Raw genomic sequence first — 56,794 nt, 5'->3', positions numbered from 1 at the left:
GCTTTGGGAAAGGTAGCGACCAGAAGCGAAAGCGTCGCGGGCATGATGATCGCGGCGCCGACGCCCATGATCATTCGTGCCGCGATGACGGCGTTGGTGGTGTCCGCGATGCTGCCGAAGACGGCGCCGCCGGCGAACACGGCGAGTCCGGCGAGAAGTGCGCCGCGGCGACTGTACTTGTCACCGATCACGCCGAACAGCAGCATCAATGCGGCGTAGGGAACGGTGTAGCCGTCGATGACCCATTGAAGTTGCGTGCTGGTGAGGCCGAGGTCTCTGGTCATGTCCGGCGCCGCGACGATCAGCGCGGTATTCGCCATCACGACGATCAGCAGACTCAGGCACAACACCCCGAGCGCGGCCCACCGCCGTGAGTACGGCTGGTCCATCTCCGAGACAGGTTTGCTCATGAGTGTCGTCATGACGCGACTCCGTTCCTGATGATCGAAGACACTCCTCGATCTATTTGCACACTGATGTGTAAATTAATAACTTGCACACCGATGTGCAACTATGATTGACCTAGATCACAGTTGGGCAGTCGAAAGAGGTGGAACGCGCATTGACGCATTCGGGCACAGTCGTTTCGGGAACTGCCGAATCGGGCGGACGGCAGCGTCGTAGTCAGGCCGCGGCAAATCGCAATCGCATCATCGAGGCGGCGATCACGGCGTTCGCTGCTGATCCGGATGCGAGCATGGACGATGTCGCAAAGGCCGCCGGTGTGGTCAGGCGAACCTTGTACGCGCATTTCGACAGCCGAGAGGCGCTGATCAACGGCATCGTGGACGAGGCGTCGACCGATCTCGTAGCTGCGCTGAGCCAAGCCGGCGAGCCGCCCGAGCGCCCGGATCTGGCGACTGCCGTACTGGCATTGCTGTCATGGCCGGTCGGTGATCGCTTCCGGATGCTGCTCAGCTTTGCTCGCAAAGAGTTGGGGGAGCAGCGGATTCTCGATCTGATGGAGCCCGCGCGTGCCGTGAGTATCAGCGTCGTCGAGCGCGGTCAGCGTGACGGAACCTTCTCGAAATACCTGCCGGCGGAGACTCTGGTAGCGATGACCGAGGCGATCACGATCACTTTGTTCGATCAGGCCAACAGTGGGCTGATCACGGACTCGGGCGAATCCTTTGCCGCCGTGTGCCTGGTCATCGCGGGTATCAGTCCGGACAGAAGCTCCGAGATCGTCGCCGAAGCGTCGGAATGGATCCGCGAATCGCTGCCGTCCGGTCGCCGCGAGGATTAGGCCGGGACGATTAACAAGTGGGCCGTGTCCGACTCTGGCGCTAGACTTCGAAGTATCGAGGCTCACGAGTCGAGTGGGCTGATCGGACCAGAAAGCAGGCCATATTCACCACGTGAGTGAACACAGTGAACTCGACGGGAACCGTGTAACCACCATCACCGAGCGCGCTCTGCCCGCAGAGCGCACCGTCCGTTCGAGTATGGATCTGGCGCCGGAGACCGTGCGTCAAATCCTGGGGGCGACGGACGAGAATCTCACCGCGATCGAACGTGAGCTTCGTGCCGACATTCATGTACGTGGCGGAACCATCTCCTTGTCGGGGACGGCTGCAGACGTGGCGCTGGCAGAACGTGTGTTCAGTGAATTGGCGTCGCTGGCCGGTCGGGGGCAGCCCATTGCCCCGGACGCTGTTCGACGAACCATCGGCATGCTCACCAACGAGGTCGGCGAGTCTCCGGCCGAGGTGCTCTCCCTCGACATTCTTTCGCGTCGGGGCAAGACGATTCGGCCGAAGACCCTCAACCAGAAACGCTACGTCGACGCCATCGACGAGAACACCATCGTGTTCGGAGTCGGCCCGGCCGGTACCGGCAAGACCTACCTCGCCATGGCCAAGGCCGTTCAGGCGTTGCAGGCCAAGCAGGTCTCTCGGATCATCTTGACCAGGCCGGCAGTCGAGGCCGGGGAGCGACTGGGCTTTCTGCCTGGCACGCTGCACGAGAAGATCGATCCGTATCTCCGCCCGCTGCACGACGCATTGCACGACATGATGGATCCCGAGGCGATTCCGAAGTTGATGCAGGCCGGAGTCATCGAGGTCGCTCCGCTCGCCTACATGCGTGGCCGGACGCTCAACGACGCCTTCATCATCTTGGACGAAGCGCAGAACACCACGGCCGAGCAGATGAAGATGTTCCTGACCCGCCTCGGGTTCGGTTCAAAAATCGTGGTCACCGGAGACGTGACCCAGGTCGATCTGCCGGGCGGGGCCCGTTCGGGTCTGCGCGCGGCATCCGAAATCCTCACCGGGATCGACGATATTCATTTCGCCACTCTCGACAGCAGCGACGTCGTACGTCATCGGCTGGTCTCTCACATCGTCGACGCTTACGAGCGTCACGAATCGGATCGGTCCGGCGAGTTGGCGGTCGGAAACCGGGCGCAGCGCCGCGCTGCACATGCTCATTCACCGCGACGGTAGGCTGAGCGACGCATCAACCCCTACTTTTCCCAGGAAAGAGCGTCGCACATGAGCATCGAGGTCTCGAACGAATCGGGCATGGACATCTCCGAACCGGAGTTGATCAGCGTTGCCCGTTTCGTGATCGCTCGGATGGATGTCCATCCGGCGGCCGAGCTGTCGATGGTTCTCGTCGACTCCGCGACGATGGCGGATCTGCACGTTCGCTGGATGGACCTGCCGGGTCCGACCGACGTCATGTCGTTCCCGATGGACGAACTCGAGCCGGGTGGCCGTCCCGATTCCCCCGAGCCGGGGCCGTCGATGCTCGGCGACATCGTGCTGTGTCCGTCTTTTGCCGCGGATCAGGCTGACAAGGCCGGGCATTCACTGGCTCACGAACTTGCCCTCCTGACCGTCCACGGTGTGTTGCACCTTCTCGGCTACGACCATGCGGAGCCGGAAGAGGAGAAGGAGATGTTCGGCTTGCAGAACAGCCTCCTCGAAGAGTGGTACGAAGACCTTCGCCGTATCGACCGCGAAGCAGCACTGGCCGAACGCGACCAGAAGCTGCTCGGTAAGACCGGTTTCGTCGACGGAGTGGACCGATAACAGTTATCCGGGGGTTCTGTAGTGAGTAGCGCCATAGCGCTCTTTGTTCTGGCGATTGCTCTTGTCCCGGTCGGTGGTGTGTTCGCGGCCGTCGACTCGGCGCTCAACACCATTTCGTCGGCGCGGATCGACGAGATGGCAAAGGAAGAGCGAGCCGGCGCCGCGCGAGTGCAACGCATCCTGACCGATCGTCCGCGATACGTGAATCTGATGGTCCTGCTTCGCATTTTGTGCGAGATCACGGCCACCGTCGTACTCGTGGGCGGCCTGATCGACGTCCTCTCGCTGGGCTGGGCACTGACCGTCACCGCGGTGATCATGGTTCTCGTCTCGTACGTGGTCATCGGCGTCGGACCGAGAACGCTTGGGCGCCAACATGCGTACTCCATCGCGATGGCCGCGTCGCTGCCACTGCTGTGGATCGGGGTTCTGCTCGGGCCGATCAGTCGCGTCCTGATCCTCGTGGGTAACGCATTGACCCCGGGTAAGGGCTTCCGCAACGGCCCGTTCGCGTCGGAAATCGAGTTGCGTGAACTCGTGGACATGGCGCAGGAACGTGGCGTCGTGGCCGACGAAGAACGCCGAATGATCCAGTCCGTCTTCGAGCTCGGAGACACGTCGGCACGCGAGGTGATGGTGCCGCGCACCGACATGGTGTGGATCGAGAACGACAAGAATGCCGGGCAGGCAACGTCGTTGGCCGTCCGCAGTGGTCACTCGCGCCTGCCGGTCATCGGGGAGAACGTCGACGACGTGCTCGGTGTCGTCTACCTCAAGGATCTGGTCAAGCAGACCTACCACCTGCCCGACGGCGGCCGGAACGTCAACGTCTGCGACGTCATGCGGCCCGCCGTCTTCGTTCCCGACTCGAAGCCGCTCGACAGCTTGCTGGCCGAGATGCAGCGCGACCGCAACCACATGGCGATACTCGTCGACGAGTACGGCGGAATCGCCGGGCTCGTCACGATCGAGGACGTCATCGAAGAGATCGTCGGTGAGATCGCCGACGAGTACGACGAGGACGAGACGCCGCCCATCGAGGATCTCGGAGACGGAATGTTCCGCGTATCCGCGAGACTTCCCATCGAAGACCTCGGTGAATTGTTCGATCTCGAACTCGAACTCGACGAGGTGGAGACCGTCGGCGGGCTGATCGGATACGTACTCGGCCGAGTGCCACTTCCCGGTTCCGAAGTGGAGTACGACGGTTTGATCCTGCGCGGCGAGGGAACCAATACGGGCCGAGGCCGGGTACGCATCAGCACGGTGTTCGTGCAGCGCATCCCGCCGTCCGAAGACGAAGAGACAGAAGACACCGATGACTGAGCGAGAGTTCAGCGAGGAGCAGTTATGAGCAAGAACGAATTCCGGTCAGGCTTCGTGTGTTTCGTGGGTCGACCCAATACGGGCAAGTCCACGCTGACCAACGCGTTGGTCGGCAGCAAGATCGCGATCACGTCCTCGCGCCCGCAGACGACGCGCCACACGATTCGCGGCATCGTTCACCGCGAGCATGCGCAGCTGATCCTGGTCGACACCCCTGGACTGCACAAGCCCCGCACTTTGCTCGGGCAGCGCCTCAATGACCTGGTTCGCGACACGTACTCCGAGGTCGACGTCATCTGCCTGTGCATCCCGGCCGACGAGGCCATCGGGCCCGGAGACCGCTGGATCGTGCAGCAGGTCCGTCAGATGGCGCCCAAGACCAAGCTTGTCGGCATCGTGACCAAGATCGACAAGGTCAGCCGCGACGCCGTCGGAAAGCAGTTGCTCGCGCTGTCCACCCTGCTCGGCCCCGAATCCGAGGTCGTTCCGGTGTCCGCGAAGTCGGGTGAACAGGTCGAGATCCTGGTCGACGTCCTCGCCGGTCTGATGGACGAGGGCCCGGCCTTCTACCCGGACGGCGAATTGACGGACGAGCCCGAAGAGGTGCTCATGGCCGAACTGATCCGTGAGGCTGCGCTCGAGGGGCTCGGCGAAGAATTGCCGCACTCTCTGGCTGTGGTGATCGAGGAGGTCATCCCGCGTGAGGGTCGCACCGAGAAGCAGGGCGAGATGCTCGACGTGCATGCGTTGCTCTACGTCGAGCGGCCCAGTCAGAAGGGCATCGTCATCGGTAAGGGCGGGGCGCGTCTGCGGGAAGTCGGTACCAGTGCGCGCCTGCAGATCGAGAAGCTGCTCGGTGTGCGGATCTTCCTGGAGCTGCACGTCAAGGTCGCCAAGGACTGGCAGCGCGACCCGAAGCAGCTCGGCCGGCTGGGCTTCTAGGGCCGGAGGACCCTGAGGATCGCCGCGCCGATGTCCTGCTCGTCGACGCCGGTGGCCAGGCGTCGGAGTTGGAGCCCGGTGATGACGGCGACGAGCGTCGATGCAATCGACTCCGGATCAGGTACACCGAGTGCCGTCAGAATCGTGACGGTCAAATCGTCGTAGGCGGCGAAGCATTCGACGGCGACTTCGTGGAGTTCGTGGTCGCGCCCGGCGGCGATGTACATCTCGAACGGCGCGATCCGCTCGGCCGAGAACGAAAGATCTCGCGTCACCTTTTCGGCTATTGCCGCGGCGTCCTCGACGCTCAGACCTTTGTCGCGGTACTCCTCGGCCAAGGCGCGCAGGCGCGTCGTCTCGTCGGTCACGAAACGAGACAGAGCAGCGCGGAGCATGTCCGACTGGCTGGCGAAGTGATACGTGATCGATCCGAGTGAGACGCCGGCCTGCGCGGCGATGCGCCGGTTGCTCACACCCGGGATGCCGTCGGTACCGACGACGTGCAGAACGGCGTCGAGTATTCGCTCGCGGACGTCCCGGTTACTCATCGGGTCACCACCACGGCTCGGGTCGGATCTGATCCCAACGCAGGACCGATTCCAATTGTGAAGCGAGGGAGACCAACAGAGGTTCGGTGTTCTCGTTGCCCATCAACTGCGCACCGATGGGAAGGCCGGTGTTGCTGAATCCGGCCGGCACGTTGACCGAGGGCCAGCCGAGGACGTTCCACGGCCACGCGTAGGGGCAGGCGCCGGTCATGACCTTGTCGGTGTCCCAGCCACCGATGCCGTCGATCGCGGTCGCCATGATCGGTGGAGTTGCCGTCGTGGGTGCCAGGACGACGTCGTAGGTGTCGAAGATCGCTCCGATCCGCTTTCGCATCCGCGGCTCGGCCGCGCGGGCCGCGCGCAGAGGTGCGCCGCGAAGTAGCTTGCCGTTCTGGGCATTTCCGCGTGTTCTGGCATCGACCAGTTTCGGGTCGGGAACGCGTCCGAGCCAGTCGTGGACCCCGACGAGTGAGCGGGGCAGAAAGTTCAGGCCGAAGATCAGGCCGTATGCGGGATCGTCGACGACGACGTGGTGTCCGAGCTCCCGCAGCGTGTCGGCGATCGAATGCACGGCCAGGCGCACTTCCGGGTCCAGCTTCACGGGAGTGGCGGTGAACGGATTGCGAAGGGAAAGCGCGATTTTCAGTTTTCCGGGGTCGCGTCCCACCGCGTCGCTGACGGTGACCGGTGTCGGCTTGTGGAGGTCGCCGTCATGGTTGCCGGCAGCGACGTCGAGCAGCAGTGCCGCGTCGGCGACGGTGCGAGCGAGCGGGCCGTTGACCGTCAGGCCGTAGAACGCCTCGGCGTCGGGCCAGGTGGAGATGCGCCCGCGCTGCGGTTTGATTCCGACGAGGTTGGTCCAGGCCGCAGGGATTCGGATGGAACCGGCACCGTCGGAACCGATTCCGGCGCTGACCAATCCGGCGGCGACGGCCGCGGCGGTGCCGCCCGACGATCCGCCTGGAGTGTGGTGGCGCGACCACGGATTGCGCGTGTAACCGAAGGCTGAACCGCTCGTAAGGGGCCACTGACCCAATTCCGGGCTGTTGGTTTTGCCCACGATCACTGCGCCGGCGTCGCGGAGGCGTCGAACCATCTCCGAGTCCTCGGTCTTGGCCGGGAAATCGCCAGGGCAACCGAAGGCCGTGGGTTCGCCGGTGATGTCGACGTCGTCCTTCACTGCGATCGGCACACCGAGCAGCGGCAGACGCTCGCCGCGTGCGAGACGTCTGTCGGCCTCGGCAGCTTCCTCGAGTGCCTTCTCTCGCCGCACGATCTTGAACGCATTGAGGTGAGGCTGAGTGGCCTCGATCCGGCTCAGCGTTGCCTCCGTGGCCGCGACGGACGAGGTGGCGCCCGAGGCCAGACTCGCAACCTGGTCGACAAGACCGGGGGCGAGATCGTGGTCGGTTCGAGAAGTCATCAGGTTCCCTTCGCAAAACTGTTCGTTCGAACGAACAGTAACTTGTTTCAGTATTAGTGAACTTCGGTTTCGCGTCAAGATCGCGTCAAGACGCCAGGTCAGTGCGTAAGCGGATCGTCAGAGACGCGGAATCGGCCTTTCCGGAGGTCGAAGCTGAGAGAGCGCATCCGGTCGAGGGCGACCGCGCGTCATGGCTGCGATGCACAGCAGCACGGCAAAAGATTTCGAAGAGGGAAGCTCATGGCCGATCTGGCCTACGTTGCTCTGATTCTCGGCGGTTTTCTCGTGTGCGCGCTGGTACTGCGCGCCCTACAGGCGAGCGCTCCCAAATGACGGTTGCCGGTGTGGTCAGCGTGGTTCTGATCGCCGTCGCCGCGGCATTGGTCATTTACCTGCTCGTTGCACTCGTAGATCCTGAGAGGTTCTGATGTCGCCCGCTCTTGCAGCCGGCCTGCAGATCGCTTTTGTCCTCGTCGTTCTGGCAATCGCCTACGTCCCGGTGGGCGACTACATGGCGCGTGTTTACTCGTCGACGCGAGATCTTCGGGTCGAGAGTGTGATCTACCGCGTCGGTCGGATCGACTCCAGGGCCGAGCAGACGTGGTACGGCTACGCCGCAAGCGTTCTCGGATTCTCGCTGGCCAGCGCATTGTTCCTGTACTTCCTGCAACGGATTCAGGGAGTACTGCCGCTCAGTGACGGTCTGTCCGGGGTCAGTCCCGCCGTAGCGTTCAACACCGCGATTTCGTTTGTGGCGAACACCAACTGGCAGTCGTACACGCCGGAAACGACGATGAGCAACTTCGTTCAGCCCGTCGGTCTGGCGGTGCAGAACTTCGTCTCGGCAGCGGTCGGCATGGCGGTGGCCATCGCATTGGTTCGCGGCTTCATTCGGGTGGCCAGGGGCGGCGAGATCGGCAACTTCTGGGTCGATCTGACGCGTGGTTCTCTGCGCATCCTCCTCCCGTTCTCCTTCGTGATCGCCCTGATCCTGTTGAGCCAGGGTGTGATCCAGTCGTTCCACAGCGGTTTCGCCTCCACCGGCCTCGACGGCAATGCGGTGACCAATGCACTGGCCCCCGTCGCGTCCCAGGAAGCGATCAAGGAACTCGGCACCAACGGTGGCGGGATCTTGGCTGCCAACTCGGCGCACCCGTTCGAGAACCCCACCCCGTTGAGCAATGTCGTCGAGATCCTGGCGATCCTGTTGATTCCGGTCTGCCTCACCCGAACGTTCGGAACTCTCGTCGGGGATCGTAGGCAAGGCCTCACCTTGCTGGCAGTGATGGGAATCCTGTGGAGCGGGCTGCTCGCAGTCACGCTCGCTGCCGAATCCGGCGCACGCGGTGTTGCCGCCACAGCAGCTGGTTCGATGATGGAGGGCAAGGAAGTTCGCTTCGGAATCCCCGGATCGGCGTTGTTCGCGGTGGCGACCACGGGAACGTCGACGGGCGCGGTGAACTCGGCCCACGACAGCATGTCACCCCTCGGCGGCGGCGCGGTCCTGCTCAACATGTTGCTCGGCGAAATTGCGCCAGGTGGAGTCGGAACCGGCCTCTACGGGATTCTTGTGCTGGCATTGATCGCAGTGTTCGTCGGCGGACTGCTGGTCGGTCGCACGCCCGAATATCTCGGCAAGAAGTTGGGTCGACGCGAGATCACCCTTGCGGCGCTGTCGATTCTGGTCATGCCCGCGCTGGTCTTGATCGGTACCGCCATCACCGTCATCCTCGGTTCGACCACCGGTTATCAAGGCAATGGGGGAGATCCGGGCACGCCGGGATCGATCCACGGGTTCAGTGAGGTGCTTTACGCCTTCGCCTCCGCCTCCAACAACAACGGCAGCGCCTTCGGCGGTCTGACGGTCACCAGCGACTGGTTCCAGTCGTCTCTCGGAATCTGCATGCTTCTCGGCCGATTCCTGCCGATCATCTTCGTTCTCGCTTTGGCCGGTGCTCTTGCCTCGCAGAAGAAGGTGGCGCCGACGGCCGGCACCCTCCCGACGTCCGGACCGATGTTCACCGGTTTGTTGACCGGCACCGTCGTTCTTGTTGCTGCACTTACATTCTTCCCGGCCCTCGCGCTGGGCCCGCTAGCGGAGGCTCTTCAATGACCGTGCGTATCAGTGAGAAACCCGTGGTAGCGCAAGACGCCGCCGACAAGGCTGATCCAGGGCAGTCCCGTCAAGTACACGCAGGCGTTTTCAACCCGCGGCAGATGATCACCGCGTTGCCGGGGGCCGTGCGCAAACTCGACCCACGCCACCTCGCCCGCAACCCGGTCATGTTCGTGGTGTTGGTCGGTTCCGTCATCACCACTGTCATGGCGATCGCCGATCCCTCGGTGTTCTCCTGGGTGATCACCCTGTGGCTCTGGTTCACGGTGATCTTCGCGAACCTCGCCGAATCCGTGGCCGAAGGGCGCGGCAAGGCGCAGGCGGCGAGCCTGCGAAAGGTGAAGCAGGACACCACAGCACATCGGATCACGATGAGCGGTGCGATCGAATCGGTTTCCGGCACCGAACTGGTGGTCGGCGATCGGGTGATAGTGGTTGCCGGCGAGGTCATCCCCGGCGACGGCGACGTGGTCGAAGGTATTGCCTCCGTAGACGAATCGGCGATCACCGGTGAATCCGCGCCGGTGGTCCGTGAATCCGGTGGTGACCGGTGCGCCGTCACCGGTGGTACGACGGTTCTCTCGGACCGCATCGTCGTGGAAATCACCGCAGCACCGGGCAGTTCGTTCGTGGACCGGATGATCGCGCTCGTCGAGGGTGCTTCACGTCAGAAGACACCCAACGAGATTGCGCTCAACATCCTGCTCGCGTCGTTGACCGTCATCTTCCTCCTCGCCGTCGTAGCCATCGGCCCGATGGGCTTGTACGCGGGGCACGAGCAGGATCCGATCAAGCTGATCGCACTTCTCGTCTGCCTGATCCCGACGACCATCGGAGCGCTGCTCTCGGCGATCGGTATCGCGGGCATGGACCGCCTCGTCCAGCGCAACGTTCTCGCGATGTCGGGACGCGCGGTGGAAGCTGCGGGCGACATCGACACCCTGTTGATGGACAAGACCGGAACCATCACTTTCGGTAACCGCCGGGCCACCGCACTCCATCCGGCGCCCGGTGTATCCGCCGACGATCTTGCTGCGGCAGCTCGCTTGTCGAGCCTTGCCGACGGAACTCCCGAGGGACGGAGCATCGTCGAGCTGTGCGCAGCGGATTTCGGTCTCGCTGCCGAGCCGACGTTGGACGAAGAACGCGCCGAGTTCGTTCCGTTCACGGCACAAACCCGGATGAGCGGACTCGACCACTCCGGACGCCAAATCCGAAAGGGTGCAGCGGATGCGGTGATGAACTGGGTCGTCAGTGGTGGTGGACACGCGGAGACCGCGGTGACCGACACCGTGGGCGACATCGCCCAAGCCGGCGGAACGCCGCTGGTAGTTGCCGTCAAGCAAGGTGAGAGTACCTCGATCCTCGGCGTGATCGCGTTGTCCGACGTCGTCAAGCCGGGAATGGCTGACAGGTTCGCCGAACTCCGGGCGATGGGTATTCGCACGATCATGATCACCGGCGACAATCCGTTGACCGCGAAGGCGATTGCCGACGAGGCGGGCGTCGACGACTTCATGGCGGAGGCCACCCCGGAAGACAAACTGGCCCTGATCCGGAAGGAACAGGAAGGCGGACGTCTCGTCGCGATGACAGGTGACGGGACCAATGATGCTCCCGCCCTTGCCCAGGCGGATGTCGGGGTCGCGATGAACACGGGAACCTCGGCAGCCAAAGAGGCCGGGAACATGGTCGATCTCGATTCCGATCCCACCAAGCTGATCGAGGTGGTGGAAATCGGCAAGCAATTGCTGATCACCCGCGGCGCGTTGACCACATTCTCGTTGGCGAACGACCTGGCGAAGTATTTCGCAATCCTGCCGGCCTTGTTCAGCGGCATCTACCCGCAGCTGGACGCGTTGAACATCATGCGTCTCGCCACCCCCGAATCGGCGATCGTCTCGGCCGTGATCTTCAACGCCTTGGTGATCATCGGTTTGATTCCGTTGGCACTCAAGGGTGTTCGATACCGACCGTCGACGGCATCGCAGTTGCTCGGACGTAACCTGCTCGTCTACGGTCTCGGCGGTGTGATCACACCGTTCGTCGGTATCTGGTTGATCGATCTCGTCGTACGTTTGATTCCTGGAATTGGGTGACCTGACATGCGTTTCACTATCGGTTTTGCCAAACAGGTGTGGGCGGGTTTGCTCGTATTGCTCGCGCTCACCGTCGTTCTCGGTGTGGTCTATCCCGCCGCGGTGTGGGGTGTCAGCCGGATCAGCTCCGGATCTGCCGAAGGCTCACCGGTCACCGATGCCGCCGGTTGCGTGGTCGGCAGTGCCTGGGTGGGTGTCGATCCGCAGGTCGCCGAAGGGCAGCAGGACCCGTTCTTCCACAATCGTGTTGTCGGATCCGTTTCGGACGAGGATCCGTTTGCCACCGGTGATCCCGCTGCGGCACTGCCGTCCAACCAGGGGCCGAGCAGCGAGATTCTGGCCGGATTCGTCATCGAGCGCCGGGCAGCCATCGCGGCACGTGAAGGTGTCGACCCTGCATCGGTTCCCGTCGACGCAGTCACCGGTTCGGGCTCGGGTATCGATCCCCACATCAGTCCGGCGTACGCCGAACTGCAGGTCGCGAGGGTGGCGGCGAACAACGGCATCTCGGAAGACCAGGTGCGGGACTTGGTGGCCGAGCACACCGACGGTCGGCAACTCGGATTTCTCGGAGCCGAGCGAGTCAACGTACTGGAATTGAACCTGGCACTCGGATTGACGGCACCTACGTGTGCTGCACCGACGACTGGTGGATGATTGTCACGTGAGTTCTTCGGAGAAGGTCGGTCAAACTTTCGGTAGGGCACGCAAACGTGGTGAATTGCGTATCTACCTCGGCGCTGCGCCTGGCGTCGGAAAGACCTTCGCGATGCTCGGTGAGGCTCATCGGCGTCGAGATCGTGGCTGTGACGTGGTCGCGGCCGTCGTGGAGACACACGGCCGCGCCCGCACCGCGGCGCAGATCGGAGACCTCGAAACAGTGCCGCCCAAGCTGGTGGATTATCGCGGAACACGGATGCCGGAACTGGACGTCGAGGCCGTGTTGGCTCGGCGTCCGGCCCTTGTCCTGGTGGACGAGTTGGCACATACCAACACGCCAGGGAGCAAGAATCACAAGCGCTGGCAGGACGTACAGGAACTGCTCGAAGCCGGGATCGACGTTCTGTCCACGGTCAACGTGCAACACCTCGAAAGCCTCAACGACGTTGTCGCGCACATCACCGGCGTGGTTCAGCAGGAGACGGTTCCGGACGCGGTAGTGCGTAGTGCGGCGCAGGTCGAGCTGGTCGACATCACCCCGGAGGCGCTGCGCCGCAGACTTTCTCACGGAAACGTGTATTCACCGGAACGGGTCGATGCGGCCTTGGGCAATTACTTCAGACGCGGAAACCTCACGGCGCTACGCGAACTGGCACTGCTGTGGGTGGCCGATCAGGTGGACGCCGCACTGGCGAAATACCGGGCCGAGAACAAGATTACCGATACCTGGGAGGCGCGCGAGCGTGTCGTCGTTGCCGTGACCGGGGGACCGGAGTCGGAAACCCTGGTACGACGCGCATCTCGAATCGCGTCGAAGTCGAGCGCCGAGCTGATGGTGGTCCACGTCGTACGCGGTGACGGACTCACCGGTGTCTCGGCCCCCGAGATGGGCAAGGTGCGCGCGTTGGCTGTCGGAGTCGGCGCCACGCTTCACACTGTTGTCGGTGACGACGTACCGTCGACGCTCCTCGAGTTCGCGCGTGAGGAGAACGCCACACAGTTGGTGCTGGGAACGTCGCGGCGTTCCCGCCTGGCTCGCATCCTCGACGAGGGGATCGGCGCTGCGGTGGTTCAGCAGTCCGGTGGTATCGACGTTCACATGGTCACGCACGAGGAAGCGACGGCGCGACGACGCATTTCGGTGCTGGGGCGCTCGGAGCGCCGGGTCCTGTCGTGGATTGCGGCGATCGTCGTGCCTTCGCTCGCGGCCGCGATCATGGGTCTCGTCGACCGAATCTCCGGGGTCAACGGCGAGAACGCGCTGTTCTTCGTCGTGGTCGTTCTGGTCGCCCTCCTCGGCGGCGTCGGCCCGGCGATATTGTCGGCCCTGATCTCGGGACTGCTGCTCAATTACTTCTTCACCGATCCGCGGTACAGCTTCACCATCGCCGAACCTGACAACTTCATCACCACTGTCGTGCTGTTGATCGTGGCTGTGGCAGTTGCCGTTCTGGTCGACGCCGCAGCAAAGCGCGCCCGCGAGGCGAAGCGCGCATCCGAGGAAGCCGAACTGCTCACACTGTTCGCGGGATCAGTTCTCCGCGGAGCGGATCTGTCGACACTTCTGGCGAAGGCACTCGAAATCTATCGCCAGCGAGGGGTTTCCGTCATTCATCACGACGACGGAGTCATCGCCGCCGTGGGTACGCAGCCGCCGACCACGGACGACGAAGCGGATACGGTCTGTGAGGTCAACGACGGGGAATACGCGCTGTTGTTGGCTGGGCCCGACCTGAGTGCGCGGGATCGACGAGTGCTGACGGTGGTGGCTCACCAAGCAGTTGGGATGATCCGCCAGGAGAAACTGACAGTCGAGGCGAGCAAGGCTGCCGCGCTCACCGAGGCTGATCAACTGCGTCGAGCCCTGCTGTCAGCGGTAAGCCATGACCTGCGAACGCCTCTCGCCGGAGTGAAGGCGGCGGTGTCGAGTCTGCGCAGCGACGACATCGAGTTCTCGCCCGAAGACACCGCTGAATTGTTGGCAACCATCGAGGAGTCGGCGGATCAGTTGACGGCGCTGGTCGGGAACTTGCTCGACTCGTCCCGACTTGCCGCCGGGGTGGTGAAACCCACGCTGCGGCCGGTGTATCTGGACGAGGTGGTTCACCGCGCGTTGCTGGGCCTCGGCATCGGTGGACGCTCGGATTCGCGGGCTCGAAGTGTAGTCGTCGACGTGGGTACCGTTGCAGTGCAAGCAGATCAAGGTCTGCTCGAGCGGGTGATTGCGAACATCGTCGACAACGCTCTGCGCTACGGGGGAGAAACCCCGGTGCGCGTCGGGGCGGCGCAACTCGGTGATCGTGTGGTGATCAGTGTTGCCGATACGGGCCCAGGTGTTCCGCGAGGTGAGGCCGAAACGATGTTCCAGCCGTTCCAACGGATGGGAGATCGCGACAACACCGGCGGAGTGGGCCTCGGACTTTCCGTGGTGCGCGGATTTGTCGATGCGATGGGCGGAACGGTCAGCGCCACAGACACACCTGGTGGGGGATTGACGATGATCGTGGAGTTGGCTGCGGCCGGTACGAATGGGAATGGATCATGAGTCGAATCCTGGTAGTGGACGACGAACCGCAGATTCTGCGAGCTCTGCGTATCAATCTTTCGGTGCGCGGGTACGAGGTGGTGACCGCGTCGACGGGCGCCGGTGCCTTGCGGGCTGCTGCCGAGCGTCCACCGGACGTCGTGGTACTCGATCTCGGACTGCCCGACATGGACGGCACCGAAGTGCTTGCCGGCCTGCGTGGCTGGTGCACGGCGCCGGTCATCGTGCTGTCGGCGCGCACGGATTCCGCGGACAAGGTCGAGGCTCTCGACGCCGGTGCGGACGACTACGTCACCAAGCCCTTCGGGATGGACGAGTTTCTGGCCCGCGTGCGCGCTGCGGCGAGGCGGGGAACCTCCGCGGCGGACACTTCGGAACCGTCGGTCGAGACCGCGTCCTTCACGGTGGACTTGGCTGCGAAAACAGTGAGTCGGCGCGGTGAACAGGTGCACCTGACTCCGACCGAGTGGGGCATGCTCGAGATGCTTGTGCGCAACCGCGGAAAGCTGGTCGGGCAGAAGGAGTTGCTTCGGGAAGTGTGGGGACCGGCGTACGACACCGAGACCCACTATCTACGTGTCTACCTGGCTCAACTTCGTCGGAAGCTCGAGGATGACCCGGCGAACCCCAAGCATCTGATCACCGAGGCAGGAATGGGTTATCGATTCGTGGTGTGAGAAGCCAGGTCAGAGCACAACTACCAATTTGCCACGTGCCGTACCGGCTTCCATCTTGGCATGTGCTCGCGCGATGTCCTCGAACGCGAACACCTCGTCGATCGGTACCACCGCCTCGCCTGACGCCACAGCGGAGAGGAAGTCTTGCAGTACGTCGGCAGGCAGGTCGGACGCGTCCCCACCGTACGAGGTCAATCGCACTCCGCGTGGAATGTAGTCGATCGGATAAAAGTCTTTGACTGTCCACTCGTTGGACAGCATTCCCGTGAAACACACGGTGCCGTGAACGCGGGTCGCGCGCAACGTGTCGGGAAGTGTTGGTGTTCCGACCAATTCGAGGGCCAGATCAACACCGCCCGGGAGGATGTCTCGAACCTGGCCGGCCACAGCACCGTCGTCGACGATAACGTGGTCAACCCCGATCGCGGTCAACGACGACGCTTTGTTCGCATCTCGGGTGGTCGCAAGGACAGTGAGTCCCCACTGCTTCGCCAGGACTGCGGTTGCCATGCCGACCGAGGAGGTTCCTCCCCGGATCAACAGGGATTGACCGGATTTCGCGTCCAGTCCTACCGTCAGCGAGCCGTAGGACGTTTGCAGCATCTCGGGAACAGCTCCCACTGTCGACCAGTCCAGTTCGCTCGAGAAGGGAACGACCTGACTGACGGGAACGCACGTGTACTCGGCATAACCGCCGTCGAACGTCCTCCCCATCCCACCCATCATGGCGGCGACTTGCCGGCCTTCGGTGAGCTCCCCGCCGGGGCAGTTCACCACTTCGCCGACGGCCTCGATGCCCAGCACCCTCGGGAATGTCACGCCTTCGGCGAGGCCGAGGCGGGTGTGAAGTTCGGATCGATTGAGGCCGAATGCCTTCACCCGGACCAGTACCCAGCCCGCAATCGGCACCGGTATCGGAATCACTTTGATAGTCAATGCTTCTGGCGGGCCGGGGGCGTCGAGCACGATTGCGCGCATTGTGTCGGTCATGCTTTTTCCTTCGTGGTCGGTGTCAGGTTTCGATTGGCTTCACGCAGCGTGGCCAGTGTGGCGCCGAATCGATCGAGAGCGTCGGGCGTCAGCACGGAACCGAGACGGCGCTCCAATTCGCCGTCGAACGTTGCCTTCGCCCGCCGCAACAGCTCATTGCCCTCGGGAGTCAACTCGATGAGTGAGGATCGTTTGTCGGTGGGATTGGATTTTCGACGGCAGTGTCCAGCCGCTTCGATTCGATCCACCAGCTTGCTCGTGCCACCGACGGTGATCGCGAGGGCCTCGGCGATGTCGAAGACCCGACAGGAGCCGAGCCTGTCGATGATCTGCATCGGCTCGAATCGACTCAGTGGCAGGTCGTGCTCGATTCGGAGTCGCTGGTCGACGGCCGTCCACAGTTCGGTTTCGAAGCGGACGAGGTTGTCGAAGTGCCTGCTCAGTGCTGATCTGGTCAAGAGCAGACTCCGAACCGATATGCATTCCGTGGAATCATTTTCTCACCGTACGCCCGATTCGTGATTAATTCCATGGAATCTATTTGCGGCCTTTCATTGTGTCGGTGGCGCATGGGAACATATGTTCGTGTCGCATGAACCGCTGGATCAAGAAACGCCAGGTAATCACCCTGGCGGTGCTCGTTCCGGCGGTAATCATTCTGGCGGTAGTCGGTCCACAGGTGACGCAACAATCCTGCATGCGGACCTCGATTCGTTCTACGCATCAGTCGAGCAACGCGTCGACCCGACTCTGGCCGGCAGGCCGGTCATCGTCGGTGGTGGGGTGGTCTTGGCGGCAAGCTACGAGGCCAAGGCGTTCGGGGTTCGCACAGCCATGAGCGGTGGTCAGGCCCGATCACTGTGTCCTCAGGCGATAGTCGTCCCTCCGCGAATGTCGGCGTACTCGCAGGCGAGCAAAGACGTGTTCGACGTCTTTCACGACACGTCGCCGCTGGTCGAAGGAATCTCCATAGACGAGGCCTTTCTCGAGGTCGGCGGGCTCGCCAAGATCGTGGGAAACCCGCTGCAGATCGGAGCCAACCTCAGACGCGATGTGGCCGAGCAGGTCGGACTACCGATCACGGTCGGAATCGCACGCACCAAGTTCCTGGCCAAGGTCGCCAGTGCATTCGCGAAACCCGACGGATTGCTGCGAGTGCCGCCGGAGGGCGAGACCGAGTTCCTGCATCCCTTGCCGGTCGAGAAGCTGTGGGGCGTCGGCAAGATCACGGCCCAGAAGCTGCGAAACTTCGACATCGTGACGGTGGGTGACATCGCTCGGCACGACGAATCCTCGATCGTCTCGATTCTCGGGGGCGGCGCCGGTCGCCATCTCTACGCACTCTCACACAATCGAGATCCGCGCCCCGTCCGCGCCTATCGTGGCCGCAGTTCGATGGGTGCTCAGCATGCGCTGGGTCGCGGATCCCATCCCCGCGCAGAACTCGATGCGTCGTTGATGTCCCTTGTCGACCGTGTCAGTCGACGCATGCGTTCGGCGCAGCGGACGGGGCGCACGGTCACGCTCCGGCTCCGCTTCGCGGATTTCACGCGGGCAACTCGATCTCACACGCTGCGCCGGTCCACCGCCGACACAGCGGAATTGCTGAGCGCCTCGATGGTGCTGCTGGACGAAGCGATACCGATGATCGCGGACAAGGGCATCACGTTGATCGGTGTCGCTGTCTCCAACCTGGATCGGGACGGCGCCGAACAACTCGAATTGCCCTTCGACGGTCCAGGATTCGCGGGTCCGGACACTGCCGCCCTCGACTCGGCAATGGACAGTGTCCGGAAGAAGTTCGGCTCCGCGGCCCTCACGAGGGGAGTGCTCCTGGGACGCGATCCGGATCTGTCGGTGCCGCTACTGCCGGACTAGGTGAGGTTTTCTCGCAGAGTCGCTCCCTCGTATTCGCGACGGAACAACCCACGCGCCTGCAGCACTGGAATCACGTGATCGACAAAATCTTCCAGGCCCTGCGGATAGGTCGGCGGCATCAGATTGAAACCGTCGGCACCGCGGCCGTTCAACCAGGATCCCATCTCGTCGGCAATCGACTCCGGTGTTCCGATCATCGTTGCGTGACCACCACCCGCAGCGAGCGTCCCGAGGAGTTCCCGCACAGTCGGTGCGTCCTTCTCGACGATCCGCAAAATAGTGGCGTAGCGGCCCTGCGGCCCGGTGAACGCTTCGAGTGGAGGCAACGGGGGCACGGGCCCGTCGAGATCCCAGTTCTCGCAATCCTGTCCGGTGAACAACGAGAGTTGGCGTATCGACTGTTCGGTGGGCAGCAGGAGATCGAGTTCGGCCTTCTTCGCCCTGGCCTCGGCGACGGTGCTGCCGACGTAGGTGACCAGTCCCGGCATCACGGCGACCGAACTCGAATCCCGGCCGGCTCGCTCGATTCTCGATTTCACGTCCGCGTAGTAGGCCTGTGCGCTGGGTAAGTCGTAGGCAACCGAATAGATTGCCTCGGCGCGACGCGCCGCCAGATCGCGACCCTGCTCGGACGCCCCGGCCTGAAACAAAACCGGTCTGCCCTGCGGGGATCGAGGAACCGTCAACGGGCCGTCGACACGAAAATGCTTGCCGTCGTGATCGATGCGAGAAATCTTGCCTGCGTCGGCAAAACGTCCCGCCCGGTCGAGGATCAGCGCGTCTTCCGACCACGAATCCCACAATGCGAGGGCCACTTCGACAAATTCGTCGGCTCGTTCATATCGGGAGGCGTGATCGGGCATCGCCTCGAGTCCGTGGTTGCGCGCCTCCTGGTCGAACATCGAGGTCACGACGTTCCAGCCGGCCCGTCCGCCGCTGATGTGGTCGAGCGAGGCCAACAGTCGTGCCGCGTGGAATGGCGTGTAGAAAGTGGTGGAAATGGTGGTCACCAGGCCGATGTCCGCTGTCGCTCGCGCCATGGCAGTCAATGCGGTGATCGGCTCGAGAAACCACGACGCACCCGACTCGGGTTCGCGAACACTGTGACCGTCAGCGAAGAAGACGGCGTCCAGCTTGCCGCGTTCGGCGATCTGGGCGAGCGACTCGTAATACGTGATGCCGCCGAGACTTTCGACCGGTGAGTCGCGATGACGCCATGCCGCACTGTGATGTCCGCAACCGAGCAGGAACGCACCTATCCGCAGCTGTGCGCCCATCAGTTCTTGACGAGTCCGCCGTCGACAACCAGGTTCTGGCCGGTCACGGCCCGTGACCATGGTGAGGCGAAAAAGAGTGCAGCGTCGGCAAATTCGTCCGGCGTGGTGACTCGGCGCAGGGGAGTGCTTGCCGCGATCATGTCGAACACGGCTTCCGGTGTTGCGGCGCTCGCATCGGTGGTGCGGAGCAAGCCGCCCGAGACCATGTTGACTGTGATCCCGTCCGGACCGAGGTCGGCGGACAGCGTCCGTGTCAGTGCCAACAGTGCGGCCTTGGCAGCGGTGTAGTCGTGGTACGGAACTACCGGATTCTGGACCAGATTGGTTCCGACAGTGATGATTCGGCCGAAGCCGAGTTCGCGCATGCCTGGTAGCGCTGCCTGGGTGGTATTGAGTGTTCCGGCAACAGCTCCGCGTAGTTGAGAGTCGAAGTCGGCCCAGGTGATCGTGTCCGCGTTCGGCCGGGCATCGCCGTTGAACGAGAAGTCGACCAGTGCATTGTCGACCACGGTCGAGATCGGTGCGTCGAATCTCTCGCGTGCAGCGGAGAACAACTGGTCGACGGAACTGCGGTCCGTCACGTCCGCCTGGACTGCGAAGGCTCGATCCTCACCCAGTTCGGTGACCAGGGTCTCGGCGGTGTCACGGCTCTTGTTGTAGTTCACGATCACCCGGGCCCCCGAGCGGGAGAATGCTCGGCTCAGTGCGGCGCCGAGCCCGCGGGCGCCACCGGTGATCAGAACGATCTGCTCGTCCAGGTTCAATGCGCGCTGAAATTGCTGTTCGGTCATGTCGACATCCCTCCGCCAGTGCTAACTGGTCAGGTTCATCGGGTCTGATCTCAGCCGACTTTTTCGGCACCCCGTGTCACCGACCATCAGACCACGAGCGGTGAATCGTCCTGAACGCCGGGTGCGTTGTAACGGCCGGCGCGATGAGTTTTCGATCGCTCGGGAGTCGTAATTGCAAGCGAAGTGGCAACCGGCCGCTCGCCTTCGCCCCAGGAGATTCCGATGACCACCCAGCCCGTCCACAACGAAACTGTTTCCGGTAACGCCACGACGACGACACCTTCGGCCACGGCTCGCAAGCTCGGATACGTCCTGAGTGGGCTGTTCGTCGTTTTCATGCTCTTCGACGGCATCATCCACATTCTCAACCTTCAGACAGTCAAGGATGCGTCGGCTGAACTTGGGTTGCCGGACTCGCTGGCATTGACGGCTGGGGTGGTGCAACTGATCTGCCTTGCGCTGTACGTGATTCCGCGAACGTCGATACTCGGCGCGATTCTGCTCACCGGTTACCTGGGGGGAGCGGTGTTGACCAACCTTCGAGCTGAACAGCCTCTGCTGAGCACGACCCTGTTTGCCGTCTACACCGGAATCGTCATGTGGGCGGGACTGTATCTCCGGGACGAGAAGGTTCGCGAGATCATCCCGCTGCGTCGGGCCTGAAATAGGCCCCCGAGGGGGTTGCGTGGGACGCGGTGTCCCATTATGTTTGACCTCATTCAAGTCCGTCGACTGCAATCGACGGACTGGCCGTGAGGAGACACCGATGGCTCGGTCAGCGTCGATCGAAGTGGAAAAGCCGTACCACCAGGTACTGCAGACTTTGTCCGAGGGCTCAGTTGCCCGCAGTTTCGATCCCTATCTCGACATCGACTGGGATTCACCAGAGTTCGCGATCGATCCGCATGATCCGAGATGGGTGCTCTCGTCCGTGTCGGACCCCCTCGGGGCGACGCAGTGGTACCAGGATCAGTCGTTGGAGCGTCGAATCGCCATGGGAATGTGGCGTCAGGCGAACGTGACCAAGGTGGGTTCGGCCTTCGAGAGCATCTTGATCCGGGGAATGCTGCAATACATCATGGCGCTACCCAACCAGTCGCCTGAGTTCCGGTACTGCCTGCACGAGATGACCGAAGAGTGCAATCATATCCAGATGTTCCAGGAACTCGTCAATCGCATGGACATCGACGTGCCGGGTATGCGTCCGATGTTCCGGCGACTGTCGCCGATCATCGGAGTGCTGGGAGCAAAGTTCCCGGTCATCTTCTTCATCGGCATTCTGGCTGGTGAAGAACCGATCGACCACTTCCAGAAGGATCTCATCCGTGAGGGTAAGGACACGCCGCCGGCGATGCTCCGCACCATGGAGATCCACATCGCCGAAGAAGCGAGACACATCTCGTTTGCTCACGAGTTCCTGCGCAATCACGTCCCCAGACTCAGTCGTACGAGTCGAGCCATCACATCGGTCGCCTTCCCCGGCGCGATGCGTTGGCTTGCGGGTGAAATCATGTCACCGCCAAAGGAATTCGCCGAAGAATTCGGAATCCCGGACGAGGTGATGAAGAGCGCCTTCTGGGGGAGCCCGCATTCACGCCGCATCCTGGGTAACTACTTCGGCGAAATGCGAGCCCTGGCAGACGAACTCGGATTGATGAATCCGGTGTCGAAGCGTGCGTGGCGAAAGCTGCGCATCGACGGCGACTACGCCCGCTACCGCGGCGAGCCGAAGCGTTCCGACAAGACCCGGATCTAGTCCGGCCGCGAAGTTCCTCCGTCGGAGGACACCAGCTCGGCTATGAGCGTGGACAATTCGACATGGGGATCGATCTGTAGTCCGCTCGAGCGGGCAACGCCGTCGAACATGTACCAGGTGTATTTCGCGAGGTCGGCGACGATCTCTTCGCGGCTCGGTTTCGGATCGGTGCTTCGGACCCAGTGGGTGAGCGTGCCCTCGACCATTGTCACCACTGCGAACGGTAGTGAATCGAAGGGTGAGGAGTCGATCCCCACGGATCGACCGACTTCGGTGATAGTGGTGCGGGCGGAGTCGGCGATTGTGGCCTTCAGACTGCTGATCGCGTCGATGCTCTCGTCGTCGTAGTCGGTGGGGCCGGTACCCATGAACTCGTGAATCCGCGGATGCTCGGTGATCCACTCGGCGACGGCGCTGATGGTTCGGGTCAGGATCTGGTCGAGAGTGCCTACCGAAATGCTCATCGAAGCATCCAGGGCCGCCGCAAATTGGCCGAGCACGAACGCTCGCACTCGTCGATCGAGGTCGTCTCGGCCGCTGAATTGGCGGTACACCACCGACTTGGCGAGGCCGGCACGATCGGCGATCTGCTGGACGGACACCTCGGCACCTGCCGCACGCTCTTCGATCAGTTCGACCGCCGAGGTGAGTATCCGTTTCTGACGCTCGGAGTTGTGTCGCTCCCACCGCGCTTCGCGACCGGTCAACTCTGCAGTGACAGGTTGCACAATTGCGTCGCTCGGCATCGCGCCAGTCTATCCGGACGGACCTGCCGTGTTTCCGACTTGTCATCGGGCGCGGCATCGGGATCGGTCGTCGGTACAACGTGGGACACTGGTCGAGTGAGGTTGTATCGAGACACGGCGGTGGTGCTGCGCCTGCACAAACTGGGCGAAGCCGACCACATCGTCACGTTGCTCACCCGTCAGTTCGGGTTGGTACGTGCCGTGGCCAAAGGTGTCCGCCGAACCACCTCCAAATTCGGTGCCAGACTCGAACCGTTTGCTCACATCGACGTGCAACTACTTCCGGGCAAGAATCTCGACATCATCACTCAGGTGCAGACGGTCGACGCATTCGCCACCGACATCGTCGACGACTACAGCCGGTACACCACGGCCTGCGCCGTACTCGAAACTGCCGAGCGGTTGGCCGGCGAGGAACGCGCGCCGGCCCCGCAGCTTCAGCGATTGACGGTGGGAGCACTGCGTGCGATCGCCGAGCAGGCACGACCGGTCGAGTTCGTGCTCGACGCGTTCTTGTTGAGAGCCATGGGCTATGCGGGTTGGGCGCCTGCCCTCGAAGAGTGCGCCCGCTGCAGTGCTCCTGGACCGCACCGGGCCTTTCATGTCGCCGCAGGCGGAGCCGTGTGTACCTATTGCCGCCCGGCGGGTGCTGCGACGCCGTCGCCCGGAGTGCTCGACTTGATGGAAGCCCTGCTCCGAGGGGAGTGGGAGGGTACCGATTCGGCGCCCGCGACGCTGCGGACGCAAGCCAGCGGACTGGTCGCGGCACACCTGCAGTGGCATCTCGAGCGCCAATTGCGGACGTTGCCGCTGATCGAGCGTTCGAGGCCGCATGCAGCCGTCGAGGTCGACTTGCCCGTGAGGCAGGATGGAACACGTGATTCGACGACGCGAACCGCGAACTCCGCTTGATTCTGCTGCTGACCGGGTGATCCGACCACCGGACCCACATCCGTCCGGGGCGACCCCGCCGATCCTGCAGACCGAACTGATCCCGCGCCACGTCGCTTTGGTGATGGACGGCAACGGACGATGGGCGCAGGAGCGCGGTCTGCCCCGAACCGCTGGGCACGAACGCGGCGAAGCTGTCCTGATGGACACCGTCTGCGGGTGCATCGAGATGGGTGTCGAGTGGCTCTCCGCTTACGCCTTCTCCACCGAGAACTGGAAGCGCAGTCCCGACGAGGTTCGATTCCTGATGGGCTTCAACCGTGATGTCATCCGCCGTCGACGCGACGAGATGAACGAAATGGGTGTGCGTGTTCGCTGGGCCGGTCGTAAGCCACGCCTGTGGGCCAGCGTGATCAAGGAACTCGAGATCGCCGAAGAACTGACCAAGAACAACACCGTCATGAACTTGACCATGTGTGTGAACTACGGCGGCCGGGCCGAAATTGCCGATGCGGTAAAGGAAATCGCGAAGCGTGTCGCGGCCGGTGAGATCAATCCGGACAAGATCACCGAGGCGACGGTTGCCAAGTACCTCGACGAACCCGACATGCCCGACGTCGATCTCTTCCTGCGTCCGTCGGGGGAACAGCGGACGTCCAATTTCTTGATCTGGCAATCCGCCTACGCCGAAATGGTGTACCAGGAGAAGCTGTTTCCCGATTTCGACCGCCGCGACCTTTGGGCCGCCTGCGTCGAGTACGCCTCACGTGACCGTAGATTCGGTGGCGTCAAATGACAGGGGAGAACATGACCGACACCACCGACGAAGCAGCCCGCCTACAAGAACGCGCGGCCGCCTCGCTGGCGCATTTCGTGACGGTCGATGTGGCTGCCGACGGATCACTGGGTTTCCAGTACTCCGGCGCGCTGTGTTCCATCCAGGCGATGAATCTGTCCGAGGGTCTGGACGTGCTGTCCATGACGTGCGTTCTCGCATGGGACCGACCGGTCAGCGCGGCACTGCATCGCAAGGTGGCCGAGCGAAATCGCACCATCCAATTCGGCTCCATCGCGGTGTTCGGCCACGGCAGTCTGGCGGACGTCATCCTGCGTTACACGTTCCCTGCCGCCGGACTGGACGACGAGGCACTGACCACGATGTTGCTACTGGCGCTCACCGGTGCCGATACCGCCCGGCAGGGTTTGATTCCCTGACGCTCTCAGGCGGCGGCGCAGTCGCGGCAGGTGCCGAAGATCTCGACGGTGTGACTCACTTCGGTGAAACCGTTGTCCTCGGCGATGGTCTGTGACCACTGCTCGACTGTCGGGCCCTCGACCTCGACGGTGAATCCGCAGTTGCGGCACACCAGGTGATGGTGGTGCCCGGAGGAGCAGCGTCGGTAGACGGACTCACCTGTGTCGGTGCGTAGGACGTCGATGGTTCCGGCGTCGGAGAGTGCCTGCAGCGTGCGGTAGACGGTGGTCAGGCCGATGCCTTCACCTCGCTTGCGCAGTTCGTCGTGCAATTCCTGTGCCGACTTGAATTCGTCGATGTCGTCGAGCAAGGCGGAGATGGCGCTGCGCTGTTTCGTGGAACGAACGCCGACTGTGGCCGGTCCACGTTTCGAGGTCGTACTGCCCGGGGTGTTCATGCGGTGGAATCTCATCCTTCTTCGGCGTGGGCGACAGCGTCGACGACGATGTGTGCAAGGTGATCGTCGACGAGTCGATAGAGAACTTCTCGTCCGTTGCGTTCGCCGCGGACGACGCCCGCTGCTTTGAGTACGCGCAGATGCTGGCTGATGAGTGGCTGAGTGACACCGAGAGCTCCGACGAGTTCGTGAACGCAACGCTCCGACTCGTGCAACTGAAGCACGATCGCGATCCGAACGGGTGCAGCGAGCGCCCGCAGAATTTCGCCGGCTGCCGCCAGGGTTTCCTTGGGCGGCACGGGCGCGGGCGGTGCGGCTTCGAACGGGTCGTGCGTGTGTCCGAGGTCGGAATGATCATGGCTTTGGTGGAGATCGCCGGTATCCGCAATGCTCACAGCGAGGCTCCTTCGAGGGGTAGATCATGATGTCCGGGCATAGCCATCTCACCACATTATTGCAAATCACTTTCATTTTGATATGCACAAGTATGCATGTCAACCTTGGACGGAAGTGCGTGGCAGCCGCCAGATAGGCTGATGGTGCGAAAAGCGCACGAAAATCATGCATCTATTACCCAGATGGAGAGCAATCGAGTGGCACCCAAGTCCAAGATCGAAGCCGTTGTCAATCTCGCCAAGCGGCGAGGCCTGGTCTACCCGTGCGGTGAGATCTACGGCGGTACCAAGTCCGCATGGGACTACGGCCCATTGGGTGTCGAGCTCAAGGAGAACATCAAGCGCCAGTGGTGGCGCAACATGGTCACCAGCCGCGAGGACGTTGTCGGCCTCGACTCGTCGGTGATTCTGCCCCGCGAGGTGTGGGTCGCGTCCGGTCACGTCGGTGTCTTCAACGACCCGCTCGTCGAGTGCCTCAACTGTCACAAGCGTCACCGTCAGGATCACCTGCAGGAGGCGTACGCGGAGAAGAAGAAGCTCGACAACCCGGACGACGTCTCGATGGATGTCATCGGTTGCCCCGATTGCGGCACCGTCGGCCAGTGGACCGAGCCGCGCGACTTCAACATGATGCTCAAGACGTACCTCGGCCCCGTCGAGAGCGAAGAGGGCATGCACTACCTGCGCCCCGAGACCGCACAGGGCATCTTCGTGAACTTCGCCAACGTGCTGACCACCTCGCGTAAGAAGCCGCCGTTCGGCATCGGTCAGATCGGCAAGAGCTTCCGTAACGAGATCACCCCGGGCAACTTCATCTTCCGCACCCGCGAGTTCGAGCAGATGGAGATGGAATTCTTCGTCAAGCCGGGCGAGGACGAGCAGTGGCATCAGTACTGGATCGACTACCGCCTTGACTGGTACACCGGCCTCGGTATCAACAAGGACAACCTGCGTCTGTACGAGCATGCGCCGGAAAAGCTTTCGCACTACTCGAAGGGCACGACCGACATCGAGTACCGCTTCCACTTCCAGGGCAGCGAATGGGGCGAGCTCGAGGGCATCGCGAACCGTACCGACTTCGATCTCTCGACGCACTCCAAGCATTCGGGCACCGAGCTGAACTACTACGACCAGACGACGGGCGAGCGGTACACGCCGTACGTCATCGAGCCGGCGGCCGGTCTCACGCGTTCGCTGATGGCCTTCCTGGTCGACGCCTACACCGAGGACGAGGCGCCCAACTCCAAGGGCGGCGTCGACAAGCGCACAGTGCTCCGCCTGGATCGCCGACTCGCTCCCGTCAAGGCTGCCGTTCTGCCGCTCTCGCGTAACGCGGACCTGACGCCGAAGGCCAAAGATCTTGCAGCGCAGCTGCGTCAGAATTGGAACGTCGAGTTCGACGACGCCGGCGCCATCGGTCGTCGTTACCGTCGCCAGGACGAGATCGGCACACCGTTCTGCATCACGGTCGACTTCGACACTCTCGAAGACCAGGCTGTGACGGTGCGTGAGCGTGACTCCATGGCGCAGGAACGCGTCGCCCTCGATCAGGTGGAAAGCTACCTGGCCGCACGGCTGATCGGCTCCTGATTCTCGTTCGAAGCTGACGGGCGGTCCTTCTCAATCGAGAAGGACCGCCCGTTTTCTCTTTCCCCGATGGTCCTTCAGGCGCAGGATCGAAGTTATGAGAAAACTCAGCGTGACCAACAGCGTGACTCTCGACGGTGTCATGCAGGCGCCCGGTGGGCCGGACGAGGACCGTCGTGGCGGATTCGAGCACGGTGGGTGGGCAGCACCCTTCAACGATTCCGTCATGGCGCAGAAGATGGGGGAGGGGATGGCGAAGAAATCGGCGTTGCTGTTCGGTCGCAGAACTTACGAAAACTTCGCCTCGTACTGGCCGTTTCAGACCGACAATCCGTTTACCGAGGTGCTCGACAACACGCAGAAGTACGTAGCGTCAAGGACTTTGGGTGAACCGCTGCCGTGGAAGAACTCGACCTTGTTGAAAGGTGATGCCGCCGAAGCGGTCGCCACGCTCAAGGAAAGTGAGGGCCCGGATCTGGTGATTCTGGGCAGCGGCGACTTGATCACGTCCTTGGCCGAGCGACGTCTCGTCGACACCTGCACTCTGCTGATACATCCGCTGGTTCTCGGAACCGGGCGCAGATTGTTCCCCGACGGAGCTGCGCTCGCTCAGTTCACCCTCACCGACAGCGTCCCCACGACAACAGGCGTCATCATCGCGACGTATCAGTTGAGCTGAACGCAGTTGAGCTGAACACAGTCGAGCTGAGTACATCAGGGAACTCGCCGAAATGCCGAATCTGCCAGCGCTGAGTTCTGACTGCTTGCGCGCTGGTCGGCGTAACCCAGGGCGCATAGACCCGGACAGCGCGCTTACCGCCGGAGAAGTTCGTCGAGACGATGTCGTGTTCGACGAGGGTTTCGACGGGAAAGACGAAGTGCCCCGAATGCTCTTCGTCGTATACCTTCACCACGAACAGCATCACGCGGTCGCTGGCGTCGAATGGGCGGATGGGCCCGGCCTCGGATCGGCGCCACAGTGTGACGAACTGACCGAGCTTGGTCGGCGTCGTCTTGGCGGTTCGATAGACGGTGGGAAGGCCGTTGACGGTCAGCGTGTGAGCGTCGTACTCAGCACCCTCGGACTCGGGAATCGGTGTGGACCAGGTAAATCCGTCGGCGTTCATCGGCACCGATGATGCCACGAACCACCGACAACCTTCGTGACGAACGCTGTCGGTGGTAGTCCCGATTCAGGCCGAAGGCACCTTGTCGAGAAACCCGAGGACAAGCGTCACCCGGCCGTCGTCGTCGCGTTCGAGTACGTCGAATCCGTCGATCAGTGACTCGGCCCCCGACGGGCCGAGAGCCCAACCGAATCGGGCCTGTCGGTGATGCGCGTCCACAGGTCCGACGAGGGTGAAGTGCATGCCCGGAAATTGTTGCTGCACAGCGTTGATCATCGCGCCGATCTGATCGTATCCGGTGACGTCCGCGAGCGGATCGGTGTAGCGACCGCCGGGTGCGAACAATTGCTCGACCCGTGCTTTACGGGCGGTGGTATCGGTTTCGTTCCACATGTCGATGTAGGCGTCGGCGATTGCGTCGAAGTCGCTCATGGTCGCTCCCTTGATCAGTTTCCGGTGGTGAATGTCCGGCGGCCTCGCCGGCTGAGACCACTGTTCCTCCGAAACTGCGTCGGGTCGATTACCTCTGAGGTCATGGCCTCGGCTACCTCGGGTCGCTAACTTGAAAGAATGACCTTCGAGACGATGGACGTGGGCTCCGAACTCAAGCGGTGGCGGGAGCGGCGAAGGCTCACTCAGTTGGGACTCTCGGCGGCGGCAGGAGTGTCGACCAGGCATCTGAGCTTCATCGAAACCGGCCGCTCCAAGCCGAGCCGGGACATGATTCTTCACCTGTCCGAATGTCTGGATGTTCCTCTACGACAACAGAACACGCTTCTGCTGGCAAGTGGCCACGCGCCGGAGTACTCGCAGAAGTCGTTGGCAGAAGCGCCGATGTCAGCGGTGAGTGAGGCCATCGATCGCATCATCGACGCGCATGACCCGTATCCGGCCGTGGTGGTCGATCAGCAGTGGGAGATGGTCGCCGGGAACCAGGCCGTGGGAATTTTGACCGCGGGCGCCGCTGATTTCCTCCTGGAACCACCGGTGAACGTATTGCGTCTGAGCTTGCATCCCGAGGGCATGGCGCCGCGGATCGTGAACCTCGCGCAGTGGCGGGCCCACCTGCTCACAAGGCTGGCTCGGGAAGTGGAGGTCAGTGCGGATGCGCAGCTGTCGTCGTTGCTCGACGAGCTGCGCGCCTATCCGAGCGGCGGAGACTGGCACGACGACCGCGCGAATTCCCTGCTGGTTCCGTTGCGTGTACGCGTCGGCGATACCGAACTGGCGATGTTCAGCACCACCACCGTGTTCGGTACGCCGCGCGACGTCACGCTCGCAGAGATTGCGATCGAATCGTTCTACCCGTCGGACACGCAGACGGCCGACTACTTTCGATCGGCCGCCGAGGTCACAGGGACTTCTTGCCGAACTTGAGCTTCCACGGCACCAGTGCAGACTCCAACTGAACCGAGAGACTCATCTTGGAGACGCCTTCGGTGCGCTCCTCGAAGCGGATGGGCGTTTCGGCGATCTTCATGCCGCGCTGAACAACTCGGTAGTTCATCTCGACCTGGAACGCGTAGCCGTTGCTCTGCACCGATTCGACGTCGATGTCGCGCAAGGTCTTTGCATGCCACGCCTTGAAGCCGGCGGTCGCATCCTTGACGTGCAGTCGCAGAATAGCGTTGACGTAGAAGTTCGCCCAGGCGGACAAGGCCTTGCGGTGCCACGGCCAGTCGCCGGCGACTGCGCCGCCTTCGACGTAGCGGGAGCCGAGAACGACTGCCGCGTCGGTAGTGGTGAGGATCTCGATCATGGCGGGGATCGCTTCGGACGGGTGCGAGAGATCTGCGTCCATCTGAATGACGATGTCTGCGTTCTCTGCCAGAGCCCGGCTCATGCCCGCGACGTAAGCACGGCCGAGTCCGTCCTTGACCGTGCGGTGAAGCACTCCGACCGGGATGGGACCGTCGATACCCAACTTGTCCGCAACCTCGCCCGTTCCGTCGGGGGAGTTGTCATCCACCACGAGGACGTGCAGGTTCGGGATCTTCAACGCGGCGAGGCGATCGACGAGCTTTGGCAGGTTCTCACGCTCGTTGTATGTAGGTACAACGACGGTTATCTGCGGGGCGACGCTTTCCATAACACCTTCGTATGATCTGTGATCCCGACTTGCCGGATGAAGCGTACGACGAGTGCGGTCGTGAACAAAGTAGGGATTTTACTACCTCGACGGGATCCGTCAGAACCGGCCGCCGCCGCCTCGACTGGTTCGGCCGCCGCCCCCGCCGCCGAAACCACCGCCGCCGCCACCGCGACCGGAGCGTCCGCTGCTGCTCGGTCCGCCGTACGAGCGGGGCCCTCCGCCACCTCGCAGAATGCTGTTGATCAGGATGCCGCCGAGGATCGCTCCCGTCGCATCGCCGCCGCCACCGCGGGGTCGTTGGTTTGCTTCCCAGGTGTTGACGTCGTTCTGCGCGGCGCGAAGTGAGTGCGTCGCCAAGGTGGTCGCGGCCTGGGCGTGTTGCAGTGCCTTCGACGGATCCGAGGCCTGCAATTGCTGGGCCGCCTGCAGGTGCCGCTGAGCCTCGGCGTAGCGAGTGCGCGCCTCCGCCCCGATCGCGCCGCGCCTGGTTCCGAGGAAGTCGCCTGCAGCGGTCACCTGAGCCTGTGCGGCCAGAATGTCCTGGGCGAGGCGCTGCTGTGCACGTTCGAGCTGCTGCTTCTGCTCCTGAGCGTCGGCAAGAAGCGCGTCGAGTTGGGCGTCGGCTGCGACGATCTGGTTGAAGGCTGTCAGCGGATCGCTGTCCTTCGACGTCTGAGCATTCGCCAACGCTGCCTGGGCTGCGGCCTTCGCGTCCGCCAACTTCTGCCCGCCTTGCGCCAGGTAAGCGTCCGCAGCGGTGATGCCCTGCTGGACGTCGTCCATCGCGGACGGAAGTGTCGCGATGGCGTTTCGGATGTCGTCGGCGGCGTGATCGACGCCGTCGAGTAGCTTGCGTGCCTGATCGAGGGCGGCTTCGGCCGTGCGAATCGCAGTGACGGCAGCGCCTTGCTTACCGGCCGGCAGTGCCGTCGCGTCTCGTCCTTCCTCGATCGACTTCTCGGCGAGCGTCAGGCGCTCACTCGCCATCGTGACGTTGTTCACGACCGATGCCAGCGTCGGCGCGGGGAATTGATCCTTCAATTTGGTCAGAATCGCCTCGGATTCGGGCAAGCGCACGCTGAGAGAAACAACACTCTGCGTCAACGCATCGAGACGGGCAGGGGCGTTGATGAGAAGGTCGCGAAGCCCGTCGAACTCCTCGACGCGAGCTTCGAGTTCTTGGTCGGCTCGACCGCACGAGGAAATGATGTCGATCAGCATCTGGCGGCGTTGATCGGGAGTTTCGGGGATGGCGTCGTCGAGTCGCTGCCTGATCGCGAAGGCTTCGGCGAGGGTGGCCTTGGCCTTGTCGAATGCTGCCGAGAAGGGTGCGACGGCGGAATCTCCGAACTCGCTGCGGGCCAGGTCGAGTTCCTCCTGGCTGCCGGCGATCGCGTTGTCCGTCTCGACGAGGATCTCCTTCGCGCGTTCGTCGAGCGTCGGCAGCGGGAGTGCATTGAGGCTGGCGATGTCGTCGGGGGAGATGTTCTTCGCGGCTTCGACGCTTGCCTTGTTCTTGTCGTTCTTGCGCTTGCGTGAGTACAGGACCACGCCGCCCGTCCCGACCACCACAGCGCCGCCCGCGATGAGGAGTGTTCCGACTCCCATTCCGCCGCTCGTGTTGTTCGCGTCGCCGAGTGCGCCGGCCGCGGCAATCGCCGCGCCGGTCCAATCATCCTCGGCGAGAGCCGGTTCCACCGCGTCGGTATTGATCGATTCGATGTCGGAATCCGTGATGTTGCGCAGCTCGGCCGGGACGTCGAGGTAGTAAGCGCGCTCTGCCGTGGCAACTGCAAGCAGGACGGACTTCGTGCTCAGCGTCGACTTCGTGGCTGTCTGCTGTGCCCACGCCTGGCCACCCAGGTTGTTGAAATCGGGGACGAACGCGACCCACAGATCGATCTGGTGGTCCTCGCCGAGTTGATCGATCGCGGCTTGTATGTCGCTGCGTTGCCCGGAATCGAGGACCCCGGAGGTGTCGGTGATGTGATTCGGCAACACCATCGGTGCGTCCGCCGAGGCGAGCGCAGGACTGAAGACGAGCGCCAGCAGAGCGAAAATCGCAGCGACGGCGGCGGCGCTTCCCCGACGCCGAACGGGTCGGGTGGTTGTCCGACTCTGCTCTACCGAGGACAACTGCGCGAAGTGTGGTGCGAGGGCCATGACGCAAATCTATCCGTTGTGGCGCGTCGGCATCGGAGGTGATCGCCGCGAACTGGCAGAATTGCGGGAGTGAAACCTGCTTTCGGTAACCGCCCCCACGACCCATCACCCTCACGGGCGGGCGGCTTCGGGGCAGGATTGGCTCGCTGGACGCGCCGACTGATCGCCGGTGCGGTGTTGATGGCCGTGGTTCTGGTCGGGGGTACTGCGTTCCGGGTGTGGCAGGTGGCGCGCATCGACGACACGCGGCCGGCCGACGCGATAATCGTTCTGGGCGCGGCTCAGTATTCCGGCACTCCGTCGTCCGTCTTCGAGGCCCGACTCGAGCAGGCGTACAAGCTGTACAAGCGCGGAGTGGCGCCGCAGATCATCACTGTCGGCGGCAAACAAGAAGGTGACGAGTACACCGAAGCGGCGTCGGGAAAGATGTATCTGACCGATCGCGGAATTCCTTCGAGTGCGATCACCGCGGTGGAGACCGGTTCGGACACACTGCTCAGTATCGACGCGGTGAGCGCCGAGATGTCCTCGCAGGGAATCAATTCCGCTGTCCTGGTCAGTGACCCGTGGCACTCCTTGCGAACGCGGACGATGGCCCGCGACACAGGACTCCAGGCGTGGACCGCACCTACTCGTCAGGGCCCGGCTGTCTTCACCCGCGAATCCCAGTTGCACGGAATCGCTCGCGAAACCGGCGCGCTGCTCTGGTATCAGCTCACGCACTTCTCGGCAGACTTCCCCTACACGGCAGGGCAATAGAGACCATGACAGCTCACACCACCTACGGAGGCGGCACCTACTCCGAACACGACCTCGAACGTCGTGTCGTCGAGGCGCCGAAGCGAGCGGGGTTGCCGGGTTCGCAGATCGCAGCGGCGCAGCATCGTTCGGACTTCTCGCGAGATCGGGCCCGCGTCCAACACTCCGCGGCTTTGCGGCGGCTGGCCGACAAGACCCAGGTTGTCGGCCCGCGCGACGGTGACACGCCTCGTACGCGGTTGACACACTCGATGGAGGTCGCACAGATCGGGCGAGGGATTGCCGACGGACTCGGTTGCGATCCGGACCTGGTGGACCTCGCCGGTCTCGCGCACGACATCGGGCACCCACCGTACGGTCACAACGGCGAGAAGGCCCTCGACGAAGTCGCCAAGGACTGCGGAGGTTTCGAGGGCAATGCGCAGAATCTGCGGATCTTGACCAGCCTCGAACCCAAGATCCTGCGCCCCGACGGTCTGAGCGCAGGCCTCAATCTCACCAGGGCGTCACTCGACGCAGCCATCAAGTATCCCTGGACCCGCCCTGAGCCCGGCGCGAAGTTCGGGGCATACGACGACGACGCAGAGGTGCTCGCCTGGGTTCGCGAGGGAGCGCCCGAGCGACGGCAATGCCTGGAAGCTCAGGTCATGGACTGGGCCGATGACATCGCCTATTCCGTGCACGACGTGGAGGACGGGGTGATCGCAGGCCGCATCGACCTTCGCTCGCTTGCCGATCCGTCCGAGCAGCGCGCACTGGCAGAACTCGGGGCCTCCGAGTTTCGCGGATTGGTAGTCGACGATCTGATCGAAGCCGCCCAACGGCTGTCCGAACTCCCCGTCGTACGCGGGGTCGGAAGTTTCGACGGAACGCTAGGGAGTTCCGTCGCATTGAAGAATCTGACGAGTGAATTGGTGGGACGCTTCGCCACCGCGGCGATCGCCAGCACCCGGCTGACACACGGTGACCGACCCCTCTCGCGCTATCAAGCCGACCTCGACATACCCGAGGCCGTCGCATCCGAGGTGGCGTTGCTCAAGACCGTGGCGCTGTACTACGTGATGTCCGACGTCGGACACAAAGCGCGTCAGGATCGGCAGCGTGATCGTGTTCATCGCGTCGCGGAATGGCTGCTGGCAACTGCGCCGGCCGGGCTCGATCCGATCCTGCTGCCCGCGTGGGAACGCGCCGCAGACGACGGTGCTCGGGTCCGGGTAGTCGTGGATCAGATCGCGTCGTACACGGAGAGTCGGCTGGAACGGGTGGACAAAGCGAGCCTGGGCGCGCAGGCCAGCTGGGGCTGAGCCGCTTACGCCTTCAGCAGGTCATCCGCGTCGACGGGTCGGTAGTGGTATCGAGCCACTTGCCGTAAGCGTCGCCGCCTGCTGCGCGAACGTCCTTGCAGATCTTCGACTCGGTGTTCCCGGATTCGCGATACACCGTGTAGATCGCCGTCCCCGAATCGGAGACTTGACGCAGTGACGGGCAGGACTGGTCTGTGCGTAGGTATTTCGAGCCGGGGAACGCGTCGAGGTAGTTCTGGATCTCGCTGGCGTACGTTGCTGGATCGGTGGCATTGGCCAACACCACGATTCCGGTTCCTTTGCATGAGGGGACGGTGATCGGCTTGCTCACCCCGAGGTCGCCATTTCTCGCGGACGGGTTCGACGCCCGGGTGGTCGTGGTCGCCTGCAGTCCGGCGGCGGGTAGCGGCTCGAGCTTCGGCGTTCTGACTGGATCCTGAATGGGTGCCGGTGCCGACGTGGCGGTGGAAGCTGCTACAGCGGTTGGTGATTCGGGACCCGAATTCCCCAGCGTCACCCAGGCCGCCGTGCCTCCTGCGGCCAGAACGAGTGCAATTCCAGCCGCACCGATCGCGATCGGTGCTCGGTTTCGCTTGGTCTTTGTCACGATGTGCGTGTAGTTCCCGTGAGCGGGATTCGCCGTGGTGTAGGTGGGCTGCCCGACGATCGTGGGTTGCAATCCGCCGGCGGCACCGGGGGTGTGGGTCGTCGAGAGGGCCTGCCGCGCTTGGAGTGCGAGCGCTCCCGTAGTCGGATAGCGGTGTGCGGGATCCTTTGCCATGCCGCGAGCCACGATGGCGTCAAGGCCTTGCGGGAGCGACGGAACCGCCAGTGTGGGGCGTGGCGGCGGAGCGTTCAGGTGCGAATTGACCAGATGCTCGATGCTTGTGGTGTTGAAAGGTGTTGTTCCGGTGAGTGATTGGTAGAGGACACAAGCCAGGGAATAGACATCCGCTGCGGCCGTCGGCGTTTCGATTCCGAACCGCTCCGGCGCCATGTATGCATACGAACCGACTGCGCTTCCCTCGGTGGTGATCTTCGTGTCCGTCTGTGAGTATGCGATTCCGAAGTCGACGAGGTAGGCGAAGCCGTTGTTCGTGAGAATGATGTTGTCTGGTTTGACGTCACGATGGATGAGCCCGCGGGCATGGGCGGCGTCCAACGCCGACGCGATTTGCGAGACGATGTCGACGGCTCGTACAGGCGTGAGTCGGCCGAATTCGGTCAACTCGGCTCGCAACGTATGACCTTCGACCAATCGCATGTCGATGAAGAGAACTCCGTCGATCTCGCCCCAGTCGTGCACAGGGATCACGTGCGGTTCGTTCAGGGCGGCGGTGGTGCGAGATTCTCGGCGGAAACGAGCTTGGAATGACGGGTCGGCCGCAAGCTCTCGATGGAGCAACTTGAGAGCGACCAGGCGATCCTTCGAGGTGTCGTACGCCTCGTACACTTCACCCATTCCGCCTCGGCCGAGGAGGCTACGCAACTCGTACACGCCGAATCGGGTTCCTGATCGCCCTTCGTGCGAGCTCGAGGCGTTTTCAGTCATCGTCGGTCCCATCGCTGCGGTGCAGAGTCGGCCATCAACATATCGTTGTCAGGAGGTGCCGGGGGACCGCCTAGACTGATGTACGTGGCGGGCCGAATTTCTGACAGAGACATCGCGGCCATTCGCGAACGCACTCGCATCGAGGACATCGTCGGTGAATACGTTTCACTCAAGCGTGCCGGTGGCGATTCGATCAAAGGTCTGTGTCCCTTTCACGACGAGAAGTCGCCGTCGTTCCATGTGCGACCCAACCACGGCCTCTACCACTGCTTCGGCTGCGGTGAGGGTGGTGACGTGTACTCGTTCCTGCAGAAGATGGATCACATCAGCTTCGTAGAGGCCGTCGAGCAGTTGGCGGATCGACTCAGCTACACGATTTCGTACGAGGGCGGCGGACCGTCCGTTCAGCGCGATCGCGGCACCCGTGCACGCTTGATCGCAGCAAACGCGGCGGCTCAGGAGTTCTACGCCGCTCGTCTGCGCGAACCCGATGCCCAGGCGGCTCGCGACTACCTCACCGAGAGAAACTTCGACGGTGCAGCGGCCCTGCAGTTCGGGTGTGGATACGCGCCAGAAGGTTGGGACACACTCACAAAACACTTGATGTCCAAAGGTTTCGAGTTCAAAGAACTAGAAGCAGCCGGGCTGTCCAAAGAAGGCCGGCGAGGTCCGATCGACCGGTTCCATCGCCGACTTCTGTGGCCGATCCGCAGCGTCGCCGGTGACGTCATCGGCTTCGGTGCCCGCAAGCTCTTCGACGACGACACCATGCCGGGTAAGTACGTCAACACGCCGGAAACGATTCTCTACAAGAAGTCTCAGGTCTTGTTCGGCTTGGACCTCGCCAAGCGCGACATCGCCAAGGGACACCAGGCGGTAGTCGTCGAGGGCTACACCGACGTCATGGCGATGCATTTGGCCGGCGTCAAGACCGCCGTCGCTTCGTGCGGAACCGCCTTCGGTGAGGAGCACCTTGCGATGCTCCGTCGACTCCTGATGGACGACAGCTACTTTCGCGGTGAAATCATCTACACCTTCGACGGTGATGCCGCGGGGCAGGCCGCTGCGATGAAGGCGTTCGAGGGTGATCAAAAGATGGCCGGGCAGACGTTCGTCGCCGTCGCGCCCGACGGAATGGACCCGTGCGATCTGCGACTGAAGTCTGGTGACGCCGCCGTTCGCGACCTCGTGGCACGGCGCACTCCGATGTTCGAGTTCGTGGTGAAGTCCATCCTCACCGAACACGATCTGGAGACCGCTGAAGGTCGTGTCGAGGCACTGCGTCGTACCGTGCCCGTCGTTGCGCAGATCAAGGAATCAACTCTGCGCGACAGCTACGCGAATCTGTTGTGCGGATGGGTCGGTTGGGACGATCTTCCGTCGGTTCGACGACGCGTGCGTGACGAAGCTCGCAAACGGGCGTCGACGCGTGGATCGTCACCGGCGCCCAAGCGTCGTCAGGTTGTCGACCAACCTGCTGCCGATGCGCTTGCGCTGCCGATCGGAATCTCCAGGCCCCGGCCCAACGATCCCGCGCTCTCGACGCAGCGAGCTGTCCTCAAGGCCGCATTGCAGCACCCTGGCATCGCCGGCAGTGTCTTCGACTCGTTGCCGCCCGAGACGTTCACCCACCCCGCCTACGTTGTCATCAGACAGGCAATGGCTGACGCCGGTGGAACGAGCAAGGGACTCGGCGGCGCCGAGTGGATCGAAGTCGTTACCAAGGGCGTCGAAGACATGACGGTGGCCTCGGTTGTATCTGAGCTGGCCGTCGAACCGATGCCGTGTGACGAAGACACGGTTCCGCGCTACATCAACGGAGTGCTCGCACGACTGCAGGAAGCGTGGGTGGGCGAGCAGGTTGCCGACCTCAAATCCAAGCTTCAGCGCGTTTCACCTGCTGCAGCCCCCGAGGAGTACAACTCACTGTTCGGCGACCTCGTGGCGCTGGAGCAGTATCGCCGACAGCTGCGTGAGCAGGCTGTCGGCGACCAAAGCGTCTGACCTAACGGTTTTTCTTCAACTGGTCGTGGGGGACCAGAATCGTAGTCTCCTCGTTGATCGGCTTCATCGGCTCGAGCTTGGGCTGAGTACTCAGTGAGTCGGCCAGCTTCTGCCGTGACGCGTCCAACACCTTCTTGGTGGCCGGACTGGTGGCCACCGCCTTCGCGGCCCGGCTGATCTGCTCGTATCGTGCGCGGCCCGCTTTGGTTCCCAGGACGTACCCAGCTGCAACACCGATCAACAAACGCATCATTCCTGCTTCCCTCCAGCACCGATCGTCCTGACTCCATCCTGCCTGATGACTCGCTGGGCAGGCGATTTGGTACTTCGGTGAAGGATTCGCTACAGTTTCTCAGGCAACGCCGGAACGGGCGAAGCGAGCAAGACAATCCCCTGTAGCTCAATTGGCAGAGCTTCCGACTGTTAATCGGACGGTTGCTGGTTCGAGTCCAGCCGGGGGAGCAGCAAAGCCCCTCACCTGAGAAATCGGGTGGGGGGCTTTCTTGTTTTGATCTGACCTAGTGCGCTCGCAGCAGACCCACCGATCGAAGTGCCGATTCGACGTCTGCCGCCTTGTTTGCTTGTTCGCCGCGAATTCCCAGCCGTCGAGCGCTGAGGACGTTCACCGGGTTGTCGTCGACGAAGAAGGTCTGCTGTGGACGCGCATCGAGCAACTCCAGCGCAGCCAGGAAGGCCGCAGGTTCGGGTTTGGTAGCTCCGAGCATGCAGGAGAAAACATGCTCGTCGATTGCCGATGGAGTTACGACACTCTCGATGGCGGCCAAGAGAACAGGTCCGTTGTCGGAGAGTGTGGCGACCACGACCCCCTCGCTTCGAAGCGCGATTGCGAGATCGATGACCGCGCGGTCCGGGATGAAGGCCTTGGCCCAGGCTCGGCGTAGCTCGTCGCGGTCACCAGGAAACCCGAGTCGTCGAAAGCGTTCCAGGATCGCGGTTTCGGAGTGAATGCCGAGATCGCATTCCTGGTCGAACCCGGACGCGAACACGAGGGCATGAATCTCGTCTTCCGTGACGCCGATGGCCGCAGCCAGTTCTGCGGCGCGACGGTCAGGCTCGAATCGACACAGCACACCGCCCAAGTCGAACAACACGAGTTCAGGTGGTCCGCTGTCGTTCGCCATGTCGGAGAGGATAGGCGGCATCAGCACCCGTGAACGCGACGCGAAGATATTGGCGACAGATACACCAAAGCCCGACGCAAGTGTCTGCGTCGGGCTTTCGGTGGAACCGTCGAACTGTTTGACCGGTGCGCCTACTTCGCTGCGCGATCCGACGGCTCGAACAGCCGGATGATGTGGCTGGGGTTGATGTAGTAGACACCATTCGGAGAATTGAGAACGAGAGTGTCTTCGGTGAAATCGGTGACGGTGCCGTTCAGTTTCGCGCCGTCGGACATGATGATCCGGATCGTGGCCTTCGAGTTCTTGAATTCGGTCAGTGCAAGCTTCATGTGGTGATCCTGTTCCGTGGGGTGTGCACTCCCACGGTATCGGCTCATCGCGCCTGTGCCGACCAACCTTGGAAGACTCGACTCGAAAGAGTGCAACGCGTCACCGCCTGCCCGATTGTGATCCGCGTCGGATGTGCCGGTAACATTCGGATTCGCCGCGATGCATCGCATCCGGATGGGGCGGTAGCTCAGTCGGTTAGAGCCGTGGACTCATAATCCATTGGTCGCGGGTTCGAGCCCCGCCCGCCCCACATTCAGTTGCCGTGAGCCCGCAGGTCAGACCCAATGACTTTTGTCGAAAGTCATGCTGCCGACGATCGCAACGGCGACAAGTGCGCAGAGTGCAATCAACAGGGCAGTTGCCCACAGGTTGTTGGTGCAGTTGCCCACACGTAGTTGGTATTGAATCGCACGCAACGCGCATGCGGGTACGGCTGAGTTGATCCTTCGTGGCTACACAAGTAAATGTCGTACCGCGATCGTCGATCTCGGACGAGGTGAAAGTCTCGGATCCGGATACCCAATCCTCGACAAGTATCGGGAGCGCAGTGCAATTGGGCGCAACCGAGCGAGCGACGTGCCGGACGTGAAGGAAAAGTAGGTACCTATCCGGGTATTTCAGCGTATGTGCTCGACGTACAGAAGTGTCACGCTTTAGACGTGCCTACCGGTGTAGGTACAAGGCAGTCGAGCCGTCCCCCCGCGGCTCGGCTGCACCCAAATGTTGACGCGCTGACCGGCAGCCGACTGTCGGAAACGACTCCACGCGAGGAACGGCAACGATAGTGGGCCCCGCAACTGCGGGGCCCTTTCTCTGTCTGAAAAGCGCTGTCGGACTTGGGTCATCACCATTGAGGACTTCGTGCTCGATCACTGGAAACGAGAGCCAACCAGGGCTGTCTCGCCGTCCTTGTCTGCGTCGGACCCACTTTGCCGAGCTTCGTGAATTGCAGAATCCGCAGCCCGCGAGAGCTCAGTAGTCGCCTCGATCGGGTGCAAAACCGGGCAATCGGAACAAAACACTTGTCGATGCGTTACAACTATTGTTAAAGTGTAACGACGAACTGCAAGTGAACAGCAACTTCAAGGTCTCGCTACCGGAAGCCGATGGGCGCCGGGGGAGATTCGTCTGCTGTCGATGGACGCGACGCCGTTGGGCGGCACGGATAAAGGCTCTGCGAATTGCGCCGGGTCGCACCCCTGATCAACCTGACAGACCAACGTAACGGAGAACATACTGTGACAATCAAGAACTCGATCGGGCCTGGTGTCGAAGCCGATCATGGAAACAGGCTGTTCGGCAACACTATTCGATCAGCTGAAGGTGAGGAACTGGTCCAGCGGCTGAATGCCATGTTCGAGCGAGCGAACAGCGCAGGTCAGGTGGTGAATCAACGAGAACTCTCGACCGTGCTTTCTGTGCGGAGATCCGAGGGTTCGCCGGTCGACCGGTCGATTCCGGCGCCTGACAGGCTGATGCATGCGATCGAGGGACTCTCGTACGAATCCCTTTCCCTGTTGATTTGTGCGGCCGAGCATTTACTGCGTTCGGAAGGGGTACATGTCGACTCGACGCCCTTCACGTGAGGGGCGACGAGACCCGTCGAGGAAATCGAAGTGATCGGTCCGTCGCCGACGAACGAGTATTTTGTCACGAACGGAATGACGTAGTTACGTCGTCGTTTGTAATTCTGTTGTGCGACCGGCGAATCAGGCCTCCGGCGTTGCTCAGTCGCACGATCCCGATTCCGCTGCTTCGAAGGCTTCTTGGTGCGCTCACGCGCCTCAGCGTCGAATCCTCTCCAGTCGTCGTGCGGCCCGCTCATGTCATCGCGGACTCGATCGATCGGCGACGTGGGATCAGTCGGAGTATGTCCAGTTCTTCGGCCGATCCGAGTATCGACCGGCAAATCTTGTCGACGGAGTCAGATGCCGGATACCGGCACCGAAATACGGATCAACATTCACCTCGGGAAGCCGCATGAAGTGAATTGACTATCGCAGTCTGCTGTTGTGGTGTGAACGCTGCCCAGGCGCTGGCGGAACCCGCGAGTTCAGGGACATCGTTCCATCCAGGGCTCTGTAGCCGGGCCAACGCCGCCTCGACCGTCCCGAAAACTTCGAGGTACGCATGTGCGTCGTCGCATGTGAAGGCGAGTTCGTGTGGTTCGGCGTCGCCCCCGTCCCCGCCACACGAAGTAAGCATCAGCACGAATGGAGTCGCAATAGCGATCATGATTCGCTTCATCGGCCAATCGAAGCAGACTGACCCCGCCCTGGCGGACTATTCTCGATCCATGCCGATCACCCCGGATACAAAGAACTGGACCTGGGTCCTCGAACGCCCATGCGCCGAGTGCGGGTTTGATTCGTCCGCTGTGGCGTTCGCGGATGTTCCAGATCTTGTGCGTAGCAATGCCGTCTCGTGGGCCGAGGTACTGGAGCGCGAGAATGTGACGGAGCGACCGGACAGCGAAACATGGTCAGCGCTGGAGTATTCCGCCCACGTACGCGACGTGTTCCGGATCTTCAAGGTGCGGTTGGAACAGATGCTCGAATTCGACGATCCGCGATTCGAGAACTGGGATCAGGACGCAACAGCCGAGGCCGAGCGGTACAACGACCAAGATCCGGCAAAGGTGGCATCGGAATTGTCCGACGCCGCGGCGGAGGTCGCGAATGCCTTCGAAACCGTGCCAGAGGGTAGCCGCCAACGACGGGGTCTCCGCAGTGACGGATCGGCGTTCACCGTCGAATCGTTGGCGGCCTACTTCATTCACGATCCGATCCATCACCTGTACGACGTCTCGGTGTAGTCAGAGCCCGCGCACCTCCTCGAGGGTTCTTCTGGCTCCGACGGAGTGCAATGAGTCGAGGGTCTTTCGGAAGCTAGCGACAAATCGGCGATCGTCCACGAGATCGCCGAACACTTGGCGGTACCCGATGAAGGCCAACGGGTCGCTCGACTGTTTCTGGGCGAGCGGCACCAGAGTGTCCGACAGCTGATCGACGACGGTGATGGGATCTCCGTTCTCGTCTGTGCCCTCGGCGTAGCGGGCCCAGCTAGCGACAATTGCGGTGGACAGGTTGATCGACCCACCGGTGTCGAGTTGGTTCCGGATGACGGGCAACAGCCACTTGGGAATTCGATCGGACGACTCGGCACACAGACGTGCAATCGTGTCGCGGATCTGGGGGTTCGAGAATCTTTCGATGAGGGTCTTCTTGTACTGATCGAGGTCGACGCCGGGTACCGGGTCAAGGGTCGGCGTCGCTTCGAGATTCATGTAGTCGAGCAGGAACCCCGACAAGAGTTCGTCCTGGCATGCCTCGTGGACCAGGCGGTATCCGGCAAGGTAGCCGAAGTACGCGATGCCTTGATGGCCGGCATTGAGAAGGCGCAGTTTCATCAGTTCGTACGGGCGAACATCCGGCACGAGATTGACGCCGGCATTCTCCAGAGGTGGCCTGCCTGAGGTGAACTCGTCCTCGAGGAACCACGCGGTGAACGGCTCAGCCGCGACCGGCCACTGATCTTCCACGCCAAACGTCTCGGCGATCTCGGTGGTCACCTCGGCTGTCGTGACGGGTGTGATCCGGTCGACCATGGAGTTGGGGAAGGCGCCGTTCTCGTCGATCCACTCCGCAAGTTCGGGATCCTTCAGGGCGGCGAACGCTCCGACTGCCGTCCTGGCGACCGATCCGTTGCCTTCGATGTTGTCGCAACTCATGATCGTGAACGGGGCGAGGCCCCGGTCGCGACGGAGTGCGAGTGCCGCACAAATCAGACCGAAGGTGGTGTGGGGGAGTGTTCCCGGCTCGAGATCGTGCATTACATCGGGATCGGACGCGTCGAACTCACCCGTAGTGTGCGAGATGTTGTATCCGCCCTCGGTGATGGTGAGAGATACGATTTTCGTCGATTCGGATGCCATCTTTTCGATCACCGCCTCCGGATCCTCCGGAGCGAACAGGTACTCGACGATCGACCCGATGACCCGGGCCTCGAGGGTTCCGTCAGAATGCTTGAGCGCCAGCGTGTAGAGGCAGTCCTGCGCGCGGAGAGCGTCTTTCATCCGCTTGTCCGACGGCATCACTCCCACTCCGCAGATTCCCCAGTCGAAGCCCTCACCGCGTCGCAGGAGATCATCGATGTACATGGCCTGGTGTGCACGGTGAAAGCCTCCGACACCGAAATGCACTATGCCAGTAGTGACTTTGCTCCGGTCGTAGTTCGGCACTTCGAGTGCAGCATCGAAGTCGAACAGGGTCTTCGTATTGAGTTCCATGAAAGTACTAGTCTCCTTCGGCGACGATGACTACGGCTTTGATGCTGCCGAGAATGCGATCGGCCACCAGGGCCTCTTGCGACTGTTCGAGTGAAAAGCGTGCTGTGACCATCGAGTCCAGATCGACGCGCCCGGCAGCGACCAATGCGGCGGCGATCGGCCACGTGTTGGCGTACCGGAACACTCCGGTCAGCATCAGTTCGCGATTCTGAATGATCGGGACCGGCAACGGTATCTCGTCGGCACCCATTCCGACCAGAACGACGGTTCCAGCGGGCCGAACTGCGTGAATCCCGTCGATCACTGCGGCCGTGGCACCCGACGCGTCGATGAATGCGTCGACGGCCAGCGAGCGTACGTCGCTCTCACGTGGATCAACGACGGTTGTTGCGCCGAATTTCAGTGCCACATCACGCCGGGCCGCGTCGATGTCCGAGACGATGACTTCCGTCGCGCCGAATGCCTTGGCCACCTGCGTCGTCACGATTCCTACCGGGCCGGCGCCGGCGATCAACACCCGAGAGCCGGCAGTGATCCCCGCCTTCTGGGCTGAGGCGATCCCTACGGAGAGTGGCTCGAACAGCGCAGCTGCCTCGTAGGACACGGAATCTGCGATGGGATGGGCGAAGTCGGCACCGATCGTGACGTAGTCGGTCAGCGCACCGTCGATCGGCGGCGTCGCGAAGAACTCCATATGAGGGCAGAGGTTGTATCTGCCTGCCTTGGATTCGGGACTTGTCGGATCGGGCTTCTGAGGCTCGATGGAGACACGCTGCCCGATGCGTCTTGGGTCGACGCCGTCACCGACCGCAGCGATGCGTCCCGATGCTTCGTGTCCGAGAACGAGCGGTGAGTTGACTACGTAAGGGCCGATGCGACCTTCGTGAAAGTAGTGCGCGTCCGACCCGCACACGCCCACGGCATGGATGCGAACGAGGACTTCACCCGCCTTCGGGGACGGTCGTGGTCTCTCGACCATCTGCATCTTTCCGGTCTCGACGAGGACATTTGCCCGAATTGTCGCAGGTAGATCGACGGATTCTCCGGAAACTGTTGTGTGGGTCACAACGTAGATGTTAGCTTAATGAGCATAAGAACATCTAGTGAGCATTTGCTCACGATCAAGAAACTTTGAACCTGATGCACAAGGAGACCGCGTGAACCAGTCGGCTCAGCCCACAGGACTCAAGACGTCGAAGTTGCCCGCTTCCGAAGATGTGCGGCTCGCCTTGCGGGCAGCGACCATGTATCACCTCGAAGGTGCCACTCAGGCGGAGATTGCAGCGAAATTGGGCGTCTCGCGGCCGACAGCCGGGCGACTGTTGGCCAGGGCGCGGACGCAAGGTTTGGTCAGGGTCGAGATTTTGGTACCGCCGGAGCTCGAAGGTTCGGTGAACACGGAGTTGGAATCGAAGCTGGAGAAGCACTTCGGGTTGGCCGAAGTGTTGATCGTCCCCGAAGCGATTTCGGATGCGGACGACCCGGACTTCGACGCACTCGGTCGAAGAGCAGCGGAAGTTCTGGTTCGTCGTCTGCAGCCTTCGAGCGTTCTCGGGTTTACCTGGGGTCCGGAAACCGTTGCGGTAGCAGGATCTTTGCCGGACAAGGCCGCGAAGTGCTCGGCTGTGGTACAACTTGACGGCTCCATGACGGTGACCGACTACCAAACCGGTGTCGACTTCACCATCGGCCGATGTGCACAACAGTTGCAGGCCAATCCTATTCGTCTCAACGCTCCGCTGTATGCCGACCCGGCGACCGTGGAGTCGATGCGAAACGACTCGGTGATCTCGAAGGCGCTGCAAGCCGGAACTGATTCCGACATCATGGTTTTCGGAGTCGGTGCCGTCTCGACCGCGACGACCTTGTTTGCCGGTAGCTTCGTCGACTCGACCATGCTGGACGAGTTGGAAAGTCGAGGCGCTGTCGGTGAAATCGGCGGCCGTTTCTACTCGGTCGACGGCAATCCAGTGGAGGGGCCACTACCTGAGCGAACGGTCTCCGTATCGCTCGACGCAGTGAAATCCTGCGATCAGACGATTCTGATTTCGGGAGGAACACACAAACGCCAGGCCGTTCTGGGCGCATTGCGCGGAGGTTTGGCAAACGTACTCGTCACCGACGTCGAGTGCGCCCAGTGGCTGCTCGAAGGCTAGCGATCTCACGAGTTTCGCGGTCCGAGCGCGCGACTGACACGCAAGTGTGAAGGAAGGTAATCCGTGAAAACAGGAAGACGAGTGTGGGGCGCTGCCGCGGCGGCGCTCTGCCTCCTGGTGTCGGGATGTGCGGGCGCTGGTGCGCTCGGTGGTTCCGGCGAACGAACAGTCACCATCGCGATGGTGTCGAACTCGCAGATGCAGGACGCCATCAAACTGGCGCCGGCTTTCGAAGCCGAGAACCCTGGCATCGACCTCAAATTCGTCAGCCTTTCCGAGAACCAGGCGCGCGCCAAGATCACGGCGTCGACGGCAACCGGCGGCGGTGAGTTCGACGTCGTGATGATCAGCAACTACGAGACACCTCAGTGGGCCGCCAACGGTTGGCTCACGAACCTGTCCGACTATGCAGACACGACGCCCGGTTACGACGAGGACGACTTCGTACCGTCGATCAAGACTTCTCTGTCGTACGAGGACAGTATGTACGCGGTCCCCTTCTACGGGGAGTCGTCGTTCCTGATGTACCGCAAGGATCTGTTCGATCAGGCGGGGATTACAGTTCCCGAAGACCCGACGTGGCAAGAAGTTGCAGGTTGGGCAGCACAGTTCGACAACCCGGACGCCAAGATGGCGGGAATCTGCTTGCGCGGAAAGCCTGGCTGGGGTGAGGTACTCGCACCGCTGAACACCGTGATCAACACCTTCGGTGGACGCTGGTACGACGAGAATTGGAATGCGCAGCTGACCAGTCCGCAGGTCGAGGATGCGGTTCAGTTCTACGTGGACACGGTCAAGGAGCACGGTCAGCCGGGTCCTGCCACAAGCGGATTCGGTGAATGTGCAACACAATTCGCGCAAGGCAACACGGCGATGTGGTACGACGCGACGTCGGCTGTGTCGGTTCTCGAGGACCCTGCGTCGTCGAAGGTAGTCGGCAACATCGGATATGCGAAGGCCCCGAAGGTCGAGAAGTCCGATCCTGGTTGGCTCTACACGTGGGCGCTCGGAATCCCGGAGTCGGCAAAGAACAAAGATGACGCCTGGAAGTTCATTTCCTGGATGACGAACAAGGACTACATCCAGAAGGTCGGAACCGAACTCGGCTGGTCGAGAGTTCCTCCGGGAAGTCGCCTATCGACCTACGAGATTCCGGAATATCAAGAGGCCGCACAGGCATTCGGTCCGATCACCCTCGAATCGATCAACAATGCAGATCCGAAAAACCCGACAGTGCAACCGGTTCCGTACACCGGCGTCCAGTTCCTCACCATCCCTGAGTTTCAGGACCTGGGCACTCGCGTCAGCCAGCAGATCAGTGCGGCCATCGCGGGTCAGAAGAGCGTGAAAGAAGCACTCGAACAATCCCAGCAGTATGCCGAGGTGGTCGGCAAGACCTATCAGGAGAACCGATGACTACGGTTGCCGAGCCCAGAACTACGGTGGACGACGCGCCACCGGTCCGTGTCGAAAAGAAGATCTCCCGCGCCGAGGGTTGGCGTCGTAGAGGTCCCCTGTTGCCGGCGTTGATCTTCTCGATCGTCGTCACCCAGATTCCGTTTCTGTTCACCCTCTACTACTCGACGCAGTCGTGGAACCTAGTCCGGCCGGGATCGCGGCACTTCAACGGGTTCGACAACTACATAGAGGTTTTCAAGGACAGTCAGTTTCGGGAAGTCGCGGTCAACACGGTCATCATGATCGTGGGAACCGTCATCGTTTCCGTGATCCTCGGACTCGCGCTGGCGCTGTTACTCGACCGCGCATTCCTTGGTCGGGGCATCGTCCGGACACTGCTGATCACGCCGTTTCTCATCACTCCCGTCGCCGGCGCATTGCTGTGGAAGACAACAATGTTCGACCCGGTGTTCGGTATCGTGAACTTTGTCCTCCAGCCTTTCGGCGTCGGCCAGGTCGACTGGGTCAGCAAGTTTCCGCTCGCCGCCGTCATGATCAATCTGATCTGGCAGTGGACGCCCTTCATGATGCTGCTCATTCTGGCCGGTTTGCAGTCCATGCCCCGAGACATTCTCGAAGCCGCACGAGTGGACGGAGCCAAGCCGTTTGCGATGTTCCGCGAACTGACGTTGCCGCACCTGCGCCGCTTCATCGAACTCGGTGCAGTTCTGGGTGCGATCTACCTCGTGAACACCTTTGACGCGGTGTACATGATGACCTCGGGTGGGCCCGGCGTGGCCAGCTCGAACCTGCCGTTCTACATCTACCAGCGCGCGTTCCTCGGCTTCGACGTAGGTCAAGCTGCGGCGATGGGTGTCGTAACAGTGATCGCGACGATCATCGTGTCGACACTTGCGCTCCGATTGATCTTCAAGAGCTTCACCGGCAACGAGGAGGCGGCGTGATGACTGCCGTAGAGACGACAAGCGCGACGGCCGACAAGCCCGTCGTCAAGAAAAAGAAGAGCAGCAAGTTCAGTCCGTGGTCGGTTGTGGCGTGGATCGCCGCTCTCGGGTTTTTCTTCCCGGTCTTCTGGATGGTCCTCACCGCGTTCAAGACCGAGGCAGACGCCTACACGGATCCGCCGAAGCTGTTCTTCACTCCCACCCTCGAACAGTTCCGTGCCGTCCTCGACTCCGGTCTCGGCACGACGCTGGCAAACTCCGCATTTGCGACGGCCATGTCGACGATTCTTGTTCTGCTACTGGGTGTTCCGGCTGCGTTTGCATTGTCGCTTCGCCCGGTAGTCAAGACTCAGGACGTTCTGTTCTTTTTCATCAGTACCAAGATGCTCCCAGTCGTCGCTGCAATCGTGCCGCTGTACGTGATCGTCAACGACATCGGGTTGCTCGACAACATCTGGGCGCTGGTCATCTTGTACACATCGATGAATCTGCCGATTGCAGTGTGGATGATGCGTTCGTTCTTTCTCGAAGTCCCCGGCGAACTTCTCGAAGCTGCCAGCATGGACGGCGCGAGTTTGTGGACCTCGGTTCGCGAGGTGATCCTCCCGCTGATCTCGCCCGGAATTGCTGCGACTGCGCTGATCTGCGTGATCTTCTCGTGGAACGAATTCTTCTTCGCAGTCAACCTGACAGCTGTTCAAGCGCAGACGATTCCGGTCTTCCTGGTCGGGTTCATCACCGGCGAGGGACTGTACTGGGCTCGGCTCTCCGCGGCAGCGACCATGGCGGCATTGCCCGTCATCCTGGCCGGTTGGTTCGCCCAGAACAAACTGGTGCGCGGCCTGTCCTTCGGTGCAATCAAATAATTCTCCTCACCCTCTCAGGAGTTCGTCATGGCTGAAATCTCTTACCAGAAAGCGTCTTGCATCTACGAAGGTGCTGGGACCCTCGCTGTAGATTCACTCGATCTTGACATCAAGGACGGGGAGTTCATCGTGCTCGTCGGTCCGTCAGGTTCCGGAAAGTCCACGGCCCTGCGCATGTTGGCAGGGCTCGAGGACATCGATTCCGGTGCGATCACCATCAACGGCAAGGACATGACCGATGTCCCGTCCAAGGATCGCGACATCGCAATGGTCTTCCAGAATTACGCGCTGTACCCCAATAAAACCGTCGGCGAAAATATGGGGTTCGCGTTGAAGATGCGCGGTGTGCCCGTCGAGGAGCGTAAGAAGAAAGTGGCCGAAGCGGCCAAACTGCTTGACCTGACTGACTATCTCGACCGCAAACCGGCCAAGCTTTCCGGTGGTCAACGGCAGCGAGTTGCCATGGGCCGAGCTATCGTTCGTGAACCGCAAGTGTTCTGCATGGACGAGCCGCTCTCCAACCTCGACGCAAAGCTACGCGTCCAGACCCGCACGCAGATCGCGGCGTTGCAGCGTCGTCTCGGAACCACCACCGTCTACGTCACGCACGATCAGGTGGAAGCGATGACGATGGGTGATCGCGTGGCAGTGCTCAAGGGCGGCAAGTTGCAACAATTCGCTTCTCCGACCGAACTTTACGATCGGCCGGCCAATGCGTTTGTTGCCGGTTTCATCGGATCTCCAGGTATGAACTTGGTAACGGCGCCGGTCAGTTCGGGTGGGGTGCGTTTCGGTGACGTCGAGGTTCCGCTGGACCGCGAGCAGATGGCGGCAATCGCCGCGGCCGGTCTGGACTCGGTCACAGTAGGAATTCGACCCGAGCAATTCCAGGTGGTTGCCGCTGGAGACGGAATCGCAGCTCAGATCGACCTGGTGGAGGAACTGGGCAACGAGTCGTACATCTACGCGCACGTACCTGGCACGGAATCCGATCCGATTTCGCTCGTCGCACGCACCGGCGGGCGATCGAAGCTGCAGTACGGCCAGACGCTGGGCTTCGAGCGGGTGGACGGCCTCGTTCACCTCTTCGACCCGGCTACGGGCGAGCGTGTGGGTAGCTGAATCCCATCGCATTCGTGACCTGCTCGGCACCCGAACTCGTTCGTGCCGAGCAGGTCACATCCATCTTCGACTGGTGAGAAGGTTAGGGTCTACCGATGAGTGATACACGCGAACGATCCGTCGTGGTGTGTGGTGAGGGACTGGTTGATCTGGTTCCGGTGGGGGAGAACTTCTCGCCCAAGTTGGGCGGTGGACCGTTCAACGTTGCGGTTGCATTGGGCCGACTCGGATCCGACGTGGGATTCGTCTCTCGCTTGTCCACCGACGCCTTCGGAGATCGGATGATCGACTCGCTGGCCGCGTCCAATGTCGACACAACCGGAGTCGAACGTGGGCCCGAGCCGACAACTCTGGCCGTCGTGAACCTTGCAGCGGACGGAGGTGCGCGGTATTCCTTCTACCTCGAGGGAACGGCAGATCGACAGTTCGCGCTGCCGAAACTTCCCTCTGCCCGGGCATTCTCGTTCGGAACGCTGTCGCTGGTGCTCGAGCCCGGGGCCTCTGCCTACGAAGCTTTGCTGTACGAAGCCCACGCCCGCGGTCGACTCACCATGGTCGACCCCAACATTCGTCCGGCGGTGATCTCCGACCCGGACGCGTATCGACGACGGTTTCGTTCGTGGTTGCCCGCCATCGACATTCTCAAAGTGAGCGACGACGACGCGAAGTGGTTGGGTTCGGTCGACGGCGCCGAGTGGCTCGACGAAGGCGTCGGAGCCGTCCTGCTCACCCGTGGAGGTGACGGGTTGCGGTTGATCACCGAGCAACTCGATGTTTCGGTGCCCGCGCCCGCGGTCGACGTCGCGGACACGATCGGTGCGGGCGATACCGTTCACGGAGCCCTGTTGGCCTACCTTGATCGTCACGATGCACTCGACGTCGCAGTTGTGCGTGCGTTCTCCGAGGCAGATTGGTCGGCCGCGTTGACCTTTGCCGCACGCGCGGCAGCCGTCACCGTGTCACGTCCCGGGGCGGATCCGCCGTGGTCAAGGGAGTTGGGCCGGCCCGTCTAGCACTGGGGACCACCGCCCTACTGCGAGCGCAGTACGTCGAACTGCCTACCTGTGCACGATGTGCGACGGGGTCGTGTATCGGCACAGTGACACGCATGTCGATATTCCTGTACAAACTCTCGCGACTCGCGTTTCGGCGCCGTTGGGCAATGGTGGGCTTCTGGGTCGTCCTGCTGGTGGCGGGCGGAGTAGGCGCAGCAACGCTGTCCGGTCCGACCGTCAATACATTGTCGATCCCGGGCACAGAATCGCAAGCGGCACAGGACCGTCTTTCTGAACGGTTCCCGGAATCGTCCACCGGCGGAGCCAGTGCTCGCATCGTCTTCGAATCTCCGGCGGGCACGACGCTCACCGATCCGGCGATTCGACGATCCGTCAGTGACTTGGTCTCTGCGCTCGGGAAGGACCCCGAGGTTGCAGCGGTATCGGATCCATATGCCTCCGGCGGAGTGTCGCCGACCGGGACGATCGGATACATGCAGGTCTCCTATACCGCCGACTCGATCGAGTTGCCGGACAGCTCGAAAGAACTGCTCGAGTCCGCCGTCCACGACGCCGCGGATTCAGGGCTGGCAGTCGATGTTGCCGGCAACGTGCTGATGGAAAGCAGTGCCGAATCGATGGGCGAAGTGATCGGCGTCGCGATCGCCGCTGTGGTCCTGACGGTCACTTTCGGTTCGTTGGTGGCAGCAGGGCTTCCCTTGATCAGCGCGTTGATCGGCATCGGCATCGCGATCTGCACGATCACTATCGCAACTGGTTTCATCGAATTGGGTTCGAGCACAACGGTCCTGGCAATGATGCTTGGGCTCGCCGTGGCGATCGACTATTCGCTCTTCATCGTCTCGCGCTACCGCTCCGAACTACGTGACGGACATGATCCAGAAATTGCTGCGGGCCGCGCAGCGGGGACTGCGGGTTCGGCCGTAGTGTTCGCGGGGTTGACGGTGCTCATCGCATTGGCAGGACTGTTCGTCGTGAACATCCCGTTCCTGACGAGCATGGGTCTGGCTGCAGCATTCGCAGTTGCTGTTGCAGTGGTGATTTCACTGACGCTGCTGCCCGCCACACTCGGATTTGCAGGGTCGCGCGTCATGAGTCGGTCTGATCGTCGACTGCTGGCGTCCGGCGGTGAACTGACACACCGGAAACAGTCGGAGGGGGCGGGCTCGCGATGGGCCAAGTTCGTGATCCGGCGTCGAGTTCCGGTTTTGCTCGCGTCAGTCCTCGGGCTGGGATTGCTGGCGATCCCCACATTCGGAATCAACCTGAGTTTGGCGAGCCCACCAGTGCCCGACACAACTGCCGCCAGGGCTACCGACCGACTATCCGAGGGGTTCGGTGCCGGGTTCAGCGGTCCGCTCATGGTGGTCGTCGACGTTGCCGACGCCGCAGATCCGGCAGCGGCATTGAGCGGCGCCCAGGAAAAGCTCGGCGCTCTGCCCGACGTAGCGGCAGTGACGCCGCCAGCACTCAATCAGGCCGGCGATACAGCAGTCATCACGGTGGTTCCCTCGAGTGGCCCGGAAACCGAGGCAACAAAGGCGCTCGTCGCAGATATACGTGAGGTCGCCGGATCACTGACCGACGAGACCGGAGCCACGATGTCGGTCACCGGTCAGACAGCGTTGACGATCGACGTTTCGGATCGCCTGGCCGACGCCCTGGTTCCCTACCTCGCATTGGTCGTCGGCCTCGCCTTCATCCTCCTGATGTTGGTGTTCCGCTCGATCTTGGTACCACTCAAGGCAACTCTCGGATTTCTGCTCTCGATCGGTGCGACGTTCGGTGTGCTGGTCGCGATCTTCCAGTGGGGTTGGTTCGCCGGCATTCTCGGAATCGAAGGTCAAACCGGATCAGTTGTGGCGATGTTGCCCATCTTCATGATTGGCATCGTCTTCGGGTTGGCGATGGACTACCAGGTGTTCCTGGTGACCAGAATGCGTGAAGCGTTCGTCCACGGTGACGGACCGGATGAAGCAGTCGTGAAGGGCTTCGACCAGGGCGCGCGAGTGGTCACGGCCGCGGCGCTGATCATGATCGCCGTTTTCGCGGGCTTCATCTTCGGCGGCGACGCCTTCATCATGCAGATCGGACTCGGACTCTCGTTCGCGGTTCTGTTCGACGCCTTCGTGATTCGTATGACCGTCGTACCGGCCGTCATGTCCCTGTTGGGCTCGAGGGCATGGTGGTTCCCCTCATGGCTGGACCGGTTGGTCCCGAACGTCGATGTCGAGGGGGAGCAGTTGACTGCGCTGCTCGCAGATTCGAAGGAATCCAGTGAACCCACGAGCGACAAGTTGTCGGTGTGACCCGGATACGGTAGATCGATGACTTCGACATCGACGTGGGGTCGATGGTGTGCGGAACACCCGCGCACCATCGACCTGGCACTGGCGATTCTCGTGCTCCTTGCCACGTGGACGGCGCACCGCATCGCGCTCGACGGCAATGACACCCGCGAGGTCACGGTTGTGGGAGTGCTTGTAACAGCGATCGCAGCGGCAACCATCGTGTTCCGAAGGCGCTATCCGTTCTCGGCACTGGCGGTGGCAGTACTCCTCGGCGTATTGATGATTGCACTGTCAGCGCCGCCGAATGCCGGCACAGGTTCCGCAGCGATGGTGTGCCTCTACTACGTTGCCAGCACGAGTGACCGCCGGAGGACCTTCTTCGCAGCGGCGAGCACAGTCAGCTCGCTGATGCTCGTCACGATCTTCCTGGGAGTGGGGAACAATCTCCTGCAGGAGGCACTGGGGTTGTTGGCTTGGTTGCTGATGGCAAGTTTTGCCGGCGCCGAGGTCCGTTCTCGCCGAGCCTATCTGGAGTCCGTCGAGGCGCGCGCGGTGCAAGCGGAAAGAATGCGCGAGGACGAGGCCCGACACCGCGTCGTCGAAGAAAGGATGCGGATTGCGCGAGACCTGCACGACGTTGTCGCGCACCACATTGCCTTGGTCAACCTGCAAGTCGGGGTCGCGTCGCACTTGATCGGGAAAGACCCGGAGAAGGCGACGACTGCACTACGCGGAGTGGAGGAAACGTCCAAGGCGGCACTCGATGAAATTCGGGCCACGGTCGGAGTTCTCCGTGATGCTCAGGACGGTGATCGCTCGATGAAGCCGGCTCCGGGGCTTTCGGATCTACCGGCACTGGTGGATCAATTCGTCAGTGCGGGAATGGAAATCGAAGTGCGCGCTGTGGGTTCGCTGCGCCCTCTCGGGCCAGCAGTAGACCTCACGGCGTACCGAATTATCCAGGAAGCACTCGTGAATGCGAGCAAGCATGCGTTGCCAGGGGCCGTCACCGTGTCGTTGTCGTACGAAGCCGAGGTTCTGGTGCTGTCGGTCGAAAACTCCGGAACGGCAGTGCCTTCGACGTCACCGCCCGGGTACGGACTGCTGGGAATGAAGGAGAGGGCACAGGCAATGGGAGGCGAGGTCTCAGCAGGATTCCGCGCGGACGGGGGATTTCGTGTGGACGCCCAACTGCCGCTTGTCTCGGTGTCCAGGGGTTCGGAGAGTGGGGAGTCGTGAGTATTCGGGTGGTAGTGGCAGACGATCAGGCGCTCTTCCGTCAAACGCTTGCGCTGCTGATCGGTTCGGAAGAGGACATGGAGGTGGTCGCCGAGGCGGCAGACGGAGAGCAGGCATTCCAGGCGGCGATCGAGCACCGACCCGACGTTGTATTGATGGATATTCGAATGCCAGGCACCAGCGGAGTCGAAGCGACCGCCATGATTGCCGATCATCCGGATTTGACCGACGTGCGCGTGTTGATCCTTACCACCTTCGAAGTGGATGAGCATGTGGCACAGGCGATCCGGGCTGGAGCCAGCGGCTTCATCGGCAAAGGAATCCGAGCGGAGGATCTACTCGATGCTGTTCGGACGGTCGCAGGTGGGAACTCTTTGCTGTCGCCGATTGCGACCAGCGCGTTGATTTCTCGGTTCCTTTCCACTCCGTCGCGGGCCGACTCGACTTCTGGGATTTTCGGTCAATTGACACCACGCGAACTCGAAGTGGTAACCCTCGTTGCCCTCGGGATGTCCAACGACGAAATCGCCGCGGAATTGGTGATCAGCGCGGTCACGGCAAAAACCCATGTGAATCGGGCGATGACAAAACTGGATGTCCGCGACCGCGCGCAACTGGTGGTTCTCGCATATCAATGCGGTGTGGTGATTCCGGGACGCTCGGTGGATTGACTCGAAAAACTCTTGACTCGAACGGGTGTTCGAGTATGATATGGGGAGGGGATCGGGGGATTCAATGAGTGTCTTGTTGTCGGATGTGGTGTCTGGTTCTGCGGTGGGGTTACGTGGACGTCTGTGGCGGTTGTCTGCTGCGGAGTTGCGTGAGGCTGCTGTCGAGGCGAGTGCGGAGATTCTGCGCCTGGAAGCGGTGCGGGTGGCGGTGGTGGACGAGTTGTCGTTGCGTTCCGATGATCAGGTGATTGCCAGCCGTGGAGTCGGGTCATGGTTGGCGGCGAACACGATGCTGCAGGTTCGGGACGGGAAGAAGATCGCCGCCCGGGGTGCAGCTTTGCGGCCGTTTCCGGCGGTGGCTGCTCGGTTCGATTGTGGCGATTGCTCGTTCGATCACGCGGTGTTGATCGTGGCGTTCTGTGAGTCACCGCCGAAGGGGATGCCGGAGGAGGCGCTCCCTCGTTGTATCGATTTGTTGTTGGCTGCTGCGTCGGGGGTGGAGGCGACGACGACGAAGGTGCGGCACGTTATCGCGACCTTGGAGCGGTTGTTCGAGTCCGATGAGATTCCGCCCGCCGAAGATGTCGATCGGAACGAACTGCGGATCGCCTCGACCTTGAACGGTCGGGTGGTGGTGCGTGGGGATTTCGACGCTCTCACCGGTGAAATGCTGCTGTCGGCCCTGTCGAATCTGACGATGCCGACCCCAGCACCGGATGGGACGCCGGATTCTAGGTCGGCGGCGAAACGCACCGCGGACGGGTTCACCGAACTGATCCGCCGGTATCTGGACTGCGCGAAGACCGGTACGGATGGTGGTCAGCGTCCGCATGTGAACGTGCACATCAATGCTCGGGATCTGGCGGAGCATCGGGACTGCGCCGCCGCGCCCTCCGATGGTGAAGAGTCTCCGTCTGATCTTGATGTCGGGCACATGCCCTGGCTGGGACCGCTGTCGGTGTCGCAGAGCAG

General features: G+C 62.1%; 54 protein-coding genes, 2 tRNA genes and 1 riboswitch (1 of these 57 cut by a window edge). Of the genes, 36 read left to right on the top strand and 20 right to left on the bottom strand.

Annotated features, from left to right (window positions below):
* Window positions 1-422, bottom strand: the 5' end (the start) of a protein-coding gene (locus tag AC1Q6C_RS25185; protein WP_054187677.1) for an MFS transporter. 1,183 nt of this gene lie to the left of the window's left edge; the window shows 422 of its 1,605 coding nt (coding positions 1-422); it begins with the start codon at window positions 420-422; its stop codon lies beyond the left edge, outside the window.
* A gap of 128 nt (window positions 423-550) precedes the next feature.
* On the opposite strand from AC1Q6C_RS25185, the gene AC1Q6C_RS25180 reads away from it, so the two are divergent.
* The 5 genes from AC1Q6C_RS25180 (at window position 551) to era (ending at window position 5,306) form a co-directional block, all read left to right on the top strand.
* On the top strand, window positions 551-1,246 hold the full coding sequence (locus AC1Q6C_RS25180; protein ID WP_492666869.1) for a TetR/AcrR family transcriptional regulator: 696 nt from the start codon (window positions 551-553) through the stop codon (window positions 1,244-1,246).
* A gap of 112 nt (window positions 1,247-1,358) precedes the next feature.
* Entirely contained in the window at window positions 1,359-2,447 is a 1,089-nt protein-coding gene (locus AC1Q6C_RS25175) for a PhoH family protein (protein WP_003944580.1), read from the top strand.
* A 48-nt stretch (window positions 2,448-2,495) separates the two neighbouring features.
* A complete protein-coding gene (gene ybeY / locus AC1Q6C_RS25170; RefSeq protein ID WP_003944525.1) occupies window positions 2,496-3,038 on the top strand; it encodes an rRNA maturation RNase YbeY in 543 nt (180 codons plus the stop codon).
* Between the two features lie 21 nt (window positions 3,039-3,059).
* The gene (locus AC1Q6C_RS25165; RefSeq protein ID WP_003944509.1) at window positions 3,060-4,364 is read left to right on the top strand and encodes a hemolysin family protein; all 1,305 of its coding nucleotides are present in this window, start codon (window positions 3,060-3,062) and stop codon (window positions 4,362-4,364) included.
* Window positions 4,365-4,388: 24 nt separating this feature from the next.
* Window positions 4,389-5,306 (top strand): GTPase Era, encoded by a 918-nt coding sequence (era, locus tag AC1Q6C_RS25160; RefSeq protein ID WP_003944451.1) that lies wholly within the window; start codon window positions 4,389-4,391, stop codon window positions 5,304-5,306.
* Here the strand turns inward: era and AC1Q6C_RS25155 are convergent.
* Window positions 5,303-5,854, bottom strand: coding sequence for a TetR/AcrR family transcriptional regulator (locus AC1Q6C_RS25155; protein ID WP_030536607.1), 552 nt, complete (start codon window positions 5,852-5,854; stop codon window positions 5,303-5,305). The genes era and AC1Q6C_RS25155 overlap by 4 nt on opposite strands.
* Window positions 5,855-5,858: 4 nt before the next feature.
* Window positions 5,859-7,277, bottom strand: a complete 1,419-nt coding sequence (locus AC1Q6C_RS25150) for an amidase (RefSeq protein ID WP_230358816.1) — start codon at window positions 7,275-7,277, stop codon at window positions 5,859-5,861.
* Window positions 7,278-7,606: 329 nt separating this feature from the next.
* On the opposite strand from AC1Q6C_RS25150, the gene kdpF reads away from it, so the two are divergent.
* The 6 genes from kdpF to AC1Q6C_RS25120 are packed head-to-tail and all read left to right on the top strand — an operon-like array spanning window position 7,607 to window position 15,374.
* Entirely contained in the window at window positions 7,607-7,705 is a 99-nt protein-coding gene (gene kdpF / locus AC1Q6C_RS25145) for a K(+)-transporting ATPase subunit F (RefSeq protein ID WP_007731078.1), read from the top strand.
* On the top strand, window positions 7,705-9,390 hold the full coding sequence (gene kdpA, locus AC1Q6C_RS25140; protein WP_003944472.1) for a potassium-transporting ATPase subunit KdpA: 1,686 nt from the start codon (window positions 7,705-7,707) through the stop codon (window positions 9,388-9,390). The genes kdpF and kdpA overlap by 1 nt, the downstream gene beginning before the upstream one ends.
* The gene (gene kdpB, locus AC1Q6C_RS25135; RefSeq protein ID WP_261254196.1) at window positions 9,387-11,492 is read left to right on the top strand and encodes a potassium-transporting ATPase subunit KdpB; all 2,106 of its coding nucleotides are present in this window, start codon (window positions 9,387-9,389) and stop codon (window positions 11,490-11,492) included. The genes kdpA and kdpB overlap by 4 nt, the downstream gene beginning before the upstream one ends.
* Before the next feature lie 6 nt (window positions 11,493-11,498).
* Window positions 11,499-12,149: a potassium-transporting ATPase subunit C gene (locus AC1Q6C_RS25130; protein ID WP_007731080.1), complete on the top strand. Its 651-nt coding sequence runs from the start codon at window positions 11,499-11,501 to the stop codon at window positions 12,147-12,149.
* Between the two features lie 7 nt (window positions 12,150-12,156).
* The gene (locus AC1Q6C_RS25125) at window positions 12,157-14,697 is read left to right on the top strand and encodes a sensor histidine kinase (protein ID WP_221742534.1); all 2,541 of its coding nucleotides are present in this window, start codon (window positions 12,157-12,159) and stop codon (window positions 14,695-14,697) included.
* Window positions 14,694-15,374: a response regulator gene (locus AC1Q6C_RS25120; RefSeq protein ID WP_003944545.1), complete on the top strand. Its 681-nt coding sequence runs from the start codon at window positions 14,694-14,696 to the stop codon at window positions 15,372-15,374. Before AC1Q6C_RS25125 ends, AC1Q6C_RS25120 begins: the two co-directional genes overlap by 4 nt.
* Window positions 15,375-15,383: 9 nt before the next feature.
* Here AC1Q6C_RS25120 and AC1Q6C_RS25115 read toward each other — a convergent pair whose 3' ends face one another.
* Complete coding sequence (locus AC1Q6C_RS25115; protein WP_030536604.1) at window positions 15,384-16,364, bottom strand: zinc-binding alcohol dehydrogenase family protein; 981 nt, start codon at window positions 16,362-16,364, stop codon at window positions 15,384-15,386.
* A complete protein-coding gene (locus tag AC1Q6C_RS25110; RefSeq protein ID WP_007731082.1) occupies window positions 16,361-16,822 on the bottom strand; it encodes a MarR family winged helix-turn-helix transcriptional regulator in 462 nt (153 codons plus the stop codon). The genes AC1Q6C_RS25115 and AC1Q6C_RS25110 overlap by 4 nt, the downstream gene beginning before the upstream one ends.
* 121 nt (window positions 16,823-16,943) lie before the next feature.
* On the opposite strand from AC1Q6C_RS25110, the gene dinB reads away from it, so the two are divergent.
* The gene (gene dinB / locus AC1Q6C_RS25105) at window positions 16,944-18,242 is read left to right on the top strand and encodes a DNA polymerase IV (protein WP_492666868.1); all 1,299 of its coding nucleotides are present in this window, start codon (window positions 16,944-16,946) and stop codon (window positions 18,240-18,242) included.
* On the opposite strand, the gene AC1Q6C_RS25100 is transcribed toward dinB, so the two are convergent.
* Window positions 18,239-19,519: an LLM class flavin-dependent oxidoreductase gene (locus tag AC1Q6C_RS25100; RefSeq protein WP_230358814.1), complete on the bottom strand. Its 1,281-nt coding sequence runs from the start codon at window positions 19,517-19,519 to the stop codon at window positions 18,239-18,241. The two genes, dinB and AC1Q6C_RS25100, sit on opposite strands and share 4 nt — an antisense overlap.
* A complete protein-coding gene (locus AC1Q6C_RS25095) occupies window positions 19,519-20,283 on the bottom strand; it encodes a 3-oxoacyl-ACP reductase (protein WP_412770936.1) in 765 nt (254 codons plus the stop codon). Before AC1Q6C_RS25095 ends, AC1Q6C_RS25100 begins: the two co-directional genes overlap by 1 nt.
* A gap of 17 nt (window positions 20,284-20,300) precedes the next feature.
* A riboswitch (TPP riboswitch) is annotated at window positions 20,301-20,394 on the bottom strand.
* Between the two features lie 138 nt (window positions 20,395-20,532).
* Here AC1Q6C_RS25095 and AC1Q6C_RS25090 point away from each other — a divergent pair.
* Together AC1Q6C_RS25090 and AC1Q6C_RS25085 are read left to right on the top strand one after the other, a co-directional pair.
* Entirely contained in the window at window positions 20,533-20,973 is a 441-nt protein-coding gene (locus tag AC1Q6C_RS25090) for a DoxX family protein (protein WP_003944516.1), read from the top strand.
* A gap of 103 nt (window positions 20,974-21,076) precedes the next feature.
* The gene (locus AC1Q6C_RS25085) at window positions 21,077-22,066 is read left to right on the top strand and encodes an AurF N-oxygenase family protein (protein ID WP_003944493.1); all 990 of its coding nucleotides are present in this window, start codon (window positions 21,077-21,079) and stop codon (window positions 22,064-22,066) included.
* Here AC1Q6C_RS25085 and AC1Q6C_RS25080 read toward each other — a convergent pair.
* A complete protein-coding gene (locus AC1Q6C_RS25080) occupies window positions 22,063-22,812 on the bottom strand; it encodes a TetR/AcrR family transcriptional regulator (RefSeq protein WP_003944575.1) in 750 nt (249 codons plus the stop codon). The two genes, AC1Q6C_RS25085 and AC1Q6C_RS25080, sit on opposite strands and share 4 nt — an antisense overlap.
* 96 nt (window positions 22,813-22,908) lie before the next feature.
* Here AC1Q6C_RS25080 and recO point away from each other — a divergent pair, with 96 nt between their 5' ends.
* Genes recO through AC1Q6C_RS25065 form a run of 3 tightly spaced genes read left to right on the top strand, consistent with a single transcriptional unit; the run spans window position 22,909 to window position 24,918 of the window.
* Complete coding sequence (gene recO / locus AC1Q6C_RS25075; RefSeq protein WP_029255636.1) at window positions 22,909-23,724, top strand: DNA repair protein RecO; 816 nt, start codon at window positions 22,909-22,911, stop codon at window positions 23,722-23,724.
* Window positions 23,681-24,499 carry an isoprenyl transferase gene (locus AC1Q6C_RS25070; protein ID WP_003944543.1) on the top strand — a complete coding sequence of 273 codons (819 nt, stop codon included), beginning with the start codon at window positions 23,681-23,683 and terminating at the stop codon, window positions 24,497-24,499. Before recO ends, AC1Q6C_RS25070 begins: the two co-directional genes overlap by 44 nt.
* Window positions 24,496-24,918: a YbjN domain-containing protein gene (locus AC1Q6C_RS25065; protein WP_019749000.1), complete on the top strand. Its 423-nt coding sequence runs from the start codon at window positions 24,496-24,498 to the stop codon at window positions 24,916-24,918. Before AC1Q6C_RS25070 ends, AC1Q6C_RS25065 begins: the two co-directional genes overlap by 4 nt.
* A gap of 5 nt (window positions 24,919-24,923) precedes the next feature.
* Here the strand turns inward: AC1Q6C_RS25065 and AC1Q6C_RS25060 are convergent, their stop codons facing one another.
* Window positions 24,924-25,355, bottom strand: a complete 432-nt coding sequence (locus AC1Q6C_RS25060) for a Fur family transcriptional regulator (protein ID WP_003944514.1) — start codon at window positions 25,353-25,355, stop codon at window positions 24,924-24,926.
* 11 nt (window positions 25,356-25,366) lie between these two features.
* Window positions 25,367-25,750: an ArsR/SmtB family transcription factor gene (locus AC1Q6C_RS25055; RefSeq protein WP_412770904.1), complete on the bottom strand. Its 384-nt coding sequence runs from the start codon at window positions 25,748-25,750 to the stop codon at window positions 25,367-25,369.
* 198 nt (window positions 25,751-25,948) lie between these two features.
* On the opposite strand from AC1Q6C_RS25055, the gene AC1Q6C_RS25050 reads away from it, so the two are divergent.
* Together AC1Q6C_RS25050 and AC1Q6C_RS25045 are read left to right on the top strand one after the other, a co-directional pair.
* A complete protein-coding gene (locus tag AC1Q6C_RS25050) occupies window positions 25,949-27,340 on the top strand; it encodes a glycine--tRNA ligase (protein ID WP_003944491.1) in 1,392 nt (463 codons plus the stop codon).
* A gap of 94 nt (window positions 27,341-27,434) precedes the next feature.
* The gene (locus AC1Q6C_RS25045; RefSeq protein WP_230358812.1) at window positions 27,435-28,016 is read left to right on the top strand and encodes a dihydrofolate reductase family protein; all 582 of its coding nucleotides are present in this window, start codon (window positions 27,435-27,437) and stop codon (window positions 28,014-28,016) included.
* Here the strand turns inward: AC1Q6C_RS25045 and AC1Q6C_RS25040 are convergent.
* Window positions 27,991-28,482, bottom strand: coding sequence for a MepB family protein (locus AC1Q6C_RS25040; RefSeq protein WP_058227198.1), 492 nt, complete (start codon window positions 28,480-28,482; stop codon window positions 27,991-27,993). The genes AC1Q6C_RS25045 and AC1Q6C_RS25040 overlap by 26 nt on opposite strands.
* A 48-nt stretch (window positions 28,483-28,530) precedes the next feature.
* On the bottom strand, window positions 28,531-28,896 hold the full coding sequence (locus tag AC1Q6C_RS25035; protein ID WP_230358811.1) for a nuclear transport factor 2 family protein: 366 nt from the start codon (window positions 28,894-28,896) through the stop codon (window positions 28,531-28,533).
* Window positions 28,897-29,034: 138 nt separating this feature from the next.
* Here AC1Q6C_RS25035 and AC1Q6C_RS25030 point away from each other — a divergent pair, with 138 nt between their 5' ends.
* Window positions 29,035-29,841, top strand: a complete 807-nt coding sequence (locus tag AC1Q6C_RS25030) for a helix-turn-helix domain-containing protein (protein WP_054827649.1) — start codon at window positions 29,035-29,037, stop codon at window positions 29,839-29,841.
* Here the strand turns inward: AC1Q6C_RS25030 and AC1Q6C_RS25025 are convergent.
* Both AC1Q6C_RS25025 and AC1Q6C_RS25020 read right to left on the bottom strand, forming a co-directional pair.
* Window positions 29,816-30,553 carry a polyprenol monophosphomannose synthase gene (locus AC1Q6C_RS25025; RefSeq protein WP_003944487.1) on the bottom strand — a complete coding sequence of 246 codons (738 nt, stop codon included), beginning with the start codon at window positions 30,551-30,553 and terminating at the stop codon, window positions 29,816-29,818. The genes AC1Q6C_RS25030 and AC1Q6C_RS25025 overlap by 26 nt on opposite strands.
* A 99-nt stretch (window positions 30,554-30,652) precedes the next feature.
* On the bottom strand, window positions 30,653-32,719 hold the full coding sequence (locus AC1Q6C_RS25020) for a TPM domain-containing protein (RefSeq protein ID WP_065456300.1): 2,067 nt from the start codon (window positions 32,717-32,719) through the stop codon (window positions 30,653-30,655).
* A gap of 69 nt (window positions 32,720-32,788) precedes the next feature.
* On the opposite strand from AC1Q6C_RS25020, the gene AC1Q6C_RS25015 reads away from it, so the two are divergent.
* Both AC1Q6C_RS25015 and AC1Q6C_RS25010 read left to right on the top strand, forming a co-directional pair.
* Complete coding sequence (locus AC1Q6C_RS25015) at window positions 32,789-33,478, top strand: YdcF family protein (RefSeq protein ID WP_459561750.1); 690 nt, start codon at window positions 32,789-32,791, stop codon at window positions 33,476-33,478.
* 5 nt (window positions 33,479-33,483) lie between these two features.
* Window positions 33,484-34,782, top strand: coding sequence for a deoxyguanosinetriphosphate triphosphohydrolase (locus tag AC1Q6C_RS25010; RefSeq protein WP_230358810.1), 1,299 nt, complete (start codon window positions 33,484-33,486; stop codon window positions 34,780-34,782).
* A 13-nt stretch (window positions 34,783-34,795) separates the two neighbouring features.
* Here AC1Q6C_RS25010 and AC1Q6C_RS25005 read toward each other — a convergent pair whose 3' ends face one another.
* Window positions 34,796-36,346, bottom strand: coding sequence for a serine/threonine-protein kinase (locus AC1Q6C_RS25005; RefSeq protein WP_230358809.1), 1,551 nt, complete (start codon window positions 36,344-36,346; stop codon window positions 34,796-34,798).
* A gap of 72 nt (window positions 36,347-36,418) precedes the next feature.
* Between AC1Q6C_RS25005 and dnaG the strand changes: the two genes are divergently transcribed.
* On the top strand, window positions 36,419-38,338 hold the full coding sequence (gene dnaG, locus AC1Q6C_RS25000; RefSeq protein ID WP_030536590.1) for a DNA primase: 1,920 nt from the start codon (window positions 36,419-36,421) through the stop codon (window positions 38,336-38,338).
* A gap of 1 nt (window position 38,339) precedes the next feature.
* Here dnaG and AC1Q6C_RS24995 read toward each other — a convergent pair whose 3' ends face one another.
* On the bottom strand, window positions 38,340-38,591 hold the full coding sequence (locus AC1Q6C_RS24995; RefSeq protein ID WP_003941570.1) for a hypothetical protein: 252 nt from the start codon (window positions 38,589-38,591) through the stop codon (window positions 38,340-38,342).
* Window positions 38,592-38,727: 136 nt separating this feature from the next.
* Between AC1Q6C_RS24995 and AC1Q6C_RS24990 the strand changes: the two genes are divergently transcribed.
* A tRNA-Asn gene (locus tag AC1Q6C_RS24990) sits at window positions 38,728-38,800 on the top strand.
* Window positions 38,801-38,856: 56 nt separating this feature from the next.
* On the opposite strand, the gene AC1Q6C_RS24985 is transcribed toward AC1Q6C_RS24990, so the two are convergent.
* Both AC1Q6C_RS24985 and AC1Q6C_RS24980 read right to left on the bottom strand, forming a co-directional pair.
* Entirely contained in the window at window positions 38,857-39,480 is a 624-nt protein-coding gene (locus tag AC1Q6C_RS24985; RefSeq protein WP_223304513.1) for an HAD-IA family hydrolase, read from the bottom strand.
* A gap of 131 nt (window positions 39,481-39,611) precedes the next feature.
* Window positions 39,612-39,809, bottom strand: a complete 198-nt coding sequence (locus tag AC1Q6C_RS24980; protein WP_003941659.1) for a hypothetical protein — start codon at window positions 39,807-39,809, stop codon at window positions 39,612-39,614.
* A 177-nt stretch (window positions 39,810-39,986) separates the two neighbouring features.
* Between AC1Q6C_RS24980 and AC1Q6C_RS24975 the strand changes: the two genes are divergently transcribed.
* Both AC1Q6C_RS24975 and AC1Q6C_RS24970 read left to right on the top strand, forming a co-directional pair.
* Window positions 39,987-40,060: transfer RNA gene (locus tag AC1Q6C_RS24975), tRNA-Ile, on the top strand.
* 2,046 nt (window positions 40,061-42,106) lie between these two features.
* Window positions 42,107-42,625, top strand: coding sequence for a DinB family protein (locus AC1Q6C_RS24970; protein WP_230358808.1), 519 nt, complete (start codon window positions 42,107-42,109; stop codon window positions 42,623-42,625).
* On the opposite strand, the gene AC1Q6C_RS24965 is transcribed toward AC1Q6C_RS24970, so the two are convergent.
* Together AC1Q6C_RS24965 and AC1Q6C_RS24960 are read right to left on the bottom strand one after the other, a co-directional pair.
* Window positions 42,626-44,098, bottom strand: coding sequence for a mannitol dehydrogenase family protein (locus AC1Q6C_RS24965; RefSeq protein ID WP_042450149.1), 1,473 nt, complete (start codon window positions 44,096-44,098; stop codon window positions 42,626-42,628).
* Window positions 44,099-44,105: 7 nt separating this feature from the next.
* Complete coding sequence (locus AC1Q6C_RS24960; protein WP_042450271.1) at window positions 44,106-45,116, bottom strand: NAD(P)-dependent alcohol dehydrogenase; 1,011 nt, start codon at window positions 45,114-45,116, stop codon at window positions 44,106-44,108.
* 139 nt (window positions 45,117-45,255) lie between these two features.
* On the opposite strand from AC1Q6C_RS24960, the gene AC1Q6C_RS24955 reads away from it, so the two are divergent.
* The 10 genes from AC1Q6C_RS24955 to AC1Q6C_RS24910 all read left to right on the top strand — a co-directional run.
* Complete coding sequence (locus AC1Q6C_RS24955) at window positions 45,256-46,254, top strand: sugar-binding transcriptional regulator (protein ID WP_230358807.1); 999 nt, start codon at window positions 45,256-45,258, stop codon at window positions 46,252-46,254.
* 63 nt (window positions 46,255-46,317) lie between these two features.
* Window positions 46,318-47,670 (top strand): ABC transporter substrate-binding protein, encoded by a 1,353-nt coding sequence (locus tag AC1Q6C_RS24950; RefSeq protein ID WP_030536581.1) that lies wholly within the window; start codon window positions 46,318-46,320, stop codon window positions 47,668-47,670.
* Window positions 47,667-48,617, top strand: a complete 951-nt coding sequence (locus tag AC1Q6C_RS24945; protein WP_019748978.1) for a carbohydrate ABC transporter permease — start codon at window positions 47,667-47,669, stop codon at window positions 48,615-48,617. Before AC1Q6C_RS24950 ends, AC1Q6C_RS24945 begins: the two co-directional genes overlap by 4 nt.
* Window positions 48,617-49,483, top strand: coding sequence for a carbohydrate ABC transporter permease (locus tag AC1Q6C_RS24940; protein ID WP_165638834.1), 867 nt, complete (start codon window positions 48,617-48,619; stop codon window positions 49,481-49,483). The genes AC1Q6C_RS24945 and AC1Q6C_RS24940 overlap by 1 nt, the downstream gene beginning before the upstream one ends.
* 27 nt (window positions 49,484-49,510) lie before the next feature.
* The gene (locus AC1Q6C_RS24935; protein WP_064689216.1) at window positions 49,511-50,605 is read left to right on the top strand and encodes an ABC transporter ATP-binding protein; all 1,095 of its coding nucleotides are present in this window, start codon (window positions 49,511-49,513) and stop codon (window positions 50,603-50,605) included.
* A gap of 95 nt (window positions 50,606-50,700) precedes the next feature.
* Window positions 50,701-51,618 carry a carbohydrate kinase family protein gene (locus tag AC1Q6C_RS24930; RefSeq protein WP_230358806.1) on the top strand — a complete coding sequence of 306 codons (918 nt, stop codon included), beginning with the start codon at window positions 50,701-50,703 and terminating at the stop codon, window positions 51,616-51,618.
* A gap of 95 nt (window positions 51,619-51,713) precedes the next feature.
* Complete coding sequence (locus AC1Q6C_RS24925) at window positions 51,714-53,930, top strand: MMPL family transporter (RefSeq protein ID WP_492666867.1); 2,217 nt, start codon at window positions 51,714-51,716, stop codon at window positions 53,928-53,930.
* 18 nt (window positions 53,931-53,948) lie between these two features.
* Window positions 53,949-55,151, top strand: coding sequence for a sensor histidine kinase (locus AC1Q6C_RS24920; RefSeq protein WP_030536577.1), 1,203 nt, complete (start codon window positions 53,949-53,951; stop codon window positions 55,149-55,151).
* Window positions 55,148-55,822 (top strand): response regulator, encoded by a 675-nt coding sequence (locus tag AC1Q6C_RS24915; protein ID WP_042921920.1) that lies wholly within the window; start codon window positions 55,148-55,150, stop codon window positions 55,820-55,822. The genes AC1Q6C_RS24920 and AC1Q6C_RS24915 overlap by 4 nt, the downstream gene beginning before the upstream one ends.
* A 64-nt stretch (window positions 55,823-55,886) precedes the next feature.
* A partial coding sequence (locus tag AC1Q6C_RS24910) for a DUF222 domain-containing protein (RefSeq protein WP_492666866.1) occupies window positions 55,887-56,794 on the top strand: 908 nt, incomplete at its 3' end.

It is taken from the genome of Rhodococcus sp. MT28 (assembly GCF_058792695.1).
Note: the sequence above shows the minus strand (reverse complement) of the source record. Positions and strands in the feature narration are given on the sequence as shown.

Coding starts and splice junctions, on each gene's coding strand:
- ybeY (WP_003944525.1), top strand. CDS start 2,496: ATGAGCATCGAGGTCTCGAACGAATCGGGCATGGACATCTCCGAACCG.
- era (WP_003944451.1), top strand. CDS start 4,389: ATGAGCAAGAACGAATTCCGGTCAGGCTTCGTGTGTTTCGTGGGTCGA.
- AC1Q6C_RS25155 (WP_030536607.1), bottom strand. CDS start 5,854: ATGAGTAACCGGGACGTCCGCGAGCGAATACTCGACGCCGTTCTGCAC.
- AC1Q6C_RS25150 (WP_230358816.1), bottom strand. CDS start 7,277: ATGACTTCTCGAACCGACCACGATCTCGCCCCCGGTCTTGTCGACCAG.
- kdpF (WP_007731078.1), top strand. CDS start 7,607: ATGACGGTTGCCGGTGTGGTCAGCGTGGTTCTGATCGCCGTCGCCGCG.
- kdpA (WP_003944472.1), top strand. CDS start 7,705: ATGTCGCCCGCTCTTGCAGCCGGCCTGCAGATCGCTTTTGTCCTCGTC.
- kdpB (WP_261254196.1), top strand. CDS start 9,387: ATGACCGTGCGTATCAGTGAGAAACCCGTGGTAGCGCAAGACGCCGCC.
- AC1Q6C_RS25130 (WP_007731080.1), top strand. CDS start 11,499: ATGCGTTTCACTATCGGTTTTGCCAAACAGGTGTGGGCGGGTTTGCTC.
- AC1Q6C_RS25120 (WP_003944545.1), top strand. CDS start 14,694: ATGAGTCGAATCCTGGTAGTGGACGACGAACCGCAGATTCTGCGAGCT.
- AC1Q6C_RS25115 (WP_030536604.1), bottom strand. CDS start 16,364: ATGACCGACACAATGCGCGCAATCGTGCTCGACGCCCCCGGCCCGCCA.
- dinB (WP_492666868.1), top strand. CDS start 16,944: ATGTTCGTGTCGCATGAACCGCTGGATCAAGAAACGCCAGGTAATCAC.
- AC1Q6C_RS25100 (WP_230358814.1), bottom strand. CDS start 19,519: ATGGGCGCACAGCTGCGGATAGGTGCGTTCCTGCTCGGTTGCGGACAT.
- AC1Q6C_RS25090 (WP_003944516.1), top strand. CDS start 20,533: ATGACCACCCAGCCCGTCCACAACGAAACTGTTTCCGGTAACGCCACG.
- AC1Q6C_RS25085 (WP_003944493.1), top strand. CDS start 21,077: ATGGCTCGGTCAGCGTCGATCGAAGTGGAAAAGCCGTACCACCAGGTA.
- AC1Q6C_RS25080 (WP_003944575.1), bottom strand. CDS start 22,812: ATGCCGAGCGACGCAATTGTGCAACCTGTCACTGCAGAGTTGACCGGT.
- AC1Q6C_RS25070 (WP_003944543.1), top strand. CDS start 23,681: ATGGAACACGTGATTCGACGACGCGAACCGCGAACTCCGCTTGATTCT.
- AC1Q6C_RS25065 (WP_019749000.1), top strand. CDS start 24,496: ATGACAGGGGAGAACATGACCGACACCACCGACGAAGCAGCCCGCCTA.
- AC1Q6C_RS25060 (WP_003944514.1), bottom strand. CDS start 25,355: ATGAACACCCCGGGCAGTACGACCTCGAAACGTGGACCGGCCACAGTC.
- AC1Q6C_RS25045 (WP_230358812.1), top strand. CDS start 27,435: ATGAGAAAACTCAGCGTGACCAACAGCGTGACTCTCGACGGTGTCATG.
- AC1Q6C_RS25035 (WP_230358811.1), bottom strand. CDS start 28,896: ATGAGCGACTTCGACGCAATCGCCGACGCCTACATCGACATGTGGAAC.
- AC1Q6C_RS25030 (WP_054827649.1), top strand. CDS start 29,035: ATGACCTTCGAGACGATGGACGTGGGCTCCGAACTCAAGCGGTGGCGG.
- AC1Q6C_RS25025 (WP_003944487.1), bottom strand. CDS start 30,553: ATGGAAAGCGTCGCCCCGCAGATAACCGTCGTTGTACCTACATACAAC.
- AC1Q6C_RS25020 (WP_065456300.1), bottom strand. CDS start 32,719: ATGGCCCTCGCACCACACTTCGCGCAGTTGTCCTCGGTAGAGCAGAGT.
- AC1Q6C_RS25010 (WP_230358810.1), top strand. CDS start 33,484: ATGACAGCTCACACCACCTACGGAGGCGGCACCTACTCCGAACACGAC.
- AC1Q6C_RS25005 (WP_230358809.1), bottom strand. CDS start 36,346: ATGGGACCGACGATGACTGAAAACGCCTCGAGCTCGCACGAAGGGCGA.
- AC1Q6C_RS24995 (WP_003941570.1), bottom strand. CDS start 38,591: ATGATGCGTTTGTTGATCGGTGTTGCAGCTGGGTACGTCCTGGGAACC.
- AC1Q6C_RS24985 (WP_223304513.1), bottom strand. CDS start 39,480: ATGGCGAACGACAGCGGACCACCTGAACTCGTGTTGTTCGACTTGGGC.
- AC1Q6C_RS24980 (WP_003941659.1), bottom strand. CDS start 39,809: ATGAAGCTTGCACTGACCGAATTCAAGAACTCGAAGGCCACGATCCGG.
- AC1Q6C_RS24970 (WP_230358808.1), top strand. CDS start 42,107: ATGCCGATCACCCCGGATACAAAGAACTGGACCTGGGTCCTCGAACGC.
- AC1Q6C_RS24965 (WP_042450149.1), bottom strand. CDS start 44,098: ATGGAACTCAATACGAAGACCCTGTTCGACTTCGATGCTGCACTCGAA.
- AC1Q6C_RS24945 (WP_019748978.1), top strand. CDS start 47,667: ATGACTACGGTTGCCGAGCCCAGAACTACGGTGGACGACGCGCCACCG.
- AC1Q6C_RS24940 (WP_165638834.1), top strand. CDS start 48,617: ATGACTGCCGTAGAGACGACAAGCGCGACGGCCGACAAGCCCGTCGTC.
- AC1Q6C_RS24935 (WP_064689216.1), top strand. CDS start 49,511: ATGGCTGAAATCTCTTACCAGAAAGCGTCTTGCATCTACGAAGGTGCT.
- AC1Q6C_RS24930 (WP_230358806.1), top strand. CDS start 50,701: ATGAGTGATACACGCGAACGATCCGTCGTGGTGTGTGGTGAGGGACTG.
- AC1Q6C_RS24925 (WP_492666867.1), top strand. CDS start 51,714: ATGTCGATATTCCTGTACAAACTCTCGCGACTCGCGTTTCGGCGCCGT.
- AC1Q6C_RS24920 (WP_030536577.1), top strand. CDS start 53,949: ATGACTTCGACATCGACGTGGGGTCGATGGTGTGCGGAACACCCGCGC.